Below are 57,671 nucleotides of genomic sequence, written 5' to 3'. Positions count from 1 at the left end.
CAGAAGCGTTTAAGCGTAGGCAGGCCAGGTAACGGGACCAAAGCCAGAGGATGAAGGGCAAGAGCCCGGAAATGTGAATGCGACAGGAGACAGTCGCTCCTGTCCCCTGTCGCATTTTTTATACTGTGAAGCCAAATCTAGCTGCGATCATTTTATAAGTGGGCACAGGCACACCATACTGTCGGCCCAGGCGCACCACTTCAAAAATTAGCCCATCTATCTCCGATTTCCGGCCTTGCCGCAAATCCCTCTGCATAGAAGTGGAGGCTATGGGTGACAGGTTGTCGAGAATGTTCAGATTAGTCTGGACAATGTCCACTGTAAAGTTTATCCCCATGGCCTGAGCCAGGGCATCTATCTCCTTCATCAAAGCAATGAAGGTATCCCGGGCTAACCCTGGCTTTTGAGCTTCTCCGGCATCTATGTCATAATAGGCACCGCATGCGGCCATGGGAGAAACATAGGAGAATTTTTGCAGTGCGTCTCTGCGGATATCATCGGATACGATCGCGGCGATGCCGCTGTCCGTCAGGTCGCGGGCTACCTGTTCCAGGATCGGCCGAAAATCTTCCCTTTTTCTTACCCCGTACACAACCCGGAATATGTCCCCAGCTTGCAGGATGGTGCCTGGTTCCCTAATCTCGGCGGCTATGTAAATGCACCCATCGGTTACCAGAGTTCCCGGCAGCATGGCTTGCATTCTGCTCCCGGTGCCGTAGATGTTCAGCAGGGGTATCACCACCGTATCTCTGTGAACCACTCTTTTAATAAAAGGGATGGTGTCATCCAGGGAATAACCTTTTACACAGGTGAAAATCACATCTGGCTCTTCCTGATAACCTTCCATATGGCTGGCTTTCACTGGAAACACGGTATAATTGCCTTTGCGGGTCGTCTTCATCTGAAGGCCGCCTTTCTGAATAGCCTCCAGATGCTGCCCCCTGTCGATGACGGTTACATCGTGGCCGGTTTCAGTCATGAAGGCCGCGATGCTTCCCCCCGTTCCTCCGGCTCCGATAACTAGATATTTCATCTTGCTCCCTCCGCAATGAAGCTTAAATTCTCCTTAATGATACCACAGCAGGTTGCGAGTAAGGGGGGACGGTTTTGATATGGTGCCTGAGCATGTGTTTAGTTATCCGAGGCTTATCTGGGACGGTTAAGTCAGCACCTTCTAAATAAAAGTTTAACGGCCTATCTGTTACATCGCCTATTCCCTCTTCGAGGTTTCACCGTTCTTAGTGGGAGTGCCCACTGCCAGAAGGCCGATGACTACTAGCTTGCCCAGTTCCAGGGCATATGCCTTGGTATTGGCCAGGGCCTGAGTAGCCGCTCTTTTGTCTCCTTTAATATAGTGTTTGCCGGCCTGCACTGCACTGCCGGTGGTGGTGGCTCCAGCCTCATAGGTGTCCAAGAGCCCCTGCTTGACCCCTGAGACCAGTTCCTTACCTGCACTTTTGGACTTCTGCCAACCCTGGGCAACCTTGGTCTCGTCCTTGGCCAGATAGCCGCTTCCCGCCTCGATGCCTCCGTCAACAACGTCAGTGAGGGTTTTGACCGTACTTTCCGTCACCCTCACGGTGCTCGTACCAATTTCCGAAGCGGTTTTAACAATCTGGTTTTCTCCATACCGTTTGCCGACGCTACGGGCGCCCCGCTTTATAATAAATTCCAGGCTATTGGCTACCAGCCCTACAGTTCCCTTTACAGTCCACCCGATAATGCTCATTTGTTTTCACCTTGCTATAGGATTTACTATATATTATACCTGAGCAGCAAATTTTACTATCGCAACTCAACCTGGGAAACAATAGGCATCCTGAATGCTTTCAGGCGTTCAGACTATTAATCACCACTCAACCATGTTGAAATAATATAACCTCCTGACAGATAACGTTCTGTTGGAGGTTACACAGAATCAACCATTCTTATGTTATGATTAGGGCTGCGCCCCAATTAAATTTCATCTCGGCCTGCGGCGGGCCCTGATAGCAAAGCGCAGCCCGTATAGAAAAGCTATAATGCCCACAACCATAATTACCAGAATTTTGGCAGCGGTAATCAGGAGGCTTAGCCAACGCGGAGTGTCCTCCCTGCAGGTGCAAATTGTAGAGATGAACCACCGTACCCAGGTCGGCATTGCAGGCTGAGTTTTTTAGACCGAAATCAGCGTAGGTCAGACGTGGTTGATTGGGTCCACCTCCACCAGGTGGTAATCTCGCTTCATCGGCCAGGCCAATTGATGCTCTTAATGCGGCCAGGTGAAAACTAATCCTATTCTGATCGTCAATATCACCCAATTTATTGTCTTTGGGATGGAATGAGCAGGATGGCAAAGCTGGCTTCGGTGAACTGTTAAACCAACCCAATTCAAACAACAGGGCAATGGTGTCGGTACCGTAACCGGGAACTTTTCATCTCACCCGATCAGTTCCCGGTCGCCGCATCTGTACCCAATCAACCAAGTATTCTGCGAAATGCTGGTATATCCGGTCTTTACCAATCACCTTCGTAGTAGAAGCGTTTGGTGGTAGCGCTACGATGTTCCGACCACCAGATCGCGGGACTCAGACTGTTTGATGTAGGGGGTATTTAAGTATAGCGCACCTGTACCCAGTATTTCTCCAATTTATCGTTCTGCAAGGCGGCCCGGGTGATCATCGCCATATCATAGGCAGTGCTCACATGCTCCTCATCAGGCAGTCCGTGGGGATTGGCAAAATTGCTATTTATCGCTCCAGCCTCCTGGGCGCGCTGATTCATCAACACCGCGAAATCCTTCACGCTGCCGCTGATGTGCTCAGCGATGCCGTTGCTGGCATCATTTGCCGAAGGCAGCATGGCCGCCATCAAGGCTTGTTCCAGGGTAATCTCCTCCCCGTCGGTAAGGGCGATATGAGATGATCCCCGCAGAATGCTAAATACCGCTTCACGCGACATAATCACTGTATCCTGCAGTTGGCCGTGTTCCAACCCCAACAGAATAGTCAGTATTTTAGTAATGGAAGCCGGGTACAACTGGGTGTGCATATTCTTTTCGTAGAGAATCTGTCCGGTTTTAGCGTCCATTAAAACTGCCGATTCGGACACCAACTGCGGAGTGGAACTGGCTTCGTCGGCGGCCTGGACCGGGACCGGCAGAAGGCCGAACATAAATATCAAGGCCAGGCAAAGTGCCAACAGATGCCGACAAGGCCAACAGGGCCAAAGGGGCCAACAGAGGGATGTTCTTTTTGTTGGGTTTTTGAAACCAACAAAAGGAACGTCCCTCTGTTGGCCTGAAAAATGCGAACTGTATATAAATCGAGTCATGATCTGCTTCATTTATATAAATAGCTCCGATAATAATCTATTATAATATTATGATTCTATGGAATGGGTTAGAAAAAACCCTACCCAAAATATTAACATAAACAGGCCTTAAAACCGATAAGCTTTTGACTGATAATTTCTGGGTAAAAACATTCACACCAAACGCGGGGATGGGACTTACCAAGTGCGAGCAAAGTTCTGCCATAGTGGCTGTTGCTGATTGTACCTTGATAACCAGGTTTATGGTGTTATAAAATTATCGCAAAATATGCAGGAGGAAAGAACATGGAAGTTCAGTGCATAAAGGTAAAGATCAAGGCCCAAATGAAATATCTGCTCCAAAGTGGAGCGGTTGGGGAGGTAAATTAAAGTGAAAAAACTCGGTCCTGCCTTGATATTTGTGGTGATTGCGGCGATAATGGCTTATGCTGGATGGTCGGTAGCGAACAGCTTTAATGCCCCCCATCCCGGAACCACTCCAGTTATGCAAAACAAGCCAGACTTTCAAGCCCTCTACGATGCTCGGGTAAAATATGTAGGCAACAACTCCGAAGTAGGCAATCTTTTGAATAAACTTCAGCTCAACCGTTTCGGAGTCTACACCATTGCCTTGGAAACAGAAAAAGAACCTTACGGCCTAATCGTCAACTTCTCCGATATCCACATCAGCGCAGATCTCCTGAAATACCGCGAAAAAGGCCAGGTAGACGAGGCTTATTATATCCTGGCTTTGGTTGAAAACCTAGATTACGTGGAAGTGCGCTTTGAGGCTTACAATTTACGCATGACAGTGGAGGAGGCCAATGCTTTCGTTAACGGAAACATTAAGGATTACGGACAATCCCTGCAGAAGTTGGAGGAACTCCACGCTTTGCTCAACCCTTCCAAGTAATGAACTGAAATGCCTCCATCTAACGAATTTGTAAAATCAAAATTTTAAGGCCAACAGAGGGACGATCTTTTGTTGGGTTTTTAAACCCAACAAAAGATCGTCCCTTCGTTGGCCCTGTTGGCCTGTTGGCCCCCTGGTGGCCCTGCTTGCATATAATGTAGCAATAAAATAGCTAGAGGTGATAGTTTTGTCTAGTAATATCGGACGGGCGGCCATGCCAGTTGAAGGCCAGCAGGTACCGCCCCCGCCAAATAACTGCAGCGGCCAGCTCTACACCGTGAGGGCTGGGGATACTCTCTTCCTCATTTCCCTCCGCTTCGGGGTGACCGTAGAGGCCATCCGGAACGCCAACCCGCAGATCACCGACCCGGACATAATTTTCATAGACCAGGTGATCTGCGTTCCGCCCGTGGCTCAGCCGGTTTGCGACCTCAGAGTTACCAATCTCAGATTCCTGAGCGAGACCGGCCAGATTTTGCCTGTAATGGGAGGATTCGTGCAGTTGAATGCCCGCACCATAGTGAGGGCCAACTTCAACCGGGTAGTCTCCCGGGCCTTATTCCTCCTAGAGCCAACCGGTACCGGAACTTGCGAATTTGCCAGCCTTATCGGCATCGATTGCCCCAGCGCAGTGACCGGAGTGGCCGAAATCCTCTGGGAAGTGCCGCCGGGCACTCTAGGCCGGGTTTATGTGGTGGCTTGCACCAATGGCTGCTGCGCCAGATCCCAGGATGTTTTGGTAGTGCGGCAGGATGAATGAGACTGAACCGCCATAAATAACTATGGACTTCAGGTTGGCGGGGTGAATCACCCCGCCAATATTTGCGCATAATGGCAATATGGAGGTTTGATGCTATGCATCTGTCTTTCCGCCGTAATCTGGGAAATACCGACCGCATTGCCAGAGTCGTCATCGGCACCGTGCTGCTCTATATGGCAATCTTTGATGCGGTGGCCATGGGCGGCTGGGTGAGCATCCTCTTCGGCATTATGGGTGTAGCTATGATCATTGAGGCACTGTTAGCTTACTGAATTGTATATGATCTGCTGGGTTGGTCAACCTGCAAACCCTCTGCCAGATGAAAAAGCCCGCTCTTTGGGGAATTGCTTCATACTCCCAGAGAGAGGCCCGAGATGATGCTCTGAAAGGTTGATACATCCATGAAAATAGGCGTTATAGCCGACACTCATATAAGCAAGCCGGATAGCAACTGGTTGGGTTACATCGAGACAACCTTCCAGGACGTTGATATGCTGATTCATGCCGGCGATTTTGTTTGCTACGAGACCTTTGAATTCTTAAGAAATTTCAAAAGGCTGTATAGCGTGTGGGGAAACTGCGACGATGCAAAAATCCAACGCACCCTCAAAGAAAAAGACATCATCACAGCAATGGGCTACAGGATCGGCCTCGTCCATGGCCATGGACGCGATAAGACCACTCTGGACCGGGCTTATGACCAGTTCGTCAGTGACAACGTGGATATTATCATCTTCGGACACAGCCATCAGCCCATGGTGCAGAGCAAAAGAGGCGTCCTGATGTTAAACCCGGGGTCCATGACCAATAGGCGCAGCGAGAAGTGGTGCTCTTATATCATACTGGAGCTGTTTCCTAAACAGTTCCAAGTGGGAGTTAATTACTTTTCTACTGATCGCTGGTCTTAAGTTTGATGATGTTGCCCGGCAGCACCTCAAACAAATCTTTATAATTATTGCAGCTGGAGCGGAGCTGATTGGCCGGAGCCTTGCTGCCATCCCTTTTGGTATACAAGCCGCGCTGATAAACTGCCTCCGCCAACTCACCGGCATGCAGCTGTTGGTCCTCGGTTTCTGCCAGCACCAGTTGCATCGCTTCCTGAAGCTTCATGCGCGGTTTTTTGTCTTCCGTCTTCTTGGCAGCAGTTTTGGTTTTCTGTGCTGCTTCATCTTTGGGTTTACGGCCCCGCTTTTTGGGAACCTTTTCTTCTATAGTTGCAGACTCGCTTATAACGATATTCTTTTCTGCTGTTGTAATCCCAGCCTCATATTTCAGAATCAAATACGCAGGCTGATTGTTTTTTAAAACCACAACAGTATCATTGCGGTCAACCAACTTAAAAACGGCGTCTGTTTGCTTTTTAATCTTCTCGTACGATACCAGGCTTTCGATTTTAATTTCCATTGCAAATCACCTCAAATTCATGTTAACACACTGTTTTATTTTAAACATTATATTTATTTACGGGTGAGAAAAATGTTATTTGATGTGACAGGGTGTGACAGGGGACGGTTCTGTGACACACATAATACCATTGCGGCATGTGACAGGGAACGTTAACAGCAGGGAAAAATGTAACCGCAGGATGCAATGGCACATCATCCTATGTGAAAGTTTTTTGGAAGCAGGAGGAGGCAAGAAGAAACGGCCTTTGCTTCCCATAGGTAAACATAGACAAAAAGACACCCATCGGCTAATGGGTATCTTTAATTGAAGTAATAATTTTTATATGTGATTCAGAACTAATTAAATCAAACGTGCAAATACTACGTTGTCAATTTCGATATATCCATCGGTGCTGTCAGTTTTGGTAAACTGAATGCGGGCTTTTGCGGTTCCGGGAGGTGCCGGTTCTGTAACACCGGCGTAAGGCACCCACTGATGATCGCTCCGTGACACATTGTCGCTGGTAGCGATGAGGCATAGTCCCAGTCCAATCTCATTTTCATCCCGATCCAACCAGATCACTTTCATCAACATAGTCCCGAAAGTAGCCTCCGGATTAGTGCGGCGGAAACCCAACCCGGTGCTGAAAAGGTAGCATTGTCCGGGAGCCTTTTTGAGGTAGACATCCTGCCACAGTGACCCGCCGATCTGCCCGATCCCGGCAGCGGCAGTGCCCTCATAGACATCGTTTAAAGGCACCAGGGTAACATAGGTCTGCACCCATTGATTGAAACCGTCTTCAAAGCTGGGGTTCTGGATGAGATTGTCGGTAAGAACCGGGGCAAACAGCACCTGATCCAAGGCCAGGTAGTATTGCGAGTTGGGAACCTGGGCCGTGAAGATTATCCGCGCGGTTTTAGTACCAGATATGGCCGGCTCGGTGATATTCAAGTAGCTTAGATAATTACCCTGTGAAGGCAGCGTATTATTGGGAATGGATATGCTCAATCCCGACCCGATGGCATTGTTGTTGCGGTCCAACCATTCAATGCGCACATTCAGGCTTACCAGTCCCTCTCCTAACACCGCAAAGCTGAACAGGAACGGCATTTTGGAAAACTGGCCGATGGGTATATCCTGAGTCAAGGTGCCGTTGAAATGGGTGCGCACATGACCGGCCCCTTCCAGAGACAGCTTATGATCGGAAATAAACGCGGTATTCGGGTCTGGGTCCCATCCCAAGAGACCGGCCTCAAAATCGCCATTGCGCACTAGATCTGGCTTATTGATGGCTGCTAATACTACCCCGTCAATTAAAATGATATCATTTTCTATACCCTGCCCTTTACTGAACATAACCCGGGCTGAGGCGGTCCCGGCAGGAGGGCAGTCGGTGATGGTGAAGAAAGTGATGCGCGCCCAATCATTGATCCGGTCATTAGGAACAAACATCCTTACCCCAGTGCCGATAGCCTGGTTTTCCTTATCGAGCCACACCACCTCAGCTGTCAGGGTACCATTGTTATTGCTAGCCGATGGAGAAAACGCGTTGAAGCTGAAGAACAGCGGATATTGATTGATTCCTTTTAAAGACAGTTCTTGGAACACGCTTGACACACCTGGGCCCATGCTAGCCACAGCGGTGCCCTCAAAGACACTGGTATCTGAAATGGAAGCATCACTGAACCACCAGTAGGCACCGCTGGCTTCAAAACTAGGGTCCTGCACCAGATTGCCACAGCGCACGCAGGGCTCCGGCTTTGGCGGTTTGGAAACCGGGAAGCCGCAGCCTTGAGCAGTATTTGAAACAACATTGGGAGTAGTCACGTTTACTTGATGTTGGCATCTAGAGATTTTCACACAATCATCCTTTCCTGGCTTATATTCCATCTTATGGCTTTTGCCAGTATAGAGTGACTGTGCCGGCGGTGTGACAGGGGACGGTTCTGTGACACACATAACAGGGTGTCAGGGGACGGTTCTGCAGGGTGTCAGGGGACGGTTCTGTAACACGAATGTGTGACCGCAGACGTTTCTGCATGTGACCGAGGACGGTTCTGTAACACACATAAAACTATCGCGGCATGTGACAGGGAACGTTAAAAGCAGGGAAAAATGTAACCGCAGGATGCAATGGCACATCATCCTATGTGAAAGTTTTTTGGAAGCAGGAGGAGGCAAAAAGAAACGTCCTTTGCTTCCCTAAGGTTAACATAGACAAAAAGATACCCACCGGCTAATGGGTATCTTTAATTGAAGTAATAGTTTTTATATGTGATTCAGAAATAATTAAATCAAACGTGCAAATACTACGTTGTCAATTTCGATATATCCATCCTCGCTGTCAGTTTTGGTAAACTGAGCATGGTCGGCTATTATTGCTTCTGGCCCTGCATTATTCCTTCGGCTGACTTCAGTATGTCATGTACGAAATTGGCACCCCGTGATAAAAGTATGCCGGTCAGAACCTGGCCGATAAACGGGTGGGAAAAGTGTATCTCCACCAGGTGAAATAGATCCAGATTGGCTCCTACCGCAAACAATATCCCTACCACCAGAGCGCCAACCCTATCCACCGAGATCTTGCCTTTTTGCCACACCATTTTACCGGTCTCCCAGACCGCCTCAGACAGCATGGCAGCTATAATAATGGCCCCAATAGTATGCATTACGCTCCCCTCCTTTGCTGCTATTACCATTTTTGGAAGATAACGTTTCTGTACTATGATACGCAGCAGTGATACAGTTTGGCATTCCTGCCAAACCCAGGGAGCAAACACATCGGCACGGCCACAGTTCTTATTGCTGCCTTGCCTTTATTGACCCTCTTTAAAAGGCGCAGAAAAAAGCACTTCCCCGGCTTGGTTAATTATAATCCCTCTGCTTCCTCACAATTCAATTAGATGGGTGTAATGTTGTGCTATGAGAGAATCAACCTCGGCTTTGTCAAGCCTGGTTATCGACGTCACCTCGGCTTGGTAATGCTTGAGGCGCCGATTGACCGCATCCAAAGTACCATGGAAATAGCGCGTCTGCGGAACAGAGTCCTTGACGTAGTCAGCCTGCCAGTACTCCTTGGGTACGCTGCCTCTGCCAAGCGCGAAGCGCCGCACCGATGCCGCCGATTTCTTGGCGATATAAATCCCTGCGGCCACCCCTAGAGCAGCTGCCGTCCCTATTCCCAGGGCAATCTTATCTGCTGTCGAAGCCCGATTCCGAAATTCCTTTTCGCTCACCACAAGACCTCCTTTTTCCGCCGTTTCTAGATTATAGATAACCTTGCTTTAATATTAGATGATGCGTCTTACAGGTGTCAAAAATTCCCCACCATGACTAAATACAAATTAATCGCGAGTTTGGCTGATTCCAAAATTTCAGATTTGCCATTCGAAGCGTTAGCGAAGAATCTTTGAAACCTTCGGCTTCGCGTCAGGATTACAGTAAAAAGTGCTTTATAAATACTAGAGAAGCTTATTATACAAAACTCTCCAATCATATAATAAACAGGATAATTTGTTTTAGATATGGAATATAGTGTATAAACTTTCCATTCTAAATATATAGAGAAACAAAGGGAAGAGGAGGAAATTAGGGATGACTCAATGTTTGATGCCTATGTGCATGGTCTGCAAACATTACACGCCGTACTCACCGGCTAAAAGAACCGGTGCCAAATGCCAGGGATTCGGGTATACTTGCGAGGCTTTCCCTGACGGAGTCCCAGAGGAATTGATGTGGAAATACTATGATCATCGCAAACCTTATCCAGGGGATAATGGCATTCAATTTGAGCCTCAAACAGGCATGGCAATCCCTCCGTGGTACAATGATGAAGAATTCATGAATGCGCCTAAATCGGGTTTCCCAGAATTTTGATGTATTATTAGCAGGCACATGGTGAAGCGAGGGGAAGCAAAAGCTGCCCCTCGCTTTCTATTCCGCTGAGAGCACTTCGGCCTCGCTGCGGTCTTGCTCCTGATTCAGCTTAGCCCACCACACCGCATGGCGACGTTCCACATATCCCTTATCGATATAGCCGGTGAACATACTGATAACCAGGGGGCGGTTGGCCTTGATGAAAAACGCCGCTAGATGAACTATGATCGAAAACAGCAAAATAACTGTGAACAGGTTATGGATCTGTGCCAGCCAGAACACCGCACCCGACGAAAACTCCACTCCGGGCAGATTCTTATACACCTTAAATATCCCGGTGACGATCAAGGCCATTACTGAGAAAGCAGTCACCTCGAAGGCTAGGCGTTGTTCAGCCAGATATTTGTCATTTTCCGGCTCCTCGGCCAACCCCACCATGGAAGCAAAAATTTGTAAGGATTCCTTGAAATCACCCCTACGGGGTATGATGTCCCATCTTTTGCTCACTATCAAATAGGTCACATAATAGACACTTACAAATATCAATGCCATAGCTGCCAGATAATGCAGATGCAATGTTGCTAAAAAATCGCTCGACCAGGCCAGCCCCGGGAGTTGGTCGACAAAATACCTCTTATACACCGGCATCTGGCCAAAGCCGGAAAAGAACAATATAAATATCGACGTTGCCGTGACCCAATGAGTAAAGCGTATAGCTAGATTATGGCGTTTGATCTTCATCATCAGCACCCCCTTTCATGATATGGTAAGTGCTTATTCCGGCCGCCAGTATACCGGCAATTGGAGCCATCACAAAGCCGCTCAGCATAGTGCCCGGCTCGTCAAGCGGGTTTTCAATATTTACCGCCATATTTATCCGACCGGTCTTGCCGTCCAGATCCTGCTCAATAATTGCCGCATTGATGGCCTCAAAAGGTATTTTTGAAATATAGAAATTGGCTGTGCCACCATTCTCTACATCTCCGTATACATACCCCTGGTTTTCCTGCGCCCAGTTGCGGGCATATTGGCGCATTTCATGCTGCAGGCCGAACTTGATAGCATCTCTGGGGCAGGCAGTTACACAGGCCGGTTGCTGTCCCTGTTTGATCAAATCGTGACACATATCGCATTTGTACATAACTCCGCCTCCCGCCAGGTCGGGAGCTACCTCCAGATAAAGCCCTACCCCGCCCTGCCGCTGAGGGATATGCCAGGGGCAAACATCCCGGCATTTAGCCCCGCCGAAACACCCCTTAGGATTTATCACCACTGGACCTTCGGCGGTCTTATCATTAACCCCGAAAGGACACAAGGTCGAACAGGGCGGGTTGTCACAATGCATACACTTGCGGGGAACATTCACCTTGATCTTTTTCCCCTGCCATTCCACCTCCAGACGCTGGACATAGGTCCAGTTGTAAGGGGTGAGCCGGTCGGTAATATGCCTTTTTTCGGACCAGTCCTCGTGTTTGGGCTGAGGCCAATAATTCTTAATAGGATGCTGGGGCTGAGGGTAATTGGTTTCATTTTTAATTCGACATGCCAGAACACACTCGGGGGTATCCTGATGTTCACAACCATCACATTTATTCAAATCGTGCAGCATAGCGTATTTGCCAGTCGACTTAGACTCGGCCAGAACTTTGCGCGCCCCGGTCATAATGCTGGCTGCTGCGATCCCTGATGCCGCCGCCCGCTTTAGAAATGTCCTTCGCGTCACAGTCATAGACATAGCCTTACCTCCTCTTTATGATACCCATACCGGGTATGGTATATAGAATATTCTATTCGTTCCGAGGTGTTTTGGCAATAGGTAAGATGGTTTTGATGAGATGCAGTATGGGCATATCTCCTTGCTTCCCGCTGTTTCCCGATATCTTGCGCTAGATGAAATCAGCGTTCCATAGTAGACTAAGGCTAGATAGAGAATCACTTGCACTCAATTCAGGAAAAATTAAGCACAGAACGCGCAAATAATAGAGGTTTAATCTCGCTGGATCATGGCTAATTCCATCTGATGTGGCCGGTATTACAAGGAGGTACCTATGTTTAAGAACATCCTGGTTCCCATTGACGGATCAGCATACGCCCTTAGTGCCGTCAAAGCTGCTGTAGCTATTGGAGAGAAGTTTGAGGGCCGGGTGACCTTGCTCCATGTGATCACTAAAAGCCCGGAGATAGAATCAAAAGGAAAGGATGGGCCGGAAATTCAGGCTCAACAAATCGAAGCCTTGCGCGCCGAGGGCTGCGAGATCTTAAACCAAGCCCTCAAGAGCATTGACAGAGATGCTGCCAATATCGACGCAATATTATCATGGGGCAATCCGGCCAACATCATTATAGAAGAAGTGGCCGAAAAAAAACACGACTTGGTTGTCATGGGGAACAGAGGCCTGGGTGCTATCAAAGGTCTGCTTCTCGGCAGTGTGAGCGAACGAGTGAGCAGAGCGGTCAAGTGCCCGGTACTTATTATAAAAGATGTTTCTTATGTTTAAGCTATCAGCCGGTCTTAACAGCCTGTTGTTCTTCAGCTGGACTTCCTGCGCTGGATAAGATGATCCGCAAGCAGTATAATCGTGCCCCCGATCGCCGCGATCACAGATGCAGAGAGAATGCCAGTTTTAGCCTGATAAGTGAGCAGCGGGTCTGTAAAGGCCAGATTGGTAATAAACAGCGACATAGTAAAGCCAATGCCGGCCAGCCCTGCTATACCCCATAGTTGACTCCAGCGCACCTCTTCCCCTAACACGGCAATACCGGCTCTGACCGCCAGCCATGAAAACAACGTTATGCCTATTTGTTTGCCCAGAACAAGGCCTAACACCACGCCCATGGTGACCGGGTTGATAAACCCGACTTCCTCACCACCGCCCACAAAACTCACTCCTGCATTGGCCAGGGCGAAGACCGGTATTATGAAATAAGAGACAAAGGGGTACAGTGCGTCTTCGAGTTTCTGCAGAGGGGTGTTGACATTGTCGACAGCGCATTTCAACTCTTTAAGGATTTGCTTCTGGGTTTCGTCGACCACCATGATGTTGAAGTCTCTTTCCGGGAAGTTCATTAATAGACTGCTGGTTTCGCCCACGAATTGATCGGGATGATAACGAGCCCTGGCGGGAATCGTGAAAGCCAGTAAAACTCCTGCAATAGTGGCATGAATTCCTGACAGCAGGAAGGCCAGCCATAAGGCAATTCCCAGAAGGGCATAAGGAAACGTCCGCCTAACCCCTCTGATATTAAGCAGCCACGACACAGATAGGATAATAATGCCAATAGTCAGGCTGATCAGGCTTATATGATCAGTATAAAACAGAGCAATTACCAGGATAGCCCCCAGATCATCAACAATTGCCAGGGCCAGCAGGAATACCTTCAATGACAGCGGGATCAGCCGACCCAGAGCGATGACGCAGCCCAGGGCAAAAGCAATGTCCGTAGCCATGGGAATACCCCAGCCGTGGGCCCCATCTCCGCCAAAATTAAATGCAGTGTAGATAGCAGCCGGCACGATCATGCCTCCGAGGGCAGCTATGATCGGCAGGGTTGCTTTTTGCGCTGTAGACAATTCTCCCACCAGGAATTCGCGCTTGATTTCCAAGCCAACCACAAAAAAGAAGATGACCATAAGGCCGTCGTTAATCCAAAGACCCAGGGATTCAGCCAGTTTGAAGTTGCCTACGCTGATCTCGATATTTGTATTCCATAAGTGGAAATAGCTGGCGGCCCAAGGAGAATTGGCCCAAAACAGCGCTACAATGGTGGCCAGTAGCAACAGTGTGCCGCCTAACATTTGTCCAGATATGAATTGGGAAACCGGCTTTATCAGAAGTGTTCTCAGTCGCTTAGTATCTTCTTGCATTCCCTCTCCTTTATAGCATGCCCAGCAACAACACCTTTACTATCTATTGATGTATACTATACTAATTATTTACGGCAAAACTTGTCAAACAACTGCCCCATGTTTGTACCAGACCAAAAAAACGTTGCATGCCCCCACCTGTACCGATTCCAGGTTTGCTTCGCTCGCCCTTTTCTTCCAGTGTATTCATGTAGCTACAACATTGTAGCCAGAGAGCCAGCATTATCATACCACTAGCTCATCTAAACCTGCATGGATAAGGGATTGCTGTTAACACGCCAAAACCGTTTGTGAGTAATGCAAAACCGCCCGCATAACGGGCGGTTTTTAAATACTATTGCTGTTCAAACAGGGTCCGTTTTAATTAACCGGGTTATTTCATAAGTCAGCAGACTATTATTTCAGTGTTTTGCTGCTTCGGGTATTTGTCTGAACTTCTTATTCAAGTACAGACTCATCCAAAATGGGATCTTCTGCACCTTCATCCAAATTCTCATCGTCTACAACTTCTTGGTCATCACCGTTCTCCTCGACGGATCCATCATCCAGGCCATCTTCATCGACAGCGCCTTCATCGACAGCATCCTCATCGGGAACGATTACATCGCCATCTTCAGGCACCGCAGCAGAGGTTATATCCACTGTATAGGTTTCGCTGTCCCATAAAACCGTATAACCAAATGCTTCAGCAGCGTAACGAATGGGAATGCAGGTCCGGTCTCCGGTCAAGGCTGCCTTGGTATCCATTTCCATGGCCTCGTCATTAACCGTGTACACATTGTTCCCAATGGTGAATACTACAACAACCCCATCTTTTTCCAGGATAGCCTGATATTTATCAGCATCCCAGCTAACCGTTGCCCCTAAGGCTTCCATTGGGGCTCTCATCGGAACCAGGGTACGGTTATTCTCATCTATGTATGGCTTTTGATCCACAAATTCCACGGCCTGTCCATCAATAACAACTGGGATGTCTACCGCTACTGCCTGCATGGCAAACAAACCCACCATTAAAATAGCAAATACCAGTATTAATTTCTGCCTCATAATGACCTCCTAAAACTTTTTCCAGGACCCTCCGTACAGCTTAAACAAATATTCCCGGTTTGTTCTACTATCTAATATATGTTAATTAGGAGTCTTAGGCAAACCGGGACAAATCGGCTATTATGGCCAAATTTTGTACAATAACTTCATAGTACATGGAAATAGTAGATTGTTTATCCTAAGGATTACCCCATATGTAAATTTTACTAACAGTGTCAGGGGACGGTTCTCTGACACACTTACAGGCAGAAGCAAAACTACCGTGAACCGTTGTTTCACAAGGGTGATGAAAATCCTTGTCGCAAGACCCTCCAGGGCAGACAGAGTCGTCTCCCCTACCACCACCAATTTGGGGCGACTCTAGGCGGGCTGGGCAGAGCTCCCCTACTGAAGCAGATCCCCAGAGAAATACCTGTGCCCGCTTGTTCTTTCAGGTCTAGCGCCGGACAGCTATGCGGTCATGTGCAAAATATGCGCTTAGAAAAGGAAACAGAAAGAACGTCCCCCCTTTACGTCCTTTATCTGTTCTTTATTGCAGGTAGCCCCGCACGATGAGGCGGTCGTAATGGCCATCCACCGGAATCAGAGGAGTGCAGGTGGTCAGCGTGATGGCTGGCTGACTGGTGGGATCGACAACGCTCCAGTCCCGGCTATGAGTAACATAGACTTTATCCACACGGTAAGTATAATGAGCATTGTCGTATTCTAGCTCGATGGTATCGCCAGGTTTCAGTTTATCTAAATGCAGGAAGGGACTGCCATAGGCATTGCGGTGACCGGCGATGCTTACATTGCCAAGGCTGGGATAGCCGCTTTGGGGATAGAAACCAGGCCCCTGCTTCAGATCTGCTTCTCCGACCCCATAGCCGACCTGCAGATCGAGTTGCAGGCTGGGAATAACCAGGCGGCCGGAAATCGGCAGGAATTCTCGGGGCTGTTCCGCCGAAGATGGTGCAGCTTCACTTTCTGGAAGTACGGGAGTCGGTTCTGCGGGCTGAATGCCGACATTTGGCTGGGTCCATTGCTGATACAGGCTTTCAGCATATGGAAAAACAAACAGGAACAAACCGCCCAAGACCAAGAGGCTGCCCAAAAGCTTGTAATTTAATTTTCGTCTCTGCTTTTTCATGCTACTACCAACCCTCCATAATCCAATCGATAAGTGTCAGAGAACCGTCCCCTGACACACCCACCTCAAATTTTCACTTCAGTATAATAACCATATGCGTCCATCCCGATATCGAAGTGATCAGTCGGTGTACCCAACTGCGTCTGATATGCCAGAACATCCCTGAATTCCTCTTCAGTAACAAAACGGGGCTGCCAGAATGTTTTCAAATTATCAGTAAATATCGGATAAAGCCTGATACACTTGGCACCATCTTCCTCAAGTCTCAGCTGCAGCAGGTAACTGTAAGGCGGCAGCTTTCTCTGTTGGTACTCCCCGTTACTGTTAAAGACGCCGTTCCCGATGCTATAGATCACCCATTTTCCGTTTATTTGCTCAATTCCCTGCATTAAATGTGCACCATGGCCGATAATCAGATCAGCCCCAGAGTCTATAAAGGTTTTGGCATAATTTCTTTGTTGATTCAGTATCGGTCCGTAATCCGTGCCCCAATGGGCCACTAAAATGATAAAAATTTTAGAGGATTTGGTGAGTTTTTCTTTAGTGATCCTTGCCATCAGCTCGCCATTCAGGCAAGCTACGCCCGGTTTATTACCCATGGCATATGAATCAAATTCATAATGAGCCGGGCGCCTATACCAATAGCCGCTGAAAATTACAATTTTATGATCTCCATGCCTGATCCGCAGTGGTTGGCTGGCATCTCGGCCCGTAAATCCCGCCCCTGCCCATGGAATATCTGCTTCATTGAAGGCCTGCAAAGTTGATTTTAATCCAGCCGCACCATAGTCCATGGCATGGTTATTGCCTAATGTCACGGCATGAATATGGTTGTTCTTTAAAGATCGGATGCTTTCTTGAATCCTCCCGCCCAGCACAAATGGTTTGATGCCTTTCAGGTGTGAAGAGGTCAAATCAGTCAATACGCCTTCGAAATTGGCGATATTCAGGCTTCCCTGTGCCAGGAAAGGCTTCAATGCCGCAAAACAATAATCATAACCGTATTTCGTAAGCGCATCTTCCTGGCCTCTTCTCAGCCGTCTGGCTGTATAATCCTCTCCATAATAAGTGTCCCCAATGAACTGAATAACGGCTGGCTCTGCAGACCCAAGTTTAAATTCCCTTTTGATAGTCGGGTTATCCGCCGTATCACCCGCCCCTGCAAGCCGATCTATGACCTCGGCAAGCAAGTAATCGCGCTGAAAATTATCCCTGGCGCCGCACACTGAGACTACGACCTTTCTTCCCCTTATATAGGTCAATACCGTGCCTTCCCCATGGTTCTGTCCAAAAAAAAAGCCTCCAATTATTTTCCCGCTGGCCACCAGGCTACTGGTAGACTCAAATAACTTGCCTTTATACTCCACCATGGTTGTATTCAGCATCTTTGAATATTTGGGAGGCATAGAAAACAAATATCTTCCCAGCTTGCTTAGATCTGTTACCGTAAAGTGCTGTGGCTTAGTTGTGGGCCTGCCGCTAATATTCTCGACGGCACTGTTATTCAAATCCAGTTTAGTGGCCAAAGCCTTTATAGCTTTCAAAGCTTCCCCAGTTTTACCGGACAGTTTTTCCGCCAGGGCTAACGCCACATCAGGCGCATTGCGGCAGACTAATAAGCTCAGCAATGTATAAAGCGACACCTGCTCCCCTTCTTCAAAACCAATAGCATTGGTTGCTTTTGCCTCCCTGGCTGGTACAACACTCATGGTTACATACTCATTAAATGCCATTTTCCCCCTGGCGATATCCTCCAGCAACCGAGCCAGCAACAAGAGGCTTCCCAGACCACGGTTCACTTGAATACTAGGGTTTCCTGTGCTCAAAAGCGTCTCTCCGCTTTCCAAGTCAACCGCCTCCAGCCTATACCTGGCATGGGACGAGAATCCCCATTTGCCAGGCGTGAATGGCGGCAACTCAGGCTGCCTCTTTATTGCGGATAACAATCTAGATCGAATCTGCCCGAAATCATTAGCCCGGCGGGACCCTTTCAACAACACATAATCATCCGCTTCCAGTATGCTGGCCGCATCCCGAGCACAGGACTCAATGTCCGTGTAGAAACCGGCTACCATTTTCCCCGGTAATTCTTCCAGCAAATATCTCATTTCGTCCCCATAAAGAAATACCAGGTCAACGCCGGTATCGATCAAAGGCTTCGCCAGTTGTCTATGAACTGCCTCGGCATTGACGCCTAAGTTCACAATCCTCCCTAAAATGCAAATTCTTTTCCCCTTATGCTGCGCTGCATTTAATTTAAACACTTCAAAGGCCGCATACATCGAAGCGACCTCCGCATTGTAGCTGTCATCAAGTAGGTGAACCTTTCCGCCCTGGGGTAATTCTACGCTGAGCGGTTCCAACACCGCTTCATTTAAATGGATCGTTTCCAAACGCTCCATTACCTCAGCTGGATCTATACCTAGAGCATATACCGCAGCCAGCGCTGCCAGTGAATTAGAGACCATAGCTCGTCCTGCTGCCGGCAAATGATATTTGATTTGCTGATCAGCGATAACCGCGTTAACCCAGGAACCATCATCCACCGGATGCCATTCTACCACTCGGAAATCAGCCTCTTCATGAAAACCATAACTAATTACTTTTGCTCCGTAGGATATCACCTCGGATTTAACCAAATCATACTCCAGCATATCACGGTTTAATACCGCTGTTCCCCCAGGTTGGATGCCCTGGGCGATACGGGCCTTCATTCGGGCTGTTTCGTGAACCGTATTGAAATTTCCACCGGTTTGCCCCAAAGCGATTTCGGTAATAACGGCGATGTCGGGACGAGCCAGTTGGCAAATACCCCCAGAACGCATCCATAATGCCGAAAGTGCCACTTCAATAACCGTAAAATCAGGCTGTGTAACGCACCGCCCCAAAGTCAGGGCTACACCTGTTCTGGAGTTGTGATTTCCATAGGTAGATTCAACTGCACCTTTTCCCTTCAGCAAATGATCCAACATCATTTTAGTGGTTGATTTACCTACCGTGCCAGTAATAGCAAGAATCTTTCCCGCATAGGCTTCGCGTGCGGTGGAACCCAGCTTTTTGATCACATCATAAGAATTTTCCACCAGAAGCTGAGGTATGAATGGATCCAGTTCCTTTATGTGACGCTCCACTACTGCGCCGATAATTTTGTTCTGGAAGCTATGCAAAGTGGTGTGAGTATCGGTCCAATCCGCATACACTCCGGTGTTGCCTGTGCCCTGCAGCCATCTCTCCCTATCAATGGCAACAAATAGAGTACCCTGGCCAACACAGCCGGCGGACGAAACTGCCAGATTCCAGCAGCGCCAGTCATCTGCTGGCTCAACAATCCATTTTCCGCCGATAATATCGGTCAGCTCGTTTTTCGACCAACCTTTTTGCATGTTGCTCTCTCCTATAATCGTATACCTTAAAACGTGAGGAATAGCGGGACCATGGGATCTGGCCCCCTTGAGCCGATCTCTGCGGCAGTGGCTGCTACTGTGCAGCAAAAGGGGGTAAAGGCGAACCGGTGAGAGTGCCACCTTAAACACTAGAACCGCCCCCGCGTTCGCTTTTTAAACACCAGAACCGTCCCCGCGTCTGCTCGCGTTGGCTGTCCGCGTTGGCTTTATGGAGCTCAATCCCCAGAACCGTCCCCGCGTTTGAGCAGGATCTGATTCAAATAACTGCAATATCCGGAAATATTGTGCTCAATATCATCGATTCGGGACCGGAAAGAATGATGGCGAATGTAAAATGCCCACAAAATATTCTGAGGTGCTTTATAATACATAGCCACTTCCGGGAAATACAAGCCATTCAATTGATGCTCCACGCGATGTTCGATTGCGGCCATCAATTTCTTTTGATCAAAAGAGTCCAAAAGGTCCAGACCGTACTGGTCTCTTTTCATTTTCTCTATCATGCTGTAGGTAGCCATTAATAATTCCAGCAAGGTTGGATAGGTGGTTTCCCTGCTCAAACAGAAGTCTAAAATGCCACTGGCATTTTTCAGGTTGAATTCTATGTATTTTTTCTCCGGTCTGTGTTTAAAGAGCTCATTGGAGCAATAGCTGAGCCAGTGATCCTTTTGGCGCCAAAACTCATTGTCGATAAAATATTCAAAGGCTGATTCCACCATATTAAGCCAGCGCTGGTCTTTATCTATGTCATACAACCGCATCAAGGCAAAAGCCGCCTCGCCGTTATAGTATACGGTGCGGAATTCTTCCTTGATGGACAGGTCGGGGAAATTCAAGACATGGACATAGGAACCGTCTTGTTTATTCTGAAAATAACTGATGCCCTCAGCGAGCTGCTTCATCAACTGAACATACTTCTGGTCATCAAATACGGTGGTATATTTGGAAAATGCCAAAATAGCGGTAGCATTGGCACCCAGCTTAATTTCGTTGTCCATGGTTCGTTCAATCACAAAGGCCCGGGTAATCCCCTCTTCATCCTCTACCACTTCTATTCCCTCCCGGGCCAAATATTCCAAAGCCCGGATGATGGCCCGCCCCAACTCTTCATCTCTGGTCACCTCAAACGCCTCGATCATAGAGTAGGTGGTGCTGGCGTGCCGCAGTGTATTGTAGCCGGGGATTTCCTTGTTAAAACAGGGAAAATATCCGTAACGAAACTTACCTGATTCGTCAACTTGAGTGGCTAAAAAGCCTGAGGATTTTTCGATTACCGACCGCAGTAATTTTTCATCGATGACCTCTATGACCCGTCGCCCATTGTTTAGCCTGCCATGGTTCAGGTCATGGCACTCTGTTCCATCATGGAAAAAACCAAGCGTCGTAAACAGCCATACTCTCTTGAGGGATTTCTCATCCAACTCCAATTTAATCCCCAGGTTATATTTAATATAGGCCATCATGTTCTTCCAGGAGATTTGCTTTTGGGGCGATACTTTGTTGTCGTATATAAATACATTGGCATTGACTTCCTGTTCCAAAAAGGCGATATTAAACATTTCGTCCAGGGCAATGCCTTCTCTGAAATAATTGGTTTTGATACTGGAAACATAATCGATAAAGGCATCAAATGAACACTCTTTAATATCTTTGACAAGATCTGCTTTTATCCACAAAGGCTGCAGCTTCAGCTTTTTGACTTTTTTATTCATGCTATTTACAGCATTTTTCCAGCTCGATTCAATTGAATTGCCGCTGCCATTGCAAACGTGGGCACGTGATTCTCCATCGCTGAAAGACAGAAAAACAATATACCTCGGCTTGTTATCAAAAAATAGCTTCATATTGTCCGATACCGCTTCAGCATGCAAATAGATGCGTTGTTTCAATTCCTCCAGCCTTGCCTTAAGTGCAATAGCTTCACTGTTATTAAAATGCATGAAAATATCCCTTTCCGCCTTTTTGTATGTATCGCCTATGAAGAAATATAAATAAAGTTCTTTGCTTAAGCAACTTCTGCTTCATGGCATCAATCAGGGAACACCCAAAACAGAGCCTGATTCTATTATAAAGAATCAGGCTCTGATGATAAATCTGCTATGCTCTTAAGCAGTCAACTATTCTTTCTTATCAGCTTTTCTTCTCAATCCCAGTCCGGAGAGAAGCATCCCCAGTCCGGCCAAAGAGAGTAAACTGACCGCACCTCCTGTTTTCGGCAACTCGGGATCCAAATCGCCCAAGGGCACTTCCTCATCCACTATATCGATATCCGTATCGACATCAGTATCTGCATCGGCATCTGCGTCAGCGTCGGCGTCGGCATCAGCGTCGGCGTCGGCATCGGCGTCTGCGTCGGCATCGGCATCACTGTCACTGTCTGAGTCGGAGTCACTGTCGGAGTCGGAATCGCTGTCGCTATCTGAATCAGAGTCGCTGTCGGAGTCGGAGTCGGAATCGCTGTCAGAATCTGAGTCACTGTCGGCGTCAGCGTCGGCATCTGCGTCAGCGTCGGCGTCAGCATCGGCGTCAGCATCGGCGTCAGCATCGGCATCTGCGTCAGCATCGGCGTCAGCGTCAGCATCGGCGTCAGCGTCAGCGTCGGCGTCGGCATCGGCATCTGCGTCAGCATCGGCGTCAGCGTCAGCATCGGCATCGGCGTCAGCATCGGCGTCAGCATCGGCGTCAGCATCGGCGTCGGCATCGGCATCTGCGTCAGCGTCGGCGTCAGCATCGGCGTCAGCATCGGCGTCGGCATCGGCATCTGCGTCAGCATCGGCGTCAGCGTCAGCATCGGCGTCAGCGTCAGCGTCGGCGTCGGCATCGGCATCTGCGTCAGCATCGGCGTCAGCGTCAGCATCGGCATCGGCGTCAGCATCGGCGTCAGCATCAGCGTCAGCATCGGCGTCAGCATCGGCATCGGCGTCAGCGTCTGCGTCAGCATCGGCATCGGCGTCAGCGTCGGCATCGCAATCCGCGTCGGCGTCACAATCGGCGTCGGCATCGCAATCCGCGTCGGCGTCACAATCGGCGTCGGCATCGCAATCCGCGTCGGCGTCTCCGTCATCATAGTCATAGTCTTCAAAATGACTATAATCTCCGAATACTTCTATCGAAAATCCATCGCCAGACGCAGTTACGGTAATCGATGTCTCCTTATATGGATTTCCTTCAAAGTAATCTTTTAAGTAAAACGTTCCAGGTCCAGATACTACTTCTATCATTCTGCCGACGGATGAGGGGTCATTATCATTCACGAACTGAATCAGCTCGGCAAGGTCTGCCGGCTCATTTTCTATCCAAATCAGAACACCCTGTGCTTGTTTAATTACAAAAATCTCGCCTTTTTCCAGATTCGCTACATCGCCGCCTGAAAGCACATCCATTGTACCTGCTGACATCTTCATAAAAGTAAACGCATCACCATCGTCGTCTGCATCCGCATCTGCGTCAGCGTCTGCATCTGCGTCAGCATCAGCGTCTGCGTCAGCATCTGCGTCAGCATCGGCGTCTGCGTCGGTGTCGTCATCCAAGCCATCGTCAGAGTCCATCATAGAGCTGTATACCGCAGCAGGACTATTGAAATCGTGTTTATCATTATCCGCAGCGGCTATACCAGGCACAAATACTCTGCTCACAACCAATGAGCCCAGCAAAAAGTGCGTTATTAGCTTACGTTTTCTGGCCTGGTTCTTTTCCCAGTTCTTTTGCTTGTTCTCAAGTTGTTTAAAAAACTTCTTTGACATTATTATCGCTCCTCTCTTCATTTGCCCTATGTAAATAAAGAAAAGGCCGGTTGCACTACTTGCTCCATCGTGTCTAAAGTGCCCACATAAAAACACGCTTCATCGCATCCCCTCCTATACGCCACCAACCTGATAAAGGTTAAGTGTCGCCTTTAACAACTGATAGTACCTGCTTGTCATCCTCCCAACTTCTGATTTCATTGTTGTCCATAGATTCGCTCAAAAGAGAAAGCAACTCCATCTCACTCCGGAAATTGACGATTTTGCCTTTCTCGATCCACTGAATAGAACCTTGCATGCTAAAGTTCTGATTATATTTAACCTTGACAATGAAGGTTCTATCCCCTTGGGACTGACCAGACTGCTCTCCTGCGTATACTGGCTCTTTGTTGTCCTTTTTCATACCATGTCCTCACATCAATCAGATCTTTATCCAAAATTACCATATATTACTCACAGTTCAATCACACTTATCAGGACCGGAGCCTACGTTGAGATATATAATTTTATCGGATAGAGTAGCTTGCTTTACGGGGTACAATTCACAGGGGGTTCTTCTTAAGTGCGGAGTTTTATTGGATAGAGCAGCGTGCTTTACACCTGGCAGTTTTTGCACAAGGACTGGAGACCCCGCTGGACCTAAACGGGGGCTGCTGTTTAATTGAGGGTATTGTTGAAGCGGAACGTGGGGATGCAGTTAGACGCGAACGGGAACAGTCGGATACGATGACTATGTTCGGTGCGAGCGGAGTCGTTTGCATCGGTTAGGCGCAGAACGGGAGCAGTCGGTTAAACGATGAAGCATTATAGGCAGGGGTTGTCAGTTGCTTTTCGGCTTAGGTAGGGAAGGGCAAACTTGTATCTCCAGGACAATATCTTTAAAAGCACTCTTTTTAAGAAACTGGTCGATCATTCTGCTCATGACCAACTTAACGGTCTGATATTCGGCATTGTCCAGCAAAATCAAAAACCGGGTTTTATTGACCAAACTGACCAAATCCCCTTTTCTCAAGCCGTTGATCAGCGTTTCCTTAAATTCCTTTATGGCAGAATTCTTCTGAGCATTCGATTTGAAAACATTCTGGCCGTTTTCAAATTCGATACAAACCGGACAAAGGCCATTTCCCGACCTTTCACATTTCCTTTTTTCCAATACATAAATCGTATAAAAGTCCCTATAGTCACAGAAAAAAGCCCCGTCCATCTCGCCCAGGAGCTGGGACATGACCTGGCTGTCGGTCTTGATCTGTACATACTCTGTTTTCAGCATTTGCGCTATCCTTTGCAGTTCGGGGGTTGATCGAATACCAAATTCCTTTTCAAGAATGCTGACAGTCTTCTCATAGTAGTCTTTGGCTTCTTTAATTTTCCCCATAAGAATCAAATTTTCCATCAATCGCACATAGAGCTCTTCTTCATATGGCTCAATAGAAATTGCCTTTTGGCATATTTCCACGATAGCCCCATATGACTTTTGATCCGCATACAGCTTCGTCAAATTCGCAATAATTTTAAGATATAAATTGCGGTAATAGGTTCTTTTGGGGAAAATCCAGCTCTCATAAACCAGCTCCGGCAAGAGTTCCCCGCCATAGATATCAAAAGCATTTAGGTAATATTCGATAGCTTGCTTAGGATCTTCTCTTTTTAAGGCTTCAGCAGTATTAAATGATCTTTCCAGTTCGATGAAATCGATCCAGACGTCTTCTCTCAAATTCAACATATAGCATCCATTTGTAAATAGAATGATATCTTTTCTATTCTCAAAAATTGAATCATTGGACAAGAGCTTTCGTAAACGGTAAATCATGTTATTGACCGCATTGCTTGGATCAATATAGTCTGCTTCGGGGGAGACGTTCTCTAGAAGGATTTCCGGAGTGATTCCTTTATTTAAATTATTGAGAAGATACTTAAACAAGCTCCAAAGCCGATTCGATCTGCTTGAAGTATTGTATGCCTCTCCATTTTTTGGTATTATTCTAAATTCACCCAGCGTAACGATCTTTATTCGATTTGAAATATTATCATTATGTTGTTGTACGTTCATTCAATCAACTCCTGTGAACCTGGTTGGAACTGACAGATCAATGACAACTGTGCATACAATTATACTAAAAAGTGCCATATCCACCAATACGAAAATGGAAAACAAAAACCTGCATACAATGTGCAGGTTTTCTGTCGATTTACAGGGCTTTTAATACAATTTTAATACTCGTATGTTTTTGAATAAGATGCTGTCGGTTTTTCCATAGTGTATGCCTTCCCAACCGCTCTCAGCTGCATATCGGAGGTAGTGTCCACAACGACCCATTTTCCGTCTATACCTACTTCATTCCAGGCATGATAGCCGTTCACATTATCTGCATATCCTTTCACCAATTTGCACGGTATGCCAACACTTCGCGTCATTGAAGCATAAAGTGAGGCATAATCATAGCAGATGCCCTTTTTAGTAAGCATTGTATCAATGGGATCGGGGATATAGCCAGTTTGCACGGTTCTCTTTTTGTCATAGTCGTAGCCGCAGTTGTTTACGATGTAGTTGTATATGGCTTCTGCCTTAGCCTGATCGCTAGCCAGCCCCCGGGTAAGTTCATCTGCCTGATCTGCAACTGATCCACTGCTAAAATCGATATTCTGTATGGAGTTCAAAAACAGCACGCTCTGGTCTTGCAGAGCTAAAGAAACGTATTCTTTCTTCAGATACTTGTATTTCGTCCCCTGTTTATTTTGCAGTACACTTACCGTATAATCGCCATTGCCCATTTGAAGAGGAAAGCTTTGCGTGGAACCATCGGCTCTCAGATCATAGGTACGTCTTTCAGAACCCTTTTCGATCATAACCTTTACCTTGTTGGGGCTGTCACTTAGATAAGCAATGTCAACGATCCCCAATTGTATTGCCCCGGTGTCTATGATTACATCTTGTGGAGATGCAAAAGCAACCGCGGGGAAGGAAGTGAAGACGAAGCATAATAAAAGTACCAAGGCTTTGATTTTTAGACTTCCAATACGGTCTGTTGATGCTGGCATTATGCAGGTCCTCCTTTGTCATTAAGGACGGACCGTATAAAAAAGGCGGATACTTAAATCCTCTTCTTCGGCGGCCTGGCGATCATAGACTTGCGTCAGTAGACCCATGGCTTTGCGTCCTCGCCTTTCGGCGAGTTTGCCTTTATCGGTGAGGGGCTTTAAGGCCCCGCCGTCCTGACCAGTATTAAATTAAAAAATCTGCTTAAGCTGGATGCCAAGCAGATCAAATATCCTCAAGAACACTTATTCCTGGCAACCCGGCTATCATTGACCTGGCGTCTTTAGACCCGTGGCTTTGCGTCCCCGCCTTTCGGCGAGTTTGCCTTTTCTCCTGATACATATTATAGTAATACCCACATGCAGAATATGTCAAGATTAACCTACAGGATTAGGCCTAACGTCCCATGCATTCACAGTGGATCGAACCAAATAGCGATGAACCGAACAGCAGCGCTTTTAAAGGAGGAATATTATGCACTTAGGAGCAAACTCATTAAGTTTAACTGTAAAAGATATTCAAGCTTCTAAAAGTTTTTATGAAAAATTAGGATTTCAGGTCTTCTTGGGTAACATCGATGAGAAGTGGTTGATTATGAAACATGGTGATTGCGTAATTGGTTTATTTCAAGGTATGTTTGAGAGAAATATCCTCACATTTAATCCGGGATGGAACAATAATGCTGAAGAAGTAAATCCTTTTGATGATATTAGAGTCATACAAGAAAGCCTCCGCAAAGCAGGAATTGAGATAATAAACGAGGTTGATCCGGAAACAAATGGGCCAGGCAGTTTTATGGTAATAGATCCTGATGGCAACCCTATTCTTTTTGATCAGCATCGATAAATCGGGCAAGGTCCTACTTATGTGCCAGGCACAACAGTTATTCAGTTATTAAGCAATAATTCAATAACTGAACATGACAGAAGGGGACGGTCCCCTTCTGTCGCCCCGAGTGTCGCTGTACTGGCTTTATATTGGGAATTACTTTATTACACAGTTTTTATTATGGTCGCAGCAGGCTGATATGGGGAATACTGCCCTCAAAGATACGCCGTCTAATAACCAGGAGCTTCCAGTGGTGCTGTTTTCAAAATATTCAAAACGGACTATAAGCTCTGCTACATCGCATGGCACAGGCACATCAGTCACCGCCTGGCGGAAGGTATAACCCCGGTTGGGATCGTGGTCCTGGCTGAATTTTGCTATGGGTATTATAATGAGGTCAACATCGTTGCCAAAGTTATCCACGTATATGACCCTGGCGGTTAGGAAAGGTATCGCTGTGGCTGTACCATTGCCCTTAGCGAAAAGGTTTTCCGCGAAGCTTAACCTATAGGTGCAGCCAGGGGTTACAATTACGGTCTGCTGCAATGTTACTGACTTATCTTCTTCGGTAACGGTAGTCAAACTATCAAACCTGGCTGCGGCCAGTCCCTCGTAGGCAATATTGGTGAGGACCGGCTCATTCGCTACCCTGGCAAAGCTCGGATTAATCTCTTCCCAGTACTGAAAAGGGAATCCTGGTTCGGCGCTAGGCACCTCAAAACCCCCGTTTTTAATCAATTCCCCGCTTTCACAACGGCAGCTTGAGAATTTACAATTTGGCATTTAAAGCCACCTCCATTCAACTTTTCAGCAGCAGGCGGAAATCTGCGCAACCGACTGCAGCGATACGGCATCCAGGTTCCACACTGAGCCCGGGGCATCCGTTATATAGAAACTGAACTGCACAATAATTCCCGGTACGTCACAGGGCACGGGAAGGTCGGCGGTCTGTTCGTGAAGGTTGTATTCTTCATCTGCTGCAGTCTTTTGAATGGTGATATTCAAAAGCTCGTATTCATTATGGATTCTGTCCAGGTAAACAACCCTGGCTGCCAGCAGTGGCAGGTGGCCGTTATCCCCGATGAAAGTGACCATTCTTTCAGCAAACTTCAAATTGTACAGACAGCCAGGCGTCACATCTACATGCTGGCGCAGAATGAGGGTTGAAGCCCCAACAATCGGCAGATCGTTTGTCTGAACGCTTGCGGCGGCGTTGCCTTGATAAACATTTACCGTATCTCTGAACAGATCTATATCCGGTGTATGGGCTTGTAATAGCCAGCTAGCAAACAGGTCTAATTGGTTTGGGCCGGGAATTTCAAATCCCCCGTTTTTAAGCAGTTCTCCCCTTTCGCAAAAACAGACCTGTGGAATGCACTTCTCCCCTCCTTTAGGTGAAACCGTTCCACATACGCCATAATTTCTGTAAAGGGGGTTTAACCCTGGAGTTCTTATCATATCAATCACTCCTTACAGCAGCAGACAGAAGTCTTGGATATGGCTCGCAATGACACAGCATCCAAATTCCATACCGCGCCTCCGAGGCCAGGCATTATGAAATCAAACTGCACTAAAACTCCTGACACATTACAGGGTACGGGAAACTTGGCTGCGGTGATGTGAAGGTTATATTTCGCATCTGCTCCGGATTTTTGAATAGTCTCGGTTAAAAGTGCGAATTCCGAGCCCTGGTAGAGATAAGTAACCCTCGCTATAAGGGTTAGCAGGTCGGTGTCAATAGTACCTGACGCCACCAATTTCTCGGCGAATGCCAGCCTATACAAACAGCCGGGCGTCACCGTGACAGGTTGGAAAAGAAGTATTGTCCTGGTTACAGGTTCGGGTAACACATTAGTCTCAATGCTGGCAGCGCTGTAACCCTGGTAAACATTAGTGTTGGTTCTGACCACACTTGAATCGGAAGAAGGGAACGCTGCCCAATTGGCAAATTGGGCGCCGGTTTGAACGCCGGGGATCTCGAAACCCCCATTTCTAATCAGCTCTTCGGTTGCGCAGCAACAGCTTATCGGCAGACACCTGTCTCCTTTAGTAAATACAGTTATTTGATTGTTAATGTTGTTGATAGGATTACATTCCGGTTTAACTATAAGGTCCCGCTCTGAATCACAGCTCGGCCTTTTATACATGTTCTATCACTCCTTTCCCAATGTAGTATATTCGGAGCTTCAAACCTGGCTGCGGCCAGTTTCTCGTAGGCAATATTGGTGAGGACCGGCTCATTAGCTACCCTGGCAAAGCTCGGATTAATTTCTTTCCAGTACTGAAAAGGTAATCCTGGTTCGGTGCTGGTCACCTCAACCCCCCCGTTTTTAATCAGATCCCCAGTTTCACAGCGGCAGCCTGAGAATCTACAATTTGGCATTTAAAGCCACCTCCTTAAAACACTGGCAGCAAATCGATTCCCAGAGGACTGCCCTCAGCTGTACCGCGTCCAAAGCCCATTGGGTGCCTCCATTATCAGTTACGGAAAAATCAAACTGTACGTAGACGCTGCTTACATTACAGGGCACAGGGACATCTGCGGTCCCGGTGTGGAAGGAATAACCCTTTTCTTCATCGCTTTCATGGTCGAACTTAGCAATCGCAACATTTATAAGGTCAAACTCAGTGCCACTGTCGTCTACCCAAAAGACCCTCCCTATAAGCCGGGGGGTATTTTCGGCAGATTCACCACGGGTAATAAAGTACTCCGCAAAGCTGAGCTCCAATCTACAGCCTGGTGTTACCGTAACGATTTGGCGAAGGGATACTGATTTGGGTTGAGCACCGGGAAATGTCACGAATAATGCTTGATTAAGCCCTTCATAACCCGCGCTGGAAAAGGTTTCTACTATTGCCAGGTCGCTATCTTCCGGAATTTGATACCAGTATAGGAATGGCGAGCCACGGTTAATCTCGGTAAAATCCTCAAAATCGCCGTTTTTAATCAGGTTTCCCGGCCTGCAAATGCCCATGGAAGAAACACACCCATCTTTGGAACAGGAAGATGCGGAAGATATGGCTCGCAGGCTTACACCGTCTAAGAGCCACCGGGTACCCCCGGAATCATTACTGCTGATAAAATCAAACTGTACCGTAACTTTTGAAACATCGCATGGTACAGGTATATCAGCGGTTTTTTGATGGTAGCTATAACCCTTATCAATATTAAGGGGAATATTCTCCTTTACAATAGGAATATTTATGAGGTCAAATTGGCTGCCGGCACAATCGGTATAATATACCCTCCCTATAAGGCTGGGTTGAAGAACGGCGCCTGCCGGCCCACCAAGAAAGTTTTCCGCAAAGCTGAACCGATAAATACAGCCCGGGGTTACAGTGATATGCTGCTGAAGGGATATGGCATGCAGTTCCGCGGGGGTAGTATTAGTTTGAAACTGTGCCGCCTTATATCCCTCGTATACCGGCATATTTGAATAGGTAGTTACAGTCGTATTCGAAACCGGGTTCACCGCTCTCCAGTATGCAAATTCCTGGGTAAGGTCAGCGTTGCGCATTTCAAACCCGCCATTTTTTATAAGTTCTCCACCCTCACAGGGACATTCCGTTATAGGGCAGCATTTTGGCCCATCTATTTCTATCTTCAGATGGTTATCTTTATTGTGGTTTACCAGACTGCCGCCGGGACAGGGCGGTCCAGGGAAGCAGTCTTCCAAATCTCTCCTTATCAAATCCGACACTCCTTTCTACTCATCATTGACCATATGCATGGATAAACCTTCACCGACTTTTGCCCTTTAAAGGCTTCCTTAGACTTTTCAGCAGCAGGCGGAAATCCGCGCAACCGACTGCAGCGAGACGGCATCCAGATTCCACACCGAGCCTGGGGCATCCGTTATATAGAAGCTGAACTGCACAACAATTCCTGGCACGTCACAGGGCACGGGAAGGTTGGTAGTCTGTTCGTGAAGGTTGTATTCTGTATCTGCTGCGGTCTTTTGAATAGGGATATTTAAAAGCTCGTATTCATTTAAGTTTCTGTCCAGGTAAACGACCCTGGCTACCAGCAGTGGCAGGTGGCCGTCATCCCCGACGAAAGTTACCATTCTTTCAGCAAACTTCAATCTGTACAGGCAGCCGGGCGTCACATCAACATACTGCCGCAGAACCAGGATTGAAACCCCTACCACCGGCGGCGCGGTTGTCTGGACGCTTGCGGCGGAATTGCCCTGGTATACATTTACGGTAGCTTGGGTCAGACCTATATCCAGGGTCCGGCTTTGTAATATCCAGCCAGCAAACAACTCGAAGGGGTTTGGGCTGAGGGTTTCAAATCCCCCGTTTTTAAGCAGTTCTCCTCTTTCGCAAAAACAGGCTGGCGGAATGCACTTCTCTCTGCTGGGTGAAACGGTTCCATATACGCCATAGTTTCTGTAAAGCGGGTTTATCCGCGGTTTTCTTATCATCATATCAATCACTCCTTACAGCAGCAGGCAGAAGTCTTGGAAATGGTTCGCAATGACACAGCATCCAAATTCCATACCGCGCCTCCGAAACCAGGTAAAAAGAATTCAAACCGCACTATAACTCCGGATATATTACAGGGTACGGGAATCTTGGCCGCGGCGATGTGAAGGTTATATTTCGCATCTGCTCTGGATTTTTGAATAGTGTGAGTTAAAAGTTCGAATGCAGAGCCCTGGTAGACATAAATGACTTTCGCAATAAGGGTTGGCAGGGCGCTGTCAAGAGTACCTGGCGTGATTAATTTTTCGGCGAATGTCAGCCTGTACAGACATCCAGGTGTCACAAGAACAGGTTGGAAAAGCCGCACTGACCTGGTTATAGGGTCTTGTATAACATTGGTCTCAATGCTGGCTGCGTAGCAGCCCTGGAAAACATTAGTGTTGGTTCTGACCACACGTGATTCGGGAGCAGCTTGAGATGTCCAATCGGCAAATGGTACGCCGGCTGTAAAGCCGGGGATCTCAAAACCCCCATTTCTAATCAGCTCTCCGGTTGCGCAGCAACAGGCTGGCGGCATACATCTTTCTTGCTCTTTAGTGAATACGGTTATCTGATTGTTTATGTTGTTTATAGGATTACATTCCGGTTTAACTATAAGGTCTCGCTCTGAATCACAGCTCGGCCTTTTATGCATGTTTTATCACTCCTTTCCTAATGTAGTATATTCCGGTTGCCTTTATTTGACATGAACCAGCCTTTTTACCACTGCATCTAATAAAAGGAAGCGACATAACAAAGGGACAGGTGGTTGTGTAACGTCATAGTTACACAACTACCTGTCCCCTTATAACGCCTGGCTAAATTGCCGAAAAGCCTATGTCAGGCGACCGTTCGGAAAACCATCCCTTAAACCATGATGAGTATATCCCGTTCTTTATGCCGCCACGCCAGCAGCAATAAATACCGGGCTGAAACCTAACACCTCGGCTATATAACGGCCTTGGCGCAGGTCTTTAACCTTTACCCTCACCCCGGCTAGCCTGGCTAAACGCCGCACCGTGCTGTAAACACTACTGCGTTTAAGAGCATTCTCCGCTCCGTTTCCCACCATTAGATAGCAGCCCTTTAAAATAGGCCTTAAGATCAAATAATGCGCCAAGGCCAAACAAGCCCGGGCATGAAGCGTCACCACTCGCTCCCCTACCGTAAGCCTGCTGTTATCCGGGCTCCAGAGCCGGTCATACCTCAAACTGCACAATTCCCGCACCGTCAATCCGGCGTATAGCAGCTCAATTATTGCCCGGTCGCGTAAATTGAGCATATCGCTGTGAACCTGGGCACGAACCCGTTGAACATCTTCCCACGACGATTTCACGGCAGCCGGGTTACGCGACGCTCTCCCTACCCGGCTTATAAGCTCCAGGGGGTTGCCGCTTAAGATGCCCCGGTAGATCAGAAAACGTGCAAAGGCCGACAAAGCCGACAGACGCTGATTTACCGTCGCTGGCCGCAGGCCCCCTTTCACGCAACAGATATTGTTTATATAATTCCACCTGTTCTGGCCTTAACCGAGCCTGCATGGACAAACGCCTTCCCGCGCGTTCACTATATTTACAGAACTCATCCAAAGCTCGAATATAAATCCTCACCGTGGATTCCCTGCGCCCGTGACGCCGCAGATAGGCTGTAAAACATACCCGGTAATTCACAACCGTTCCCCTCTTTAAGCAGATTTGTTATATCGTATGCTGCTGGAAAGGATTGGTTATTAGAACTTGGTGGCTCGCCCCCGCTCTACTTACAGCTCAAATTGCCCCCTTACGAAAAAGTAAAACAATTTCAAATACTCCAAAGCTCCCCTTTCCAAATCCTCTCGGTTTTGCCACCATCTCTCGGCATTAAAATTATCATACCTTGTGGGGCAAGATATGACCCTTATTTCCCTATCTAGGGAATTCATTGCTTTATCAAAAATCTTCTTTGCCCGCCCGGAATGTGATTTAGAAGTCACAATAATTAAAGAATCTATACCTGACTCGCTCTTCAGGTATTCCCTCACCGCTATCGCTTCATCCAGGGTGCTTGATGCATCACCGGGCAGGATAATTATCTTTTTTGCCGGTACTCCCATCTGCACCGCCACTTCCTTAGCAATGCCGGTATCATGCGGAATTTTAATCCCTTGACTCACAACCAGATCATAGCCACTAACCATATTTCTGGCCATCACTATTTCGTCAGCATACCCCTGCTTATAAAGATCCACCGCGCCAAGCATCCGATCCGGGCCGCTTCCCATGAGTAGGACAATGATATCGCTTTGCTGTGGTTCATCCTGTGCTACCAGATAAGTGCCCAATGCAGGTAAAGATAATCTGCCCAAAAGTATTACAGCCAATATAATGGCTAAGGTAATAAAAAGTTTCTTGGGGTTCTTCATATTTCAATATCCATACAGCTCACTACAAACTCTCCCGATACCACTCAATGGCCGCTACAGTGCTCCGCTCGAAGCTCCGATCGAGCAGGTTTCTACTTCCCCCAAACCCTGCGATTAACGATCCCCGTATAGCCTTGAATTATCTTAACCACCTTGGTGCTGACATTTTCGTCCACATAGTCGGGGACATCTGCTCCCAGGTCACCGTTCTGGCCTGTGGCAACTGCCAGATCCACGGCTTGCAGTAATTCGACCGCGCTCAAACCACCCAATACAAAATTCCCCTTATCCAAGGCCTCGGGGCGCTCGGTGCTGGTGCGCACACACACCGCCGGGAACTTGAAATATGAGGCTTCCTCCGGCAGGGTCCCGCTGTCTGATACTACACAGAAAGCATGCAGCTGCAGGTGGTTGTAATCAGAAAAACCGAAAGGCTTTAGACTTTTTACCAGAGGGTGGAATTTAAACTGGCGCTGCTCGATGAATTTTGCGCTGCGGGGATGGGTGCTGTAGATGACTGGCATATCATATTTTTCGGCCATGGCATTAACTGCCTCCATCAGAGCAAAAAAGTTTTTCTCCAGGTCGATATTCTCCTCCCGGTGAGCAGAGAGCAGGATGTAGCGGCCTGGTTCCAATCCCAAATCATCCAAGATCTTGCTGTGTAAAATCTTATCTATATTGGCGTTTAACACCTCGGCCATCGGAGAGCCGGTCACAAAAGTCCGCTCCTTAGCCACTCCCTCATAATTCAAATAGCGCCGGGCATGCTCGCTATAGCACAAATTCACATCGGCAATATGATCAACGATGCGCCGATTGGTCTCCTCGGGCAGATTCTCGTCAAAACAACGGTTACCGGCCTCCATATGGAAAATCGGCACCTTCAGCCTCTTGGCGGCTATGGCTGACAATGCCGAGTTGGTATCACCCAATATCAATAGGGCATCAGGCTTCACATCACCTATCAGCCGGTAGCTCCTCGCAATGATGTTTCCAATGGTCTCACCCAGATCCTCGCCCACCGCGTCCAGGTAATGATCCGGTTCCCTCAAGCCCAAATCTTTGAAAAAAATCTGGTTGAGGGTATAATCCCAATTCTGCCCGGTATGCACCAGCACATGCTCGAAATACTTATCCGCTTTCTTAATAACCTCGGACAGGCGGATGATCTCTGGCCTGGTTCCTATTATGGTCATCAGTCGTAATTTATGCATTAAGACAACCTCCCGCTTAAAACATGGTCCAATATGGTTTAACGTGGTTTAACATTGTTTAACGGTTGTTTAATGTTGTTTAACCATGGTTTAACCATGTTAAACCATGTTAAACTACCGTTCAACCACTGTTAAACCCCCAAAAAGTACGTATCCGGCCTCTCCGGATCAAACGGCTCATTAGCCCACATAATAGTCACCATATCCGTGTCGCCCAGGTTCTCGATATTGTGGGTGTAGCCCGGCGGGATATCCACTACCTCTAGCTTTTCCCCGCTGACCCTATACTCAATAACCTCAGAGGAGTCCACTTTGCGGAAACGAATTACCCCGGTCCCGCTGACCACCAGAAACTTCTCATTCTTGGTGTGGTGCCAGTGATTGCCCTTAGTAATCCCCGGCCTGCTTATGTTGACCGACACCTGACCTCTATCCGGGGTGCGTATCATCTCAGTGAAGCTGCCGCGATCATCAACGTTCATCTTTAGCGGATAGCTGAACTGATCAATCGGCAAGTAGCTCAGGTAAGTGGCATAGAGTTTTTTGGTGAAGCCATCGGCCATATTAGGAATAGCAAGATCTTTGCGGCTCTTCTTAAATGAATATATCAGTTCCGCAATCTCTCCCAGTTTGACGGTATAAACGGTCGGCACCGAGCAGAAATCCCCGTGCCTGGTCTCATTGCCGCTCAATGCCTTTATAAACTCATCGACCACATCGTCTATGTAAACCAGGTTCAATACCACCCCAGGGTCATTCACTGTAATAGGAAGATCACGGGCGATATTGTGGCAGAACGTAGCCACCGCGCTGTTATAATTGGGGCGGCACCATTTGCCGAAAACATTTGGGAGGCGATATATAAGGACTCTAGCCCCGCTGGCCTGGCCATAAGCGAACAGCAGGTCTTCGCCGGCCTTCTTGCTCTGACCGTAAGGGTTGTCGAGTCTAGCCTGTATAGATGAGCTCATCAAAACCGGGCAGGGGTTACGGTTATTCTTCAGCGAATTCAACAACTGTGCGGTAAAACCGCGATTTCCCGCCATGAACTCCCAGGTCTCTGACGGGCGGTTGACCCCGGCCAGGTGGAATACGAACTCACAATCCCCGGTATATCTGTCCAGCAGGGCAGGATCAGTATCCAGGTCAAAGGGATAGATATCGCTGTAACCCCGGTTGCGCAATTCAGCTATGATATTCCTGCCCACAAACCCATTAGCACCGGTAACAAGTATTTTCAAAACTAATGCCTCCAGTTCCTCAGCTCGTCCTGCACAAATGCGAGCGACAGCAGAATCTGTTTCACCTCTTCCACGGTCAAACGCCGGGTATTGTGAGAGGTATATTCCTCCGCAGCAGACAACTGCACATCGCCGTCATAGAAATACTTGTCATAATTGAGGTCGCGCTTATCGGCCGGCACCCGGTAGAAATCGCCCAAATCCTCGGCCTGCAGATACTCCTCCTTTGTTAGCAGAGTCTCATACAGCTTCTCCCCGTGGCGGGTCCCGATGATGCGGATCTCATTTTCAGCCGCAAACACCTCTTTAACCGCCTGGGCCAGATCCCCCACGGTGCTAGCCGGGGACTTCTGCACCATGATATCACCGGCCTGAGCCTTATAAAAGGCGAAAATGACCAGGTTCACGGCGGCATCCAAACTCATCAGAAACCGCGTCATATTAGGGTCGGTCACCGTCAGGGCCTGTCCATTTTTGATCTGCTCGATGAACAGCGGAATCACCGAGCCCCGTGAGGCAATTACATTGCCGTACCTGGTGCCGCAAATCAAGGTGCGCTCCGGTGACACCGTGGCCGATCTGGCCCGCATCACCTTTTCCATCAAGGCCTTGGACATTCCCATGGCATTGATCGGATAAGCCGCCTTGTCGGTAGACAGGCAGATCACCTTCTTGACCCCTTCGGCTATGGCTGCGGTCAGGACGTTGTCCGTACCCAGTATATTAGTCTTGACCGCCTCCATGGGAAAAAACTCGCAGGAAGGCACCTGTTTTAAAGCAGCCGCATGGAATATGTAATCGACCCCATGCATAGCGTTCTTTACACTCTGCAGGTCGCGCACATCCCCGATATAGAACTTGATCTTATCATTCTTAAAGGTTTTGCGCATATCATCCTGCTTCTTCTCATCGCGGGAGAAAATGCGGATCTCACCGATCTCAGTGTCAAGAAATCTCTTCAACACCGCGTTGCCAAATGAACCGGTGCCACCGGTAATCAAGAGGGTTTTGTTTTTGAACATTATCAGTCACCTCATTAAGCCTTGTATTAAATACTCTCTAAGTTCTCTACATAAATGCTATCCTCGTAACAAGGGTAATATCACTTCGGATTTCCGGAGAACCAGCTTCACTCAAGGCCAGCCATATAGCCGGATATAAGAGACGATACCAAAGCCAAATTCATTCATATGGAGACTTATATGGCTAATTGACTAAAGTGTCAGCGTACTCACCCACTCCCAATTCTCCTTAGCCCACTCAACCGAGCGACTGATCCCTTCAGCCTGGCTAACCGTAGGCTCCCAATCCAAAAGCCGTTTGGCCTTGCTGATATCTGCCCAAGTAGCTAATATATCGGCCTTGTGGAACTCCTTATAAATCTTATCGGCATTTTTGTCGGTGTACTGTTCTATTAACTCAATCGCTGTTGACAGCTTATCGGGATTGTTCCATGAACTGAACTTTAGGATGCATAAACCAAACGGACTAGAGGATGGCATCTGCAAGTCTCAAAGGATTTAATAGGTATATTTCAAAAATCATTTATCCCAATTACCGTGCAGCTTGCTCAAAATTTCTCTGTAATTCATTTTAATGCCCTAATAACGGTGGGTTCGATCCTAATGAGTGTTGTTATTCACTAGCTACTGCAGCTTCAGAAAACGCATTAGAAATATTAATATTAGGTCTTCCTATAGAATAGTACTCTATTCCAGCTCTATACATATCTTCTACGTTATATATATTTCTTCCGTCATATACCAGAGGCGTTCTCATGAGTCGCTTGTATGTAATAGGCTCTACTGCCTGGATCTCTCCCCATTCCGTAAAGAGAAAGCATACATTAGCACTTTTTAAGGCTGCTTCCGGGTTTTCAGCATAGGTCATAGCTCCCCTTCCAAGCCTACATAGCCTGTTCCAACTACTGCAATCTTGTACATGATTCTTCCTCCTTTTCCCCCCCAAAAAATATAAATATAATACAAATATAGTTTTTTTATAATAAAACACGATAACACTAGCTCTCTATGCTTCACATTCAAGTAATTCTAAATCACTGTCAACCAAATGCTCCACTGTTAAACAATACTACAATATCATTGAACGTACCACTTAATGAACTTAAACTTGCAATATGAATGCAAATGTGACAGATGAGGACGGTCCTTTTTTTTTGTCAACTTTTTCAAAGTAGACAAAAAAGGACCGTCCCCATCTGTCACCCCCATCTGTCACTCTTTTTCGAACCAATTTAGGATCAGTTTGTAGAATAGTGGATAATGAGCGAAAATAATCAACTGGGCGGCGTTCCAGAATTCTTCCTTCACAAACCGGTAAGCGGCAAATACATTGGCCAAATGCCGGGGGTTGATCAGATCGTCAATTACAATAACGCTGTCTTCAATAATATCCTGTTGATGCAACCTTACCGCAAAATATACGAATGCTATGGCGGTCTTGTTAATCACATCCAAAGGATGCCGTTCCAAACTGGCTTTGGTTGCACCGGTGGTGGCATCGTTTCCAATCCAGTATTTAAAACCCCATTTGTCACGATACACCTTGATATCCTGGCACCCCGAAAAAAACCTCATCTTTTCATTAAACAAATCGATGTCGATTGATTCCTTCAAGGTAAAGGTATGGTCTGTTTCGTCCCAGCTTATATGCTCAGCAACGAACTGCTCATTAAACACCTTGACACTTATACGGGGAATTAAATCAGCCGACTGGTTGACCAGGGTTCCATCAGACAACTCAAATACATATTCAGCCCCCGGGAATTCGCTTAGACTATCCCGGTGCTCCAAGACTCTGAAAAGTCTAGTCAAGGCAGTTTTGCCGCTTTGGGAAAAACCAGTGATAACGGTTCTGCTTTTTAAATCCATATAAGGACAGAAGGATTCTTGATCGGATTGCAAATGGCCTAGTGCATTTATAGAGTGAAGGCGTTTAATAATGATTGCCATTTATGAAATACTCAGCCCCTCCTCACCGGTTGGTACGGAATTCCAGTAACATCAACCGATCTCATCAACACCATACATCATTTGCTAAAATTAACGAAAGCACCGGCACTCGGAATCAGCTTCGAGATCTAATCGATCGCTACTTTACCGGCTATGACAATGTACTCGATATTACCATTCAGATCAAGCAGCGCAAAATTCTTCAGTTCCATTGCTTGTGCTCTTCCGGTAGCAGTTTTCCAGTTCTGTTTGGATTCTATCATCCCCTTATCAACAACGATATTCTTGAATATATGCTGAGTAATCTTTCTTTCACTTTCGAGGCAGAGAGCATCCCAATACTTCATACCTTTGACCTGTTCGCAGTAAAGACCGGTAGCATTTTCACAGTTGCGATTTATGGCCAAGACAGTACCAGTAATCTTACAAATCACAATAATAGACTCATTATTAAGGGTTTTAATCAAATCATTATCAACATATTTCTTGGTAACATCCACAAATGACAAAACCAGCTTGCCATCTTTTCTAAGGCGGGAAGTGTTTATGATAACGTCACGAATATTGCCAAACCGGTCAACGCATTGAAGTTCAGCATCACCTGGTTTCTTGGCCAATTCGCTGTATGACAGCATTTCCAAGAAATCCGGCAGAACGAGAATAGAGAACAGTTCCTGACCGATGGCTTCATCCCGCGAATAACCGGAAAAGGCCGCAAACATCTTATTACAGCTGCATATTGTCAAATCAGGCTCCAACACCACTACAGGCCAACTAACCATATCATAGACGTTTCCTTCAAATACTTCAGATTCGGCCTCTGGGTTGTTGCTAAATTTTTGCGCCTCATCGATATGATCAAACTTATCAATACCGTGTGCCTCACCGATATGATCAATCTCTTCAATACCGCGCGCCTCATCGATATAATCAACCTTATCAATACCGCGCGCCTCATCGATATGATTAATCTCTTCAATACCGTGCGCCTCATCGATATGATCAGCCTTTTCAATGTGGTGCATGTCCAAGGAAACGCCCATTATTTCCCAATCCACCTTATGACCTATAAGCTGTATTTCCTTTATGACCGAATCAGAGACTTTGGTATAAATGAAACGGCACCAGTTTATTTCCCCACTGGAGCCCTTATTATCGCACCGCAGTTCAGTCACAGAAGGTTTGTTGTCCAAAGTTCCCACCAGCCTGGATAATTCATCCCGACTCTTGTTCAGCAGTGACATAACATTAATACCTAAGATTTCTTCCTGCTCCTTATGGAAATAATCACAAAAAGCTGCATTGGCAAAAGTAATCGTGCCATCAGATGCGAATCTGCAAATCAAATCAGATTGGCTGTCGATAATTGAACGGTAGCGGTCCGCAAGCTGCATTATCTTCTGGGCGGCAAAGTCTGTATCCGTATATACACCGGATAACACCTTGTTTTTTAACTTCCCAATAATATTACGCATCAATACGAATCTCCTTTTTATTATTTACATTGAGGAGGTAAGCATCGGTTCTCGCAACCTCAATAAAGGCGTCCACCACGTCTTCATCGAACAAAATGCCCTTTTCTTTAATAATCTCTTTTAGTGCGGCCCTGTTGCCCCAGCCATCACGGTACGGGGCATGGAACAATATGGTATCGAAGACATCGGCAACAGCTAAAATACGCGCTTCCATTAATATGTCACTTCCTCGCAGACCCGCCGGGTAACCGCTTCCATCCATTCTTTCGTGGTGCTGCAAAATAATCTGGGAGACCGGCCCTGAAAACTCAATGTTCTTAGTAATCTCATATCCGACCTTACTGTGTCGCTTGATGATATTTTGTTCTTCCATCGTCAATTTGCCGGGCTTTTTCAGAATGCTAAGGGGAACGGAGATTTTCCCGATATCATGTATCGATGCAGCGGCTTGAATGGCCTGGACAGACTTTTCAGGCATACCCAATGTCTTAGCAATCGCCATCGCCCTTTGGGTTGTCCTAAGCGAATGTTCAGCCGTGTAAATATCAAACATTTTCATGGTAATAATCAGTGATTGTATAATTTCTTGCAAAAATCGCTGCGATTTCTGTTCAGATTTTTCATTGATGCTCTGATAATACCTATTTAGTACCTCGCCTTGAATACGCAGTTTTACCGTTTCCATGATCTGCCCAATTATGTCAGCGACGTTTCGCAAGGCCTTTTCAGCATACAAGGAAAGATTGAGATTATTTTTCGATCCGATGCATAAATACCCCAGCAGCTGGTTATCAGACATTATTGGAAAAACCAGAACTGACATCAATCCCCTTTGCTCCATAAATTGGCTCTCGGCATCAGAAATTGTAGAGCTTTGATTAATATAGTGCAGGGGATTATTCCTTAACAGGAAAAGCCAGCGGTCAACAATACTTTCATTATCTTCTTCAATGTTTTCGATTGCTGGATACTGAACATCTATCTTCTCACTGTTACTGATGATGTTTACCTGGCAGTATTCTATGGTAAGCAATTCCGTTATTTCCCTGATGGTATCCTCCAGAAACCTTTTCAGCAAATCGTTGTCGGTAACCAACCTGGCCCTAGTGAGTACGCTGCCAACCATATCCTGAATGCCGGTATGTAATTCCAGCTGTTCTGATAATTCATGTGTGGCTGAAATATCATGAAATTGAAAGATTTTTGCATTCAATTCGGGATCAGTAATCAAATTGCCCTGGCAGTACTTGGGACCTAGCCAGGAATTGAGACTAAATTTCATGGTAATGCAGTCAGAGCCCTGCTGCAAGGCCTGTTTGAGATGCTCAGCATCAACCGCTGACAAATAAGTAAATATTTTCTTTCCTTCTAAGTGCTCATATGGAGAACATAATAGTGAATGAGCACAATTATTTCCCTCCATTATTTCCATGTCTGCATTCAGCAGTACAATAGGAAAAAAGGCATTATTAAATACACTTGTTGATAACCTTTGAAAATGTTTTAGTTCATTTGTTAAGGTTTCTATCCGATTTTTTGCCAATAAAAGATTTGTTTTGTATTTATACAGCTTGCCGGACTTCTTTTTCATGGCCTTGTTCAATTCTTTATAATTATCTAACAAATGAATTTCTTTTAATTTATGTTCGGTAATATCCCATCCGACTGACTGTATTTCCTGTAAATTGCCGTTCTCATCGAAAAATCCCTTGTGTCTCCAGCACAACCATTTTATTTCACCATTGGCGTCGGTCAGGGATAATTGTCTCATACTACTGGATAAATCCGGGTTTATTGACTCTAATACATCCGCAACTGTTTGGTGCTGTATCTGATCTACCTGGTGTATAAATTTAATGCCTAACAATTCTTCCTGAGAATGGCCTAAAAGTAAAGCTAAACTATTATTTACATAGAGTATGGTGGTGTCAGGCAGCCAGCGGATGATAAAACCTTGCATATTCTCAACAATATCCTGATAACGCAGTTCCTTAAGCTCCACTTGATTTTCCATAAGCGCCTTCTCGGTTATATCACTGGCGAAGCAAATCACGAAAGAGACAGTATTGTTCAAGGCCACAACCGGAATCAATCTCATCTGCAGACAGCGCCTCTGAGGCTGTGTGCCCTGACACTCCACATTAAAAAAGATTTCTGTTTTATGCTCAATCACAAAATCGAGCTTTTCAATTATTATTTCTGCGGCAGCCGGTTCAAAAACCTGGTTGATGGTCTTTCCAGTGAAGTCTTCGATAGATGAACCGAAGAAGTGTTTATGGGATAGATTGGCATAAGCGTAAACATCAAATTCTATGAATATACATACCTGTTCTTTTAAATGGTCTAAAACAACGGTGTCGTTCATATTTAACAGGCTGTTTTTTATTCTGTCATAATATATTCCCGGATTTTCAAATTCCAGGATAGAGTTATTCAAAAGATGCAGATTTTTGTTTTTCATCAGTTTCACCGTCGCTTCGAATTAATTATGATCGGCAAACTATAGGTAAATATTGTTGTATTGATCTACGATGGGTCTCATTTTCCCGGCCTATACTTCGTCGAATTTATGTGATTTTTTTAGGATTTTCCTCATTAAATGATCAATCTTACTACTATTATGGAATATTTTCAATACATACTGTATTATAACGGTATGAATGGGCCATTTAACGTTGTATTTTATCATATTTTGTTGATTAGCACCTGGGCTTAAGATTCTAATCATAAGCCCCGGGCTTCAGCACGGATGTCCAAATCGTATTTCACCAGATCAATGAAACGCCGGGCCAGTTCAGGGTCAAATTGGGTGCCGGCACATCTGCTGATCTCCTGCAAAGCCTCAGCACAGGACACCGCCTGTTGATACAGCCTTCCACTGATCATCACGTCATAAGCGTCAGCAATGGACAAAACGCGGGCAGGCAGAGGTATCTCTTCGGCTTTCAATTTGAGTGGATAGCCGGTCCCATCCCAACGTTCGTGGTGGGTCAGAATTGCTTCAGCGATCATCGACAGCTCTGGACTGGATAAGGCAATACGGTATCCGATTTCCGTATGTTTCTTCATCAGTTCCCATTCTTCCGCTGTCAGCGGCTCGGGTTTCTCCAGCACGCTGCTGGGTATGGCGATTTTTCCGATGTCATGCAACTTGGCCAGCAGAATTAAATTGTGGATTTCTGCTGACGGTAATGCCAAAGCCTGCCCCATGGCTTCTACCAGCCTGCTCAGCCTCTCGGTATGAACCTGGGTTTCGTGGCTTCTCATTTCCAGGGCATTTTCCAGGGATTGCATAAAATGGCTGCGGTTGCTTTTACTATCCAAAAGCTTGGCCCGATACATGCGGTCTTCGGCTTCCTTGCTCAACTCCTCCACACTCTGCTCCAGGTCGCGGCGCGCACTTATTCCCAGAGATATGCTTGCCTGTACCGGCAGCCCCGGCACTTCAAGGCAGCCGGTTCTGATGCCGGCGCCGATTCTTGCTGCCTTAATCTCATCAGTGTTGGGGAGCAGCATCACGAACTCGTCGCCGCCCCAGCGGGCTACTATGTCCTGAGAGCGGCAGAAGCGTTGCATGACTTCGGCCACCCCCTTAAGCAACAGATCTCCGGTGTGGTGGCCAAAAGCATCATTAATCAGTTTCAATCCGTTGAGATCGCCTACGATCATGCTCAACGGCATGTATTGGGGTTCCGCAAAGCGGTTCATCATTTCTTCACAATAGGCCCGGTTAAACAAACCCGTCAGTTTGTCGTGATAGCTTAAATAACGTATCTCATTTTCCGCCTCTTTGTCTTTGGTAATGTCTACAGCTACTCCAAGCAGAGAAGGTTGGCCGTCGAATTCAACCATAGTGGTAGACAGGTCAAGCCAGACATCTTTACCATGCTTGGCCGCCAGCACGAACTGCAAACGCTTGATTTTGTCAGGGCTGGTTCTAAAGGCAGAAAGCACCCGTTGCCGGTAATTGCTGTGAACGATATCGAGGGGAGATAAGGCCAAAAGCTCGTCCCGGGTGTAACCGGTAATAGTTTCTGCGGCATTATTGACGTATATCACTTTTCTTTTTTGAATGACGAATATCATCGCCGGCGCTAAAGCAGCCAGGGTTCTAAAATTCTCCTCACTGCTGCGCAAAGCCGCTTCCGTTTTCCATCGGGCGGTTACATCGCGGATTGATTCAATAGCCCCGGTCACTTTTCCGTTCACATCGAATAATGTCGAAGCTTTGCCGAACAATCTGGCCCCTTCGGGACCGATATTAGGACAGAATTGTTCACCAATGATAACGTTGCTGTTAGGTCCGGCCGGCGCGGAGTGCATACTCTGCTGCTGGTATTGCTCCAAAATCTCATCGATCAGAATGGGACACCTTTCCCCATAAAACGGCAAGGCATATTCATATTGGCCTCTGCCCACCATATGCTCCGCTTTTATGCCGGTCATTTCCTCCATAGCCAGGTTCCAGTGAATGACCCGGCCTTCTATGTCAATAACAAAAGTGGCATCGGGGAGGAAATTGATTATACTGTGTAAACGCTGTTCGCTTTCCTTCCATGCCATTTCGGCTTGTTTGCGCTTGCTTATGTTGCGGGCGATACCCTGCACTACGTGGGGTTTTCCGTCCCGCATCACAATATGCGGACAATTCTCCAGGGGTATTCTCTGTCCAGCCCTATTAATAATCTCCAGTTCATGGGTAATGCTTCGGCGATTCCCCGGGTCCCACTGCATGTAATCCTTTATTCCCGGCCAGTATTCCTCAGGAACAATATCAAACACTGACAGATCCGGGGTATCCTTCAGATTATAGCCCAGCAGGTTTTCACCGGCCCGGTTCAGGGAAAGAAATTTCCCCTCCAAATCATGCACATATATGATTTCCTGGGCATTATCAAAGAGTTCTTGGTATTCCCCAAGCTTTCGCTGGATTCTATCTAATTGCTGCAAGGCTTCGTTCAGTCTGTGATGGGTGTTTATAAGCTTTTGATGACAGCTCAATATGTGACAGGAATTTTTCGACATCCCATGGTACCTCGCACTTCTATCTTGACATATATATATTTCATTATTGGTCCTAGCGTAAATATCCAAAGGTTGTGATTTTGGGCAGTAATTTATCAGTCGTTTTAGGACTTAGATAGGATTATTGTTTAATACACTTCCACATGGCGCAATTCTCCGGCAACCAAAGGGTTCCGGAATATAAAGGGATTTATCGAGGGGGGTTAGACTACACCGACAAATTCAACGAGTTATGCCTATACTCAGCTGGTTCTTTTTGATGCGGCATGGATTCACCCCGTGGGTATTGGTCCTGTTTTTCAGCGCCATAATAACCCTTGGCCACTTCGATTTGAGTGTGCAGAGCAGTCTTGCGCAACGCCAGGGAAATAATGGCGGTAATATTGCGCAGTAGTTTTTCCGCTGAAGCCCAGCTGCCGGTATGCTTGGAACCGACACATAAATAGCCGGGCACCTGGCTGCCCATGGGAATAGGCAGAATTATGGCCGATCCCAGCTTATTGGCATCCAAGAACTGGTCTTCTAACGATGAGGTGGTGAAACCACGATGTATATAATGCAGCGGAAAATATCTCAATTTAGAAAGCCAGTAATTCAGTATTTGTTTGTCGCATTTCTGCTTCAAGTCTTCTTTGAGCGGATGACTGGCATATATTAATTTATGATCACTGAGTATACATACGTGGCAATGTTCTATATTAAGCCACTTCACAATATCGGCAGTAATGTCCTCAAGAAATATCCTTAATAAATTGTTGTTGGTAACCGTGTGTATACTGGTCAAAGCATGGCTCAATGTATCGTGGAATGATGACTGCAGATCAAGCTGCTCCGCCATGCGGTTTTTAGCGGTAATATCCTTGAAAAGCAAAACAAACTCGTCTAATATGCTGCTATAGACCAGATTGCCCCGACAATGGCGCAGGCCTTGCCAGCTGTTTATGACGAATTCAATATTTATGCATGATTCTCGGTTGGTAAAGGCCTCATAAAAACTTCGCGCATCATGTGCTGATAAATAATCGGCCAGCTTTTTTCCTTCCAAATATTCATGGGGCGCACAAAAGATCCTACGGGCTTTGTAATTGCCCTGTACCATCTCCATACCCTTTAGGACCACGGTGGGAATACAAGTGTTCTTCAGTATGCCGTATATCTCGCTTCTCACACTATTGACTCCGCGGCCTGGCGTTTCTTTCATTTCCTTAAATTGGCTGACAACATCATGCATGTAGTTTTCCAGCAAGTGTTTTCTTAACGCGATTTGCTGACTTAATTCCCGCAGCTGTTTAATTACATGCATTTGCCGTTCTGCAGCATATTGGCTATTAAGATCTTCAAACCCCTCATGTGACATATATTTTCCGCCTAATGAATACATTTTTCTATCTCAACTATATTGAATATTGTTGTTTTTTGTAACCGGCGGACAGTCTCATTTTGGTAAAATTATTTGTCTGAATATTAAGGACCTTTCTAGGACCCATGAAATGGGGTGACAGATGGGGACGGTCCTTTTTTGTCAACTTAACCGTTGACAAAAAAGGACCGTCCCCATCTGTCACCCCATCTGTCATCATCTGTCATCATCTGTCACCATCTGTCACCCCATCTGTCATCATATGTCATCATCTGTCACCATCTGTCAATCGGGGCTTACCAACAACTCAAATTGCTCCCTTGTGTAAAAGTTCAACAATTTAAGATACTCCAGTGCTCCCCGCTTCAGGTTCTCCCGATTTTGCCACCAAAGCCCAGCATTAAAATTGTCATACTCAGTTGTGCAGGATATAACCTGGATACCATCCACCTTCGGATAGTCATACCGAAAATCCTTAATTTCTCTAGTTTGCCTTTCGCAACTTGGGTAATATAGGGCATAAGATTGTTGGGAATACCGATAGGTACTTCACCGTCAGTCCGCTTTGATGGGCTCCCACGGAATTAAAATACCGCAAGAGAGCAACCGACCAATCCGGATTTGCTTTAGCGACATTAGTAAGAATCCGTGCACTAATCCCTTTGCTTTCGCCATAAGGATTGGTGGCCCACTACCATAAGCACCCCAAAAAGTGCACCACAAAAATCGAGAAAAATGTCTGAAAACTGAAACCCCCTGCCGTCCATAAAAAGTTGGTGTAACTCATCGGTCGCAGCATAAACGGTGCAAATTAGCAGGGCAGTAATAACCTTCACTTTCAACTTAAATTCATATGGAATTAGGGTACACATGCACAATATTCCCAGTATAAAATACATCAAAATGTGGGCTATGTTTCTGACTACATATTGTAAATTAACCACTATTTCTTTCTGCTGAGCCTGCGACATATCTATAAATTCCGGCATAAATATTGGAATCAGAATACGGATAGTATGACCGCTAAGTTGGTTTGATTCAGTTGCCGTCTGTGCCGACAGAAAACAAATAATCCCCATCCAAAATATTACTAATAGCCAGAGTATGAAACGTTTATATGTCATATTCAAACTGTCCGCTTCCAATAAATCTTATATCATTAACCCTGATAGATCAGCCACAGTATTGCTGGCCAAGAACTGAAACAAATCAGACTTGATTTCCTCTAACGCCTCTTTGGTGTTGCCTTCACAGCGAATAATCAGCTCCGGCCCAGTATTTGACGCCCTAACCAGTCCCCAACCACCGGGGAATATAATGCGCGCCCCGTCAATATCTATGACTTGATGTGATCTACGATAATGGTTTAATACACTCTCGACTATGGCAAACTTCTCTTTATCACCGCACTTGACCCGGATCTCCGGGGTTGCATAATAAACCGGGACATCGGACAACAATTCGCTAATGTTCAGCTCACTATTGGATAAAATCCGCAATAAACGGGCTGCTGCGTACAGAACATCATCATATCCATAATACTCGTCGGCAAAAAACATGTGCCCTGACATCTCGCCGGTGAAGATGGCTCCAATCTCCTTCATTTTGGCCTTTATCAGCGAATGCCCGGTTTTATAAATAATCGGCCTGCCCCCTAGGCGCTGGATCTCATCGACTAAGGACTGAGAGCACTTCACCTCCACAATGCAATCCAATCCGGGGTTTTTGGCCAGGATTTCACGCCAGAACAAAATCATCAGGGTGTCACCCCAGACGATATCCCCATTAGGCGCCACTACTCCCAACCGATCCCCATCTCCGTCAAATCCCACTCCCAGGTCGGCATTCTCCTCCTGTACCACTTTTATCAGGTCCTGGCAGTTCTCCACCTTCACCGGATCAGGATGATGATGCGGAAAAGACGCATCAGAGTCGCAATACAGTTCCACCACTTCACAGCCCAGGCCACGTAGCAATTTGGGCGCAATATACCCTGCGGTTCCGTTTCCACAATCGACTACTACCTTTAGGCTTTTCGCTCCCAATTGGACGCGAGAAGTAATAGCCTGCAAATAATCATCAGTCACATCCGTAATCGTCAGATGGCCGCTTGTCAGGCTATTCACGTGTGATCCCGCTTCTGCCATACGGGCGATGTGCTGTATTTCTTCACCATATATAGTGGATGATCCCAGCAGCAGTTTGAAACCATTATCATGACCAGGATTATGGGAGGCGGTAATCATAATTCCGGCATCAATTCCCAGATGAATGGCAGCATAATAAAAAACCGGAGTAATAACCTCTCCCTTAATAAACTAAGCCTTACTTTAGATATCGCTTGTTTTCTCACAATTTCATTTTGATTACGGACAGCCCATCTCTTGTTTGTTACATCTTTGTGTAATTATGGATAATGGTGAGTATGGTTCCCTAAGCCGCTTGGTTTCTTGTATTGTGGCCAGTGGGATTCCACACCATCTCCTGGCAGCAAACCTCCCATGTCTTCCTGGGTCTAAAAGCCCTTAATTCCTTCGTCCTGCCTATCCAAGAGGTGGAACGTCAGTCATGCTCCTAAGCGGGGTCGTTGCCCTTATGGATAAATTCAACCTGACTGTCCCGGCTCCCGTTTTATCGTGTTTTTGGTTCTTGAAACTTCATTCATCGCTACTTACTGAGTGGCTGCGGGTAGCCATTCTTCATGCTGGCAATGATGTGGGAACAATTGCTATGTTAAATGACCCCATTGCCTTTTAAGCAGCTATCCTAATTGACTGCTCCATGTCGCCCAGCATCTTCTCTGGGCTGTAATCAACGCCTTTGGTTAGTATTGCAAAGAAAACCCGAATCAGTTTGCCGCAGAGTGCGATTATGGACTGCATCTTGTTGAGCGGATTGTTTTCCCGCATCAGGTTTCTTTGATGAAGTAGCCGAAACTCTTGGTTTTTCCCCAGCATGGCGATCATGGAAAAGAATAAGCTGTGCCTCAGGCGTCTTCTACCCCTACGGCTGATAGTGGTCTTTCCCTTGTGCTTACCAGAACTGTTCTCTACCAGGTTGAGTCCAGCTAACTTCTGTATTTGTCTAGGGTCTTGAAATCTACTGATATCGCCTACTTCGCCGACAAAGGTGGCTGCTGTGATTAGGCCAACCCCTTTGATATCCAAAAGTTTGTCAGCATTGGGTATTTGCATCAGCAGTTCCTGCATTAGTTGTTCTAGCCTGTCGTATTGCTGGCAATACAGGTCATATTCTGCTAGCAGGTTTTGCAAGCTGGCCTCGGAGGCCACTTTACCGCTAACTCGGCCTACGCTTCTGCTTGCCACCTTAACCAGTGCTTCTGCACGTTTAAGGCTGGCGCGCTTCATTTGCTTTCTCCACGTCTCTACGATTCTATCTACGCCTAGTTTTACAACTTTCTCTGGTGTTGAAAAGCTTCTGAGAGTTATCAATGCTGCGTTTCTTCTCCAGTCCTTAAAGACTGTTGTAAACTCTGGAAACCGGATGTCTAGCCACCTAACGACCTGATTGTAGATAGAAGTCAATTGCTTCTGCAGCCTTTCCCGTTCCGATACCGCCTCTCGTAGTTCTTGATAGAGGTCGTCGGGTATGTACACTTCCCGATAACGCCCATCTTTCACTAACATGGCGATTGTTTTCGGGTCTTTACGATCGTTCTTGGTAGGGCTATTGTCATCCAGTTCCTTCGTTCGTTTGACGTGGAACGGATTGACTATGGCCAGTTTATGGCCTTGGCGTTTGAGATGATCCCCTAGCGTAAACCAATAATGTCCTGTGGGTTCGAAGCCGACGATGATACCCGTCTTTTCTTGCTGCTTGCATATATCACGCATCCACTGACCCAATCGCTCAAATCCTTGGTCTGTGTTGCTAAATTTCAGCAGCCTGGCTAGCTCCATCCCTCTGTAATCAAAGGCTCTTGCGTAGTGGGTCTCTTTGCCAATGTCAATTCCAACGACCAGAGTCTCAAATTTGATTTGCGAAATCTTTTGATTTTGTGTATTTTTCATATAGGGACGCCTCCTCAATCTTTTGTTTTGTGCCTTTCTGTGGGGATCAGCACAATTCAATTGTATTGATGGGCGTCTCTTTTTTCAAAGATCGTTCTTAAGCATTACAGGAATGCTCCTATATCTACAACATCAATACCATTTTCCAGGCAAACCTTTACCACGATATCTCGAAATTGCAGAGAAGAAGCACGATTATCTCTGCCCACAATCAGCGTGTGTCTGCCGTTGTCATGAATATGGGCACAAAAGGCAGCCGTGATTTGGGCTGCCGTATCATTATCCAGCTCTGTGCCCACCCTTCCCCTTATATCATACTGGCGAAAAATACTCGGACTGATCATAAATTCTACTCCCCCGCTTACCCTTATTGTGAAATCTTCTGAATTAGATTAAAGAACGCATTTTATTTACCCAAGAGCTTGAACATATTGCGTTTGTAGGCTTCCACCCCCGGCTGATCAAAGGGATTAACTCCCAACAGATATGCACTCATGGCACAGGCTTTTTCGAAGAAATACACCATGTAGCCAAAGTAATGCGGCGATAACTCCGGTATATTGATGACAATATTAGGTACTCCGCCGTCAACGTGAGCAGCCAGAGTCCCGGCAAAGGCCTGTTCATTGACAAAGCCCATTGTTTTACCGGCCAGGTAACCAAGTCCCGTATCCTCTTGGGCTCTGTTCAGGGTGAGTTCCGCTGGCGATTTCTCTATCCTCAGGACGGTTTCGAAGACATCCCTTCTGCCCTCTTGAATATACTGACCCATAGAGTGCAAATCGGTGGTATAGTTCAGACAAGCTGGAAATAGGCCCTTACCTTGCTTGCCTTCACTCTCGCCAAAAAGCTGTTTCCACCATTCCCCGAAATATTGTCTTTGTCAATTAAAAAGTTTACCACCGCGCTCATGAAAAAGTTGACCACCCAGGGTAAAAAAATAATAGTTAGGCGGGTCGTGACTGACGCTGCCTCTTCACGGTCTGTTTGAGCCGGAAACTCTCGCCGTTGGTAATCAGGATATGGGCGTTATGGGTGATCCGATCCAAAAGAGCCGCAGTCATCTTTTCATCACCAAAGATCTGATTCCACTCGGAGAATTCAAGGTTGGTGGTAATGATCATACTGCCTCTTTCATAACGGCTAGAAAAGAATTGAAACAGAAGTTCTGCTGAACGGCGGTTAAACGGGATATAGCCAAGCTCATCAACGATCACTAAATCGTAGCGCAGCCATTGTTTCTGGTATTTTAGTAGCCTTTTCTCACTCTCCATTTCAGTCAACTCATTCACCAATCCGGCGGCTGTGTAAAATCCAACCTTGTAGCGCAACTGGCAGGCACAGATGCCCAGGGCTATTGCCAAGTGGGTTTTGCCGTTATGTAAAGCTTTACATAACGGCAATTATGCAAAGTTATTCGTTATGTAAAGAAGAAAACAACAGCCCAGATGATTCATGCGGCTGTTGTTTGTTAACTTTGCATAACGATCAGAGTTCAACGGCAAAAGTCCCGCAGCCAATTCATCAGATCCTTGTCTTCACTCCATTGGGGGATATCCTCGGTAATCAACTCAGGGTAAGACTGTTCCAAAGCTTTTCTTTTGATCTCCGCATCAGCCCGCGCATAAATCTCCGTTGTGATGACATTTACATGACCTAAAAAGTCTCGGATGTAGATAAGGTTAACATTGGCCTGAAGCAAATGCATGGCCTTGGTGTGGCGAAAAACATGCGGCGAAATGATCTCCGGAAACAAGGCATTCCCATCCAGCTTTGCTTTGGCAAAATACTTCTTGATGATGTGGGTCACTCCGGCCCTGGTCAACTTCTTGCCCTGCCGGTTAAAAAACACCGGTCTATCCAGAGATGCTGTATTATCGAGAAGTTTCTGTTCTTTTAGATAGCATTCAATGATGTTTTTGGTTTTGGACATAAGCGGAACATATCGTATTCTTCTTCCTTTCCCGGTCAATTTGACCGTGGCGGGCTCTACCAGACGGATATCCCTAACGGATAGGTCGATGATTTCCTGAACACGAGCACCGCTGTCATAGAGAAGGGTCATCAATGCCAGACCTCTCCTACCGCTGCTGGTTTTCGTGTCCGGTTTGGCCAGAATCTCCTTCAAAGCTTCGGTCGACAGATAATTCATCGGCTGATGGGAACCCTTCTTGGCCGGAATATGGATGATTTTTTGGAACATTAAAAGCCCATCCGGGACTTCTGCCTGCAAGTAACGGAAAAAGGCTTGGATTCCAGCCAGACGTTGGTTCCGTGTACTAATGCCGCATAACCGTTCCTTTTCAACCCAGTCGAGGAATTCGCAGACCAGTTTATCTGTCACCATAGCCAAAGAAAGACTTTCCGGCCTGATCTTCTTTCTGTCGCGGCAGAACTGGATAAACAGGCGAAAGGTATCCCGGTACGACTTGATTGTGTTCGGACTCATGTTGCGCTGGCCGGGGAGATAGAGGGATAGATACTCCGTCAGGTATTTGGCGAAATCCGTGCCTGGCATCACGCATTCACCTCCGGCATCACCCAGGAGAATTTCTCTTCCGTGCATTTGACGATATCCGGGTACAGTTCCGCCGTAAGGCGCAGGTAGTGCTGGGTACCTCTGATTCCGGAATGTCCCAGGTATGCGGAAAGGCAAGGCATTGCCGTGGTCAGATCCGTGCCAGCCTTGACCCAGTTGCGCAGGCAATGAACCGCATAAGTGTGCCTAAGATCATGGATCCGTGGGCCTTTCCCCCGTCCTCCATGTGATATTCCAGCTTCCCACAAGAACTTCCTGAAGTATGCATACACGGTACGTCCGGAATACTCTCCGCCATGTGGCGCTGGGAAAAAACAGGCGGAATCTTTCCAAACAGGATATCTCTCCATCTCCGCCGCGTATTCCCTGCACCACTCATGTACGGAACGACTCAATGGCACTAGGCGTTCCTTACCGAACTTGGCCTTCCTGATGAACAGAATGCCTTCATCCAGATCCACATCCTCCTTTTTCAACGCTAACGCTTCTGACACCCTTAGCCCGCAACCATACAGGATCCGGAACAACAGCGGCAGGACCAAGTGCTTGTGTGGAGATGCTATACTGACTGTGCAACTGTCCGCCCGCTGTAGTAGAGTGGCGATTTCCCTGTTTGAAAAAATGTAGGGCTGGTAATTGCTTTGCCAAAATGGCCTCGATCTTTTCGGATAAAGATAGGCGGTATAGCCCTGTCTGATCATGTATTCAGCCAGACCCCGTACGATGCTGATCCTGTGCGAACGGTTGCGTTCGGACTCGTAGGATCGCTTTTCCGTCCACTTCAGGACAAGTTCCTTATCAAAGGTAGGCCCTGAATAGCCCATCTCATGGTACAGCTTCACCACCTCACGTAGTGAGCGTTCTTTCTTGTCACACTTGTAGCCGAGTGCCCTCTGCTCTGCAATGTAATCACCGATGATATCCGGAAGGCTTGTCCTACCCGACATTATCAAACACCTCCTCCGGATCCAGGGCACACTGACGTAGCCTCTTGATATCGATATGCAGGTATACATCGGTTGAATTAACACTCATGTGACCGAGGATTTCAGAGATCACCGGCAGCGGTGTGTTCTGTTCCAGTAGGGTGCTTGCCAGTGTATGCCGAAGCGAATGTAATCCCTTGGGCACATCGCGTGGCACCTTGACCCCCGCCCTGCGGATATGCGTGACAAGGATCCTGTTTAGAGCGGCATTAATGCCGAATGCCTCAAACGGCGCGTTGTGCCGGACGAACACGAAGGGTGAGTCTGTTACGGGACGGGCGTTTTTCAAGTAATCGATAATTGCCCAGCCCACATCTTCCAACATGGGCAACACAATTGGCTTCTTGGTCTTGCTCTGCACGAACTCGATGGTGTTCTTATCCCATTTAAGGTTTTCCAGCCGCAGGTCCTTGATGTCTACAGCCCGCAAGCCGAGCCTTGCCGGTACCGGAGTTGCCAGCCAGGATAACATTCTCCTTGTCCTTTATGAATTGGCCCCGGGAAAGGGTTAGTACTTTGGGTTGGTTAAGGCTTGGTATTTGCTCGAAATCAAAGCTGTCCAGAGTCTTTTTCAAGGGAAACCTAGCCTGGTTGATTAACCTTCTTACCTGGTTTTCTTCTCGTTTATTCACCTCGCGTTCCAGAAGATTAAGAAGGTATTCTTCATAGCTTAAGCACTCGCTTTCCGCTTGCCGAGCCAGTTCTTGATAGTTCTGGCCAACAGTGGGTAGTTTTAAAGTCTTAATATATTCCTTGAGCCTTGCCTCAATGTCTACTATGCTGCACCTCCCTTTAAAAGTTGGTCAAAGCAACTGAGATTGGGCGGTTTGACGCTAAATTCAGATATGTCCTTTACCTGTTCCCAGCTCATGCTACAGGGCGAGTATTCTGCCGTAGCAAAGCTGTCGAACAGGGCTTTAATGCCATCATAGTGATAAACGGAACAGTCCATGGCCATTTGCAGAATTTCATCAATCACCTCCGGCCCATGTTTAACTCTAAGTTTTAGTATTTTTACAAACTCAAGGTTGGCTTTATCGTTATTTTGTCTGAGTATAGCCAGGTACTGGTGGTATATCTCCGGCAAGCCCGCCTCTTTGAAAGCCTTGGCGTGGTTTAGGGCGTATGGCTTGCGCTCCAGTACATCAAGATAGTGACTTAGGTCGAGTATATCCTGGCCTCGCTCGTAACAACGAGGATGAACTGCTATCAACTGGTCTTCGTAGAAGATATGGACTTCATTTACATAGCTTTTGATATGTATCCGGCACCGGGCATAACGACTGGGTACTGAATAACGGTTGTTATCAAAACGCACCGTGCTTTCCTTGGAGCTTTTGGCAGGCACCACTACACAACAGTCAAAGGGGTACCGGGGCAGGGGCAGCAACAATTGTTTCTCCTCTTTAAACACCTCCGCAATAGTCTTTTTAGTATGAGGTACTATCCTGGTCTGGCGTAACTTTGAAAGCTTCATCAGTATCAACTGGTTTAGCTCGTCAAGGGAAGCTACCTCGGGGATAGGAACCAGGATGTTTCGTCTAAGATAGCCTACCTCGTTTTCGACCTGGCCTTTTTCATTTCCCCGCCTCACATTACAGAACTCAGCCTCGAAAAGGTAATGGGCTTTGAAGGCCATAAAGGCATCCTGTTCTTTACGATCCTTTCCCTGTAATACTCGGGCTACCGCAGTTTTCAGATTGTCGTATACGATAGTTTTAGGGATTCCCCTGAAGTATTCGAAAGCCTGCTTGTGACCTTCAAAAAATGCCTCCTGACGGGCTGAGGGAAAGGCTACCATGAACGGGTCGCGGCTACCCGATAGTTTCATCACGAAAAGATAGACCTTCTGGCTTTTACTCTGCAAAATGACCTCGGCTTCACCCCAGTCTACCTGAGCGTGGCTGCCAAGTTCAAATTGCAAAGGAATGAAGACTTCTTGTTTATCGTTCCCTAATTGCTTTTTAATTTCCCTGACACAGTGCCTGACAGTTGATTGGCTGCCGGTAAAACTATGTTCTTCACACAGTCGTTCATATATCCTAGCGGCAGTGTGCCGCTGCTTTTTCGGCCGGTTCTCATCTTCTTGCAGCCAGCTAGTGATGATGTCCAGGTATGGCCCCATGACCGGCTTTTCTTTGATCTTTGTCAGTGTGTATTTGGGTATGGTGGGCACTTCCTCAGCAATCACTTTGCGTATGTACTGCCGGGAATGCCCGGTCTCCTTGGATATCCAACGTATGGATGCTCCTTCAACAAAATGCATTTTCCTGATATACTCTTTGGTGGCCATCCCAATCATTCCTTTTCCTCCTGCAGCTTTGGTGTTTGCACAACTCATAGCTTACAGGAAAGGTTGGTTGGGGTGGTCAACTTTTTCGTTATCGTTTTTAACTTATGTGGTCAACTTTTACGTTATCAAAGACAGGGGGAATGCCGCCATAATCATCTTTTCGCTGCATAGCATAAGGCGGGGAAGTAATAACGCAGTTTGCTTTTTCCCCTGCCATCAGTTTTTCTACAGCTTCTATGTCGGTGCTATCTCCACAGAGTAGGCGATGTCTTCCCAAAAACCAAAGAGTTCCCGGCTGAGTTATAGATTCAACCGGCACTTCCTCATCAAAGTTATCTTCCTTTACTTCTTCCTTGAGGCCTAACAATTCATCTATCTCCTCGGC

54 protein-coding genes, 3 pseudogenes and 3 riboswitches are annotated in these 57,671 nt (G+C 46.8%); of the genes and pseudogenes, 7 read left to right on the top strand and 50 right to left on the bottom strand.

What is annotated here, in order from left to right; translation table 11 throughout:
- Window positions 1–118: 118 nt before the first annotated feature.
- The 4 genes from AC15IQ_RS09190 to AC15IQ_RS09175 all read right to left on the bottom strand — a co-directional run bounded on the left by AC15IQ_RS09190 (window position 119) and on the right by AC15IQ_RS09175 (window position 3,153).
- Entirely contained in the window at window positions 119–1,033 is a 915-nt protein-coding gene (locus AC15IQ_RS09190) for a ketopantoate reductase family protein (protein ID WP_483178685.1), read from the bottom strand.
- A gap of 177 nt (window positions 1,034–1,210) precedes the next feature.
- On the bottom strand, window positions 1,211–1,729 hold the full coding sequence (locus tag AC15IQ_RS09185; RefSeq protein WP_483178684.1) for a hypothetical protein: 519 nt from the start codon (window positions 1,727–1,729) through the stop codon (window positions 1,211–1,213).
- A 199-nt stretch (window positions 1,730–1,928) separates the two neighbouring features.
- Entirely contained in the window at window positions 1,929–2,378 is a 450-nt protein-coding gene (locus tag AC15IQ_RS09180; RefSeq protein ID WP_483178683.1) for a hypothetical protein, read from the bottom strand.
- A gap of 214 nt (window positions 2,379–2,592) precedes the next feature.
- On the bottom strand, window positions 2,593–3,153 hold the full coding sequence (locus tag AC15IQ_RS09175) for a D-alanyl-D-alanine carboxypeptidase family protein (protein ID WP_483179047.1): 561 nt from the start codon (window positions 3,151–3,153) through the stop codon (window positions 2,593–2,595).
- A gap of 529 nt (window positions 3,154–3,682) precedes the next feature.
- On the opposite strand from AC15IQ_RS09175, the gene AC15IQ_RS09170 reads away from it, so the two are divergent.
- From AC15IQ_RS09170 to AC15IQ_RS09155, 4 genes are all read left to right on the top strand, one after another.
- Complete coding sequence (locus tag AC15IQ_RS09170) at window positions 3,683–4,204, top strand: DUF4825 domain-containing protein (RefSeq protein WP_483178682.1); 522 nt, start codon at window positions 3,683–3,685, stop codon at window positions 4,202–4,204.
- Between the two features lie 187 nt (window positions 4,205–4,391).
- Window positions 4,392–4,964, top strand: a complete 573-nt coding sequence (locus tag AC15IQ_RS09165; protein ID WP_483178681.1) for a LysM peptidoglycan-binding domain-containing protein — start codon at window positions 4,392–4,394, stop codon at window positions 4,962–4,964.
- Between the two features lie 95 nt (window positions 4,965–5,059).
- Entirely contained in the window at window positions 5,060–5,236 is a 177-nt protein-coding gene (locus AC15IQ_RS09160) for a YgaP-like transmembrane domain (RefSeq protein WP_483178680.1), read from the top strand.
- A 129-nt stretch (window positions 5,237–5,365) separates the two neighbouring features.
- Window positions 5,366–5,872, top strand: a complete 507-nt coding sequence (locus AC15IQ_RS09155) for a metallophosphoesterase family protein (protein WP_483178679.1) — start codon at window positions 5,366–5,368, stop codon at window positions 5,870–5,872.
- Here the strand turns inward: AC15IQ_RS09155 and AC15IQ_RS09150 are convergent.
- The 4 genes from AC15IQ_RS09150 to AC15IQ_RS09135 form a co-directional block, all read right to left on the bottom strand.
- Complete coding sequence (locus tag AC15IQ_RS09150; protein ID WP_483178678.1) at window positions 5,853–6,368, bottom strand: hypothetical protein; 516 nt, start codon at window positions 6,366–6,368, stop codon at window positions 5,853–5,855. The genes AC15IQ_RS09155 and AC15IQ_RS09150 overlap by 20 nt on opposite strands.
- Before the next feature lie 342 nt (window positions 6,369–6,710).
- The gene (locus tag AC15IQ_RS09145; protein ID WP_483178677.1) at window positions 6,711–8,210 is read right to left on the bottom strand and encodes a hypothetical protein; all 1,500 of its coding nucleotides are present in this window, start codon (window positions 8,208–8,210) and stop codon (window positions 6,711–6,713) included.
- A gap of 515 nt (window positions 8,211–8,725) precedes the next feature.
- The gene (locus tag AC15IQ_RS09140) at window positions 8,726–9,019 is read right to left on the bottom strand and encodes a hypothetical protein (protein ID WP_483178676.1); all 294 of its coding nucleotides are present in this window, start codon (window positions 9,017–9,019) and stop codon (window positions 8,726–8,728) included.
- Between the two features lie 219 nt (window positions 9,020–9,238).
- Window positions 9,239–9,586 carry a hypothetical protein gene (locus AC15IQ_RS09135; RefSeq protein ID WP_483178675.1) on the bottom strand — a complete coding sequence of 116 codons (348 nt, stop codon included), beginning with the start codon at window positions 9,584–9,586 and terminating at the stop codon, window positions 9,239–9,241.
- A gap of 358 nt (window positions 9,587–9,944) precedes the next feature.
- Here AC15IQ_RS09135 and AC15IQ_RS09130 point away from each other — a divergent pair, with 358 nt between their 5' ends.
- Window positions 9,945–10,226 carry a hypothetical protein gene (locus AC15IQ_RS09130; protein ID WP_483178674.1) on the top strand — a complete coding sequence of 94 codons (282 nt, stop codon included), beginning with the start codon at window positions 9,945–9,947 and terminating at the stop codon, window positions 10,224–10,226.
- Window positions 10,227–10,283: 57 nt separating this feature from the next.
- Here the strand turns inward: AC15IQ_RS09130 and AC15IQ_RS09125 are convergent, their stop codons facing one another.
- Both AC15IQ_RS09125 and AC15IQ_RS09120 read right to left on the bottom strand, forming a co-directional pair.
- Window positions 10,284–10,970: a formate dehydrogenase subunit gamma gene (locus AC15IQ_RS09125; protein ID WP_483178673.1), complete on the bottom strand. Its 687-nt coding sequence runs from the start codon at window positions 10,968–10,970 to the stop codon at window positions 10,284–10,286.
- A complete protein-coding gene (locus AC15IQ_RS09120; RefSeq protein ID WP_483178672.1) occupies window positions 10,948–11,961 on the bottom strand; it encodes a 4Fe-4S dicluster domain-containing protein in 1,014 nt (337 codons plus the stop codon). Before AC15IQ_RS09120 ends, AC15IQ_RS09125 begins: the two co-directional genes overlap by 23 nt.
- 313 nt (window positions 11,962–12,274) lie before the next feature.
- On the opposite strand from AC15IQ_RS09120, the gene AC15IQ_RS09115 reads away from it, so the two are divergent.
- On the top strand, window positions 12,275–12,724 hold the full coding sequence (locus AC15IQ_RS09115) for a universal stress protein (protein ID WP_483178671.1): 450 nt from the start codon (window positions 12,275–12,277) through the stop codon (window positions 12,722–12,724).
- Window positions 12,725–12,756: 32 nt separating this feature from the next.
- On the opposite strand, the gene nhaA is transcribed toward AC15IQ_RS09115, so the two are convergent.
- The 9 genes from nhaA to AC15IQ_RS09070 all read right to left on the bottom strand — a co-directional run bounded on the left by nhaA (window position 12,757) and on the right by AC15IQ_RS09070 (window position 26,453).
- Window positions 12,757–14,091, bottom strand: coding sequence for a Na+/H+ antiporter NhaA (nhaA, locus tag AC15IQ_RS09110; RefSeq protein ID WP_483178670.1), 1,335 nt, complete (start codon window positions 14,089–14,091; stop codon window positions 12,757–12,759).
- Between the two features lie 438 nt (window positions 14,092–14,529).
- Complete coding sequence (locus AC15IQ_RS09105; RefSeq protein WP_483178669.1) at window positions 14,530–15,138, bottom strand: copper amine oxidase N-terminal domain-containing protein; 609 nt, start codon at window positions 15,136–15,138, stop codon at window positions 14,530–14,532.
- Window positions 15,139–15,667: 529 nt separating this feature from the next.
- The gene (locus tag AC15IQ_RS09100) at window positions 15,668–16,267 is read right to left on the bottom strand and encodes a sortase (protein ID WP_483178668.1); all 600 of its coding nucleotides are present in this window, start codon (window positions 16,265–16,267) and stop codon (window positions 15,668–15,670) included.
- Between the two features lie 65 nt (window positions 16,268–16,332).
- Window positions 16,333–19,650, bottom strand: coding sequence for a CapA family protein (locus AC15IQ_RS09095; RefSeq protein WP_483178667.1), 3,318 nt, complete (start codon window positions 19,648–19,650; stop codon window positions 16,333–16,335).
- A 236-nt stretch (window positions 19,651–19,886) separates the two neighbouring features.
- Window positions 19,887–21,611 carry an AGE family epimerase/isomerase gene (locus AC15IQ_RS09090; RefSeq protein ID WP_483178666.1) on the bottom strand — a complete coding sequence of 575 codons (1,725 nt, stop codon included), beginning with the start codon at window positions 21,609–21,611 and terminating at the stop codon, window positions 19,887–19,889.
- 177 nt (window positions 21,612–21,788) lie between these two features.
- Window positions 21,789–23,414: an LPXTG cell wall anchor domain-containing protein gene (locus tag AC15IQ_RS09085; protein WP_483178665.1), complete on the bottom strand. Its 1,626-nt coding sequence runs from the start codon at window positions 23,412–23,414 to the stop codon at window positions 21,789–21,791.
- Window positions 23,415–23,449: 35 nt separating this feature from the next.
- Window positions 23,450–23,533, bottom strand: a riboswitch (cyclic di-GMP riboswitch).
- Window positions 23,534–23,553: 20 nt separating this feature from the next.
- Window positions 23,554–23,817: a hypothetical protein gene (locus tag AC15IQ_RS09080; protein WP_483178664.1), complete on the bottom strand. Its 264-nt coding sequence runs from the start codon at window positions 23,815–23,817 to the stop codon at window positions 23,554–23,556.
- 417 nt (window positions 23,818–24,234) lie between these two features.
- Window positions 24,235–25,137 (bottom strand): bacterial transcriptional activator domain-containing protein, encoded by a 903-nt coding sequence (locus AC15IQ_RS09075; RefSeq protein WP_483178663.1) that lies wholly within the window; start codon window positions 25,135–25,137, stop codon window positions 24,235–24,237.
- 488 nt (window positions 25,138–25,625) lie between these two features.
- Window positions 25,626–26,453, bottom strand: a complete 828-nt coding sequence (locus AC15IQ_RS09070) for a transglutaminase-like domain-containing protein (protein WP_483178662.1) — start codon at window positions 26,451–26,453, stop codon at window positions 25,626–25,628.
- Window positions 26,454–26,519: 66 nt separating this feature from the next.
- A riboswitch (cyclic di-GMP riboswitch) is annotated at window positions 26,520–26,604 on the bottom strand.
- A 97-nt stretch (window positions 26,605–26,701) separates the two neighbouring features.
- Window positions 26,702–26,787, bottom strand: a riboswitch (cyclic di-GMP riboswitch).
- Window positions 26,788–26,925: 138 nt separating this feature from the next.
- On the opposite strand from AC15IQ_RS09070, the gene AC15IQ_RS09065 reads away from it, so the two are divergent.
- Window positions 26,926–27,297, top strand: a complete 372-nt coding sequence (locus AC15IQ_RS09065) for a VOC family protein (protein ID WP_483178661.1) — start codon at window positions 26,926–26,928, stop codon at window positions 27,295–27,297.
- Between the two features lie 138 nt (window positions 27,298–27,435).
- Here the strand turns inward: AC15IQ_RS09065 and AC15IQ_RS09060 are convergent, their stop codons facing one another.
- The 31 genes and pseudogenes from AC15IQ_RS09060 to AC15IQ_RS08910 form a co-directional block, all read right to left on the bottom strand.
- Window positions 27,436–28,062 (bottom strand): hypothetical protein, encoded by a 627-nt coding sequence (locus AC15IQ_RS09060; protein WP_483178660.1) that lies wholly within the window; start codon window positions 28,060–28,062, stop codon window positions 27,436–27,438.
- Between the two features lie 24 nt (window positions 28,063–28,086).
- A complete protein-coding gene (locus tag AC15IQ_RS09055) occupies window positions 28,087–28,737 on the bottom strand; it encodes a hypothetical protein (protein ID WP_483178659.1) in 651 nt (216 codons plus the stop codon).
- Window positions 28,738–28,742: 5 nt separating this feature from the next.
- On the bottom strand, window positions 28,743–29,426 hold the full coding sequence (locus AC15IQ_RS09050) for a hypothetical protein (protein ID WP_483178658.1): 684 nt from the start codon (window positions 29,424–29,426) through the stop codon (window positions 28,743–28,745).
- Window positions 29,384–29,662: a hypothetical protein gene (locus AC15IQ_RS09045; RefSeq protein WP_483178657.1), complete on the bottom strand. Its 279-nt coding sequence runs from the start codon at window positions 29,660–29,662 to the stop codon at window positions 29,384–29,386. The genes AC15IQ_RS09050 and AC15IQ_RS09045 overlap by 43 nt, the downstream gene beginning before the upstream one ends.
- Window positions 29,649–30,971: a hypothetical protein gene (locus AC15IQ_RS09040; protein ID WP_483178656.1), complete on the bottom strand. Its 1,323-nt coding sequence runs from the start codon at window positions 30,969–30,971 to the stop codon at window positions 29,649–29,651. The genes AC15IQ_RS09045 and AC15IQ_RS09040 overlap by 14 nt, the downstream gene beginning before the upstream one ends.
- Window positions 30,972–31,058: 87 nt before the next feature.
- A complete protein-coding gene (locus AC15IQ_RS09035; RefSeq protein WP_483178655.1) occupies window positions 31,059–31,709 on the bottom strand; it encodes a hypothetical protein in 651 nt (216 codons plus the stop codon).
- Between the two features lie 932 nt (window positions 31,710–32,641).
- Window positions 32,642–33,232 (bottom strand): tyrosine-type recombinase/integrase, encoded by a 591-nt coding sequence (locus tag AC15IQ_RS09030; protein ID WP_483178654.1) that lies wholly within the window; start codon window positions 33,230–33,232, stop codon window positions 32,642–32,644.
- 273 nt (window positions 33,233–33,505) lie between these two features.
- Window positions 33,506–34,147, bottom strand: a complete 642-nt coding sequence (locus AC15IQ_RS09025; RefSeq protein WP_483178653.1) for a YdcF family protein — start codon at window positions 34,145–34,147, stop codon at window positions 33,506–33,508.
- Window positions 34,148–34,239: 92 nt separating this feature from the next.
- Entirely contained in the window at window positions 34,240–35,364 is a 1,125-nt protein-coding gene (gene wecB, locus AC15IQ_RS09020) for a non-hydrolyzing UDP-N-acetylglucosamine 2-epimerase (protein WP_483178652.1), read from the bottom strand.
- Window positions 35,365–35,495: 131 nt separating this feature from the next.
- Window positions 35,496–36,605 carry a capsular polysaccharide biosynthesis protein CapF gene (locus tag AC15IQ_RS09015; RefSeq protein WP_483178651.1) on the bottom strand — a complete coding sequence of 370 codons (1,110 nt, stop codon included), beginning with the start codon at window positions 36,603–36,605 and terminating at the stop codon, window positions 35,496–35,498.
- Between the two features lie 2 nt (window positions 36,606–36,607).
- Window positions 36,608–37,627, bottom strand: coding sequence for a polysaccharide biosynthesis protein (locus tag AC15IQ_RS09010; protein ID WP_483178650.1), 1,020 nt, complete (start codon window positions 37,625–37,627; stop codon window positions 36,608–36,610).
- 192 nt (window positions 37,628–37,819) lie between these two features.
- Window positions 37,820–38,107 (bottom strand): hypothetical protein, encoded by a 288-nt coding sequence (locus AC15IQ_RS09005; protein WP_483178649.1) that lies wholly within the window; start codon window positions 38,105–38,107, stop codon window positions 37,820–37,822.
- Window positions 38,108–38,240: 133 nt separating this feature from the next.
- A complete protein-coding gene (locus tag AC15IQ_RS09000) occupies window positions 38,241–38,495 on the bottom strand; it encodes a UDP binding domain-containing protein (protein WP_483178648.1) in 255 nt (84 codons plus the stop codon).
- Between the two features lie 344 nt (window positions 38,496–38,839).
- A complete protein-coding gene (locus AC15IQ_RS08995; protein WP_483178647.1) occupies window positions 38,840–39,577 on the bottom strand; it encodes an RNA-binding protein in 738 nt (245 codons plus the stop codon).
- Window positions 39,578–39,705: 128 nt separating this feature from the next.
- The gene (locus tag AC15IQ_RS08990; RefSeq protein ID WP_483178646.1) at window positions 39,706–41,052 is read right to left on the bottom strand and encodes a PAS domain S-box protein; all 1,347 of its coding nucleotides are present in this window, start codon (window positions 41,050–41,052) and stop codon (window positions 39,706–39,708) included.
- On the bottom strand, window positions 41,045–43,513 hold the full coding sequence (locus AC15IQ_RS08985) for an HD domain-containing phosphohydrolase (protein ID WP_483178645.1): 2,469 nt from the start codon (window positions 43,511–43,513) through the stop codon (window positions 41,045–41,047). The genes AC15IQ_RS08990 and AC15IQ_RS08985 overlap by 8 nt, the downstream gene beginning before the upstream one ends.
- A 263-nt stretch (window positions 43,514–43,776) precedes the next feature.
- Window positions 43,777–46,077, bottom strand: coding sequence for a PAS domain S-box protein (locus tag AC15IQ_RS08980; protein ID WP_483178644.1), 2,301 nt, complete (start codon window positions 46,075–46,077; stop codon window positions 43,777–43,779).
- Between the two features lie 208 nt (window positions 46,078–46,285).
- Window positions 46,286–47,434 carry a hypothetical protein gene (locus AC15IQ_RS08975; protein ID WP_483178643.1) on the bottom strand — a complete coding sequence of 383 codons (1,149 nt, stop codon included), beginning with the start codon at window positions 47,432–47,434 and terminating at the stop codon, window positions 46,286–46,288.
- Between the two features lie 467 nt (window positions 47,435–47,901).
- Window positions 47,902–48,122 (bottom strand): annotated as a pseudogene (locus AC15IQ_RS08970) (NAD-dependent epimerase/dehydratase family protein); the annotation flags it as partial.
- On the bottom strand, window positions 48,091–48,561 hold the full coding sequence (locus AC15IQ_RS08965; RefSeq protein WP_483179046.1) for a VanZ family protein: 471 nt from the start codon (window positions 48,559–48,561) through the stop codon (window positions 48,091–48,093). The pseudogene AC15IQ_RS08970 and the gene AC15IQ_RS08965, both read right to left, overlap by 32 nt.
- Before the next feature lie 27 nt (window positions 48,562–48,588).
- Complete coding sequence (locus AC15IQ_RS08960) at window positions 48,589–49,737, bottom strand: phosphomannomutase/phosphoglucomutase (protein ID WP_483179044.1); 1,149 nt, start codon at window positions 49,735–49,737, stop codon at window positions 48,589–48,591.
- A gap of 453 nt (window positions 49,738–50,190) precedes the next feature.
- Window positions 50,191–51,468 (bottom strand): IS110 family RNA-guided transposase, encoded by a 1,278-nt coding sequence (locus tag AC15IQ_RS08955; protein WP_483178642.1) that lies wholly within the window; start codon window positions 51,466–51,468, stop codon window positions 50,191–50,193.
- Between the two features lie 104 nt (window positions 51,469–51,572).
- Window positions 51,573–51,812 (bottom strand): hypothetical protein, encoded by a 240-nt coding sequence (locus AC15IQ_RS08950; RefSeq protein WP_483178641.1) that lies wholly within the window; start codon window positions 51,810–51,812, stop codon window positions 51,573–51,575.
- Between the two features lie 62 nt (window positions 51,813–51,874).
- A pseudogene (locus AC15IQ_RS08945) lies at window positions 51,875–52,342 on the bottom strand (glucose-6-phosphate isomerase); the annotation flags it as partial.
- A 73-nt stretch (window positions 52,343–52,415) separates the two neighbouring features.
- Window positions 52,416–52,871 carry an ATP-binding protein gene (locus AC15IQ_RS08940; RefSeq protein ID WP_483178640.1) on the bottom strand — a complete coding sequence of 152 codons (456 nt, stop codon included), beginning with the start codon at window positions 52,869–52,871 and terminating at the stop codon, window positions 52,416–52,418.
- Between the two features lie 92 nt (window positions 52,872–52,963).
- Complete coding sequence (locus tag AC15IQ_RS08935) at window positions 52,964–54,034, bottom strand: site-specific integrase (protein ID WP_483178639.1); 1,071 nt, start codon at window positions 54,032–54,034, stop codon at window positions 52,964–52,966.
- Window positions 53,986–54,954: a tyrosine-type recombinase/integrase gene (locus AC15IQ_RS08930; protein ID WP_483178638.1), complete on the bottom strand. Its 969-nt coding sequence runs from the start codon at window positions 54,952–54,954 to the stop codon at window positions 53,986–53,988. The genes AC15IQ_RS08935 and AC15IQ_RS08930 overlap by 49 nt, the downstream gene beginning before the upstream one ends.
- A complete protein-coding gene (locus tag AC15IQ_RS08925; RefSeq protein ID WP_483178637.1) occupies window positions 54,944–55,423 on the bottom strand; it encodes a tyrosine-type recombinase/integrase in 480 nt (159 codons plus the stop codon). The genes AC15IQ_RS08930 and AC15IQ_RS08925 overlap by 11 nt, the downstream gene beginning before the upstream one ends.
- Window positions 55,380–55,694, bottom strand: a complete 315-nt coding sequence (locus AC15IQ_RS08920; protein WP_483179042.1) for an ATP-binding protein — start codon at window positions 55,692–55,694, stop codon at window positions 55,380–55,382. The genes AC15IQ_RS08925 and AC15IQ_RS08920 overlap by 44 nt, the downstream gene beginning before the upstream one ends.
- A 74-nt stretch (window positions 55,695–55,768) precedes the next feature.
- The gene (istA, locus tag AC15IQ_RS08915; RefSeq protein WP_483178636.1) at window positions 55,769–57,295 is read right to left on the bottom strand and encodes an IS21 family transposase; all 1,527 of its coding nucleotides are present in this window, start codon (window positions 57,293–57,295) and stop codon (window positions 55,769–55,771) included.
- 88 nt (window positions 57,296–57,383) lie between these two features.
- Window positions 57,384–57,671, bottom strand: a pseudogene (locus AC15IQ_RS08910) (hypothetical protein); the annotation flags it as partial.

The sequence above is a fragment of the Syntrophomonas sp. DTU019 genome, from assembly GCA_913757435.1.
GTDB lineage: Bacteria > Bacillota > Syntrophomonadia > Syntrophomonadales > Syntrophomonadaceae > DTU019.
The sequence above is the reverse complement of the archived record's forward strand: the minus strand, read 5'-3'. Positions and strand labels throughout refer to the sequence as shown.

Bases quoted from the DNA above. Each gene is read 5' to 3' on its own strand.
- AC15IQ_RS09190 (WP_483178685.1), bottom strand. From the start codon at position 1,033: ATGAAATATCTAGTTATCGGAGCCGGAGGAACGGGGGGAAGCATCGCG.
- AC15IQ_RS09185 (WP_483178684.1), bottom strand. From the start codon at position 1,729: ATGAGCATTATCGGGTGGACTGTAAAGGGAACTGTAGGGCTGGTAGCC.
- AC15IQ_RS09175 (WP_483179047.1), bottom strand. From the start codon at position 3,153: ATGTTCGGCCTTCTGCCGGTCCCGGTCCAGGCCGCCGACGAAGCCAGT.
- AC15IQ_RS09160 (WP_483178680.1), top strand. From the start codon at position 5,060: ATGCATCTGTCTTTCCGCCGTAATCTGGGAAATACCGACCGCATTGCC.
- AC15IQ_RS09155 (WP_483178679.1), top strand. From the start codon at position 5,366: ATGAAAATAGGCGTTATAGCCGACACTCATATAAGCAAGCCGGATAGC.
- AC15IQ_RS09150 (WP_483178678.1), bottom strand. From the start codon at position 6,368: ATGGAAATTAAAATCGAAAGCCTGGTATCGTACGAGAAGATTAAAAAG.
- AC15IQ_RS09140 (WP_483178676.1), bottom strand. From the start codon at position 9,019: ATGCATACTATTGGGGCCATTATTATAGCTGCCATGCTGTCTGAGGCG.
- AC15IQ_RS09130 (WP_483178674.1), top strand. From the start codon at position 9,945: ATGACTCAATGTTTGATGCCTATGTGCATGGTCTGCAAACATTACACG.
- AC15IQ_RS09125 (WP_483178673.1), bottom strand. From the start codon at position 10,970: ATGATGAAGATCAAACGCCATAATCTAGCTATACGCTTTACTCATTGG.
- AC15IQ_RS09120 (WP_483178672.1), bottom strand. From the start codon at position 11,961: ATGTCTATGACTGTGACGCGAAGGACATTTCTAAAGCGGGCGGCGGCA.
- AC15IQ_RS09115 (WP_483178671.1), top strand. From the start codon at position 12,275: ATGTTTAAGAACATCCTGGTTCCCATTGACGGATCAGCATACGCCCTT.
- nhaA (WP_483178670.1), bottom strand. From the start codon at position 14,091: ATGCAAGAAGATACTAAGCGACTGAGAACACTTCTGATAAAGCCGGTT.
- AC15IQ_RS09105 (WP_483178669.1), bottom strand. From the start codon at position 15,138: ATGAGGCAGAAATTAATACTGGTATTTGCTATTTTAATGGTGGGTTTG.
- AC15IQ_RS09100 (WP_483178668.1), bottom strand. From the start codon at position 16,267: ATGAAAAAGCAGAGACGAAAATTAAATTACAAGCTTTTGGGCAGCCTC.
- AC15IQ_RS09095 (WP_483178667.1), bottom strand. From the start codon at position 19,650: ATGCAAAAAGGTTGGTCGAAAAACGAGCTGACCGATATTATCGGCGGA.
- AC15IQ_RS09090 (WP_483178666.1), bottom strand. From the start codon at position 21,611: ATGCATTTTAATAACAGTGAAGCTATTGCACTTAAGGCAAGGCTGGAG.
- AC15IQ_RS09085 (WP_483178665.1), bottom strand. From the start codon at position 23,414: ATGTCAAAGAAGTTTTTTAAACAACTTGAGAACAAGCAAAAGAACTGG.
- AC15IQ_RS09080 (WP_483178664.1), bottom strand. From the start codon at position 23,817: ATGAAAAAGGACAACAAAGAGCCAGTATACGCAGGAGAGCAGTCTGGT.
- AC15IQ_RS09075 (WP_483178663.1), bottom strand. From the start codon at position 25,137: ATGTTGAATTTGAGAGAAGACGTCTGGATCGATTTCATCGAACTGGAA.
- AC15IQ_RS09070 (WP_483178662.1), bottom strand. From the start codon at position 26,453: ATGCCAGCATCAACAGACCGTATTGGAAGTCTAAAAATCAAAGCCTTG.
- AC15IQ_RS09065 (WP_483178661.1), top strand. From the start codon at position 26,926: ATGCACTTAGGAGCAAACTCATTAAGTTTAACTGTAAAAGATATTCAA.
- AC15IQ_RS09060 (WP_483178660.1), bottom strand. From the start codon at position 28,062: ATGCCAAATTGTAAATTCTCAAGCTGCCGTTGTGAAAGCGGGGAATTG.
- AC15IQ_RS09055 (WP_483178659.1), bottom strand. From the start codon at position 28,737: ATGATAAGAACTCCAGGGTTAAACCCCCTTTACAGAAATTATGGCGTA.
- AC15IQ_RS09050 (WP_483178658.1), bottom strand. From the start codon at position 29,426: ATGTATAAAAGGCCGAGCTGTGATTCAGAGCGGGACCTTATAGTTAAA.
- AC15IQ_RS09045 (WP_483178657.1), bottom strand. From the start codon at position 29,662: ATGCCAAATTGTAGATTCTCAGGCTGCCGCTGTGAAACTGGGGATCTG.
- AC15IQ_RS09035 (WP_483178655.1), bottom strand. From the start codon at position 31,709: ATGATGATAAGAAAACCGCGGATAAACCCGCTTTACAGAAACTATGGC.
- AC15IQ_RS09025 (WP_483178653.1), bottom strand. From the start codon at position 34,147: ATGAAGAACCCCAAGAAACTTTTTATTACCTTAGCCATTATATTGGCT.
- wecB (WP_483178652.1), bottom strand. From the start codon at position 35,364: ATGCATAAATTACGACTGATGACCATAATAGGAACCAGGCCAGAGATC.
- AC15IQ_RS09010 (WP_483178650.1), bottom strand. From the start codon at position 37,627: ATGTTCAAAAACAAAACCCTCTTGATTACCGGTGGCACCGGTTCATTT.
- AC15IQ_RS09005 (WP_483178649.1), bottom strand. From the start codon at position 38,107: ATGCCATCCTCTAGTCCGTTTGGTTTATGCATCCTAAAGTTCAGTTCA.
- AC15IQ_RS09000 (WP_483178648.1), bottom strand. From the start codon at position 38,495: ATGACCTATGCTGAAAACCCGGAAGCAGCCTTAAAAAGTGCTAATGTA.
- AC15IQ_RS08995 (WP_483178647.1), bottom strand. From the start codon at position 39,577: ATGGCAATCATTATTAAACGCCTTCACTCTATAAATGCACTAGGCCAT.
- AC15IQ_RS08990 (WP_483178646.1), bottom strand. From the start codon at position 41,052: ATGCGTAATATTATTGGGAAGTTAAAAAACAAGGTGTTATCCGGTGTA.
- AC15IQ_RS08985 (WP_483178645.1), bottom strand. From the start codon at position 43,513: ATGAAAAACAAAAATCTGCATCTTTTGAATAACTCTATCCTGGAATTT.
- AC15IQ_RS08980 (WP_483178644.1), bottom strand. From the start codon at position 46,077: ATGTCGAAAAATTCCTGTCACATATTGAGCTGTCATCAAAAGCTTATA.
- AC15IQ_RS08975 (WP_483178643.1), bottom strand. From the start codon at position 47,434: ATGTCACATGAGGGGTTTGAAGATCTTAATAGCCAATATGCTGCAGAA.
- AC15IQ_RS08965 (WP_483179046.1), bottom strand. From the start codon at position 48,561: ATGACATATAAACGTTTCATACTCTGGCTATTAGTAATATTTTGGATG.
- AC15IQ_RS08955 (WP_483178642.1), bottom strand. From the start codon at position 51,468: ATGAAAAATACACAAAATCAAAAGATTTCGCAAATCAAATTTGAGACT.
- AC15IQ_RS08950 (WP_483178641.1), bottom strand. From the start codon at position 51,812: ATGATCAGTCCGAGTATTTTTCGCCAGTATGATATAAGGGGAAGGGTG.
- AC15IQ_RS08935 (WP_483178639.1), bottom strand. From the start codon at position 54,034: ATGCACGGAAGAGAAATTCTCCTGGGTGATGCCGGAGGTGAATGCGTG.
- AC15IQ_RS08930 (WP_483178638.1), bottom strand. From the start codon at position 54,954: ATGTCGGGTAGGACAAGCCTTCCGGATATCATCGGTGATTACATTGCA.
- istA (WP_483178636.1), bottom strand. From the start codon at position 57,295: ATGATTGGGATGGCCACCAAAGAGTATATCAGGAAAATGCATTTTGTT.